The organism is Micromonospora sp. RP3T, assembly GCF_003027925.1.
Classification (GTDB): domain Bacteria; phylum Actinomycetota; class Actinomycetes; order Mycobacteriales; family Micromonosporaceae; genus Micromonospora.
The window spans coordinates 1-57,242 of sequence record NZ_PYPS01000032.1; the positions used below are offsets into that span (position 1 = coordinate 1).

The window sequence follows — 57,242 nt, forward strand, 5'->3', positions numbered from 1 at the left end:
GCGCCGCCGCGCCGCCCCGGCCGACGCGGCGCGCTCGTCGGCGCGGCGGGCGCGGTACTGGTGGCGGTGACCGCCCTCGGCGCGCTGCTGGCCGCCGCCCGGGAGGCGGACGCACCGGCCACCCGGATCGACTCCACCCGCCCGGCGGTCGCGCCGAGCAACTCGGTCGCGGACACCGCGGTCACCGAGGGGCCGTCGGCCAACGACGACGACGACTACACCTACCGTCCGGTCGGCCCGAACGAGCGGCCCTCGGCCTCGGCCTCGGTGACGCCGAGCGCCTCGCCCAGCGCGTCGGCCGAGCCGAGCCCGTCGCGCGTGCCGTCGACGGCGCCGACCGCGCCGAGCACCGCGCCGACCACCAGCGCGCCCCCGGTCGAGACCACCGCGCCGACCGAGACCACCACCACGACGACCGCCCCGGCCGGTGGCGACGGCGGCGGTGACGCGGGCGGTCAGCCGGTCGCCCGCCCCTGATCCACCGCCGTTCCGGCGAGCCGGTCCCGCCGCTGACGGCCGACCGGCTCGCCGGGTGCCGGGTCAGTCCGCGCCGAGCGCCGCCACCACCGGCCGGGCCAGCGCGCGCCGCGCCGGCAGGACGGAGGCGAGCAGCGCGGCCAGCACCGCCACCGCGACGATCAGCCCGAGCCGCCCCCACGGCAGCACCACGGTGAAGTCGCCACCGACGCGGGCCACCACCGCCATCGCGCCCGCCGCGACGGCGATGCCCAGGGCGATGCCGAGCACGGTGCCGACCAGCGCGGTGAGCACCGCCTCGACCGCGAGCGCCGCCCGCACCCCGGCGCGGCTCAGGCCGACCGCGCGCAGCACGGCGGTCTCCCGGGTCCGCTCCACCACCGACAGGCTCAGCGTGTTGGCGACCCCCACCAGCGAGATGACCACCGCCAGGCCGAGCAGCACCGTGACGAAGCCCAGCACCAGGTCGACGGTGCCGGTGAGCATCCGCTTGTAGGCCGCCTGGTCCAGCACGTTGACCGTCGGGTAGCGGGTGACCACCGACTCGACGGCGGACCGGGCGACGTCCGGGCTCACCCCGTCCGCCGGGTCGACCTCGGCCAGGTAGCCGCGCTCGGCGGGGAACAGGCGGCCGAAGTCGGCGTCCACCAGCTCCACCACGTGCCCCGTCGGCACCCGGGCGCCGGCCGACGCCGGCCGGTCGTCCGCCACCACGGCGGCGACCCGGAACGGCCGGCCGGCGACGCTGACCGTCGCGCCGACCGTCCAGCCCCGGGCGGCGGCCAGCTCGCGGTGCACCAGCACCGAGCCCGGCCCGAACGCGCCCGGGTCGCCGGCGTCCACGGCGGACAGCGTCCGGCGGACCAGCGCCGGGTGCGCGGCCCGCACCTCGACGCCGTCGCTCACCCGGCTGCGCTGCTCGTGCACCACACCCAGCTCCGGCCGGGCGGCCAGCTCGTCGACGAGCCGGGCCGGCAGCTCCCCACCGATGCCGGTGACCAGGAAGTCCACCCCGACGCGAGCGTCCACCGCGCGTTCGATGCCGGCCTTGACGCTGCCGGCGCCGACCACGAACGACGAGACCAGCCCGATCCCGATCACCAGGGCCGTGGCGGTGGCCGCGACCCGACGCGGGTTGCGTACCGCGTTCGCCACGGCCAGCGTCGCCGGGGCGCCGAACAGCGCGCCCAGCGGCGCGCCCAGCACCCGGACCAGCGCCGGCACCAGGACCGGACCGAACGCCACGATGCCGCCGAAGGCCAGCAGTCCACCGGCCGCCACCAGCGGCACCTGCCCGGTGGTCCCGGCGCCGAGCAGCGCCGCGACACCGGCGGCGAGGACCAGCGCCCCGACCGCGAGGCGGACCCGACCGGCCGGGCGGGCCGGCCGGGTCGCCGCGTCGGTCAACGCGGCCACCGGCGCGACCCGGGTGCCCTGCCAGGCCGGAAGCGCCGCGGCCAGCACGGTGAGCAGCACGCCCGACCCGAGCGAGAGCAGCACCGTACGGGCCGTCACGGTGATCCCGTCGGCCACCGGCGCGCCGGTGCCGCCCAGCAACGCGCCCAGCCCGGCGGAGAGCGCCGTGCCGGCCAGCACGCCGAGCACGGAGGCGAGCAGCCCGGTCAGCGCCGCCTCGGCCAGCGTGGCCCGGTAGATCTGCCCCCGGGTCGCGCCGACCAGCCGGAGCAACGCGGTGCGCCGGGAGCGTTGGGCGAGCACGATGGCGAAGGTGTTGGCGATCACGAAGCCGGCCACCACCACCGCCACCGCCGCGAACGTGCCCAGCAGCAGCTCGAACTGCCGCAGGTCGCGCACCGCGTCGGCGACCGCCGCGTCGAGCACCGCCGCGCGGTCCCGGACCGGCACGCCCGGCCCCACCACCGCCCGGACCCGGTCGGCCAGCGCCGCCGGGTCAACCCCGGGCCGGGCGGCCACCATGATCCGCCCGTATCCGCGCCCGTCGCCGACCGCGAGGGCGTCCGCGCCGGTCAGGCCGATGAACGGGCCGCCGACGTCGCGGTTGGTGCCGGCCACGTCGACGGCGCCGACAAGCGTGTACGGCCGGGCCGCGCCGCCCGCGCCGCCGACGGAGACCGGGGCGCCGAGCACGAACCGTTGCCGGGCGACGGTCCGCTCGTCGAGCACCAGCTCGCCCGCGCGTCGCGGCAGCCGCCCGGCGACCACGTCGTACGACTGGAGGGCCGGTTCGGTGGGGATCGCGGCGAGGACCGCGTACCCGAGCACGGGCCGGCCGTCCGCGCCGACCACGCCGGCGGTGCCGGTCAGCTCCCCCGCGGCGGCGGCCACCCCGTCGACCGCGCGGACCCGGTCGACCAGGGCCGGTGACAGCGGCCGGGAGCCGGCGTACGCGGCCAGGTCGGTGTGCCTGTCGAACGCGCCGGCCCGCTCGTACGCGCCGGCCCGCATGCCGTCGGTGAGCATGAGCGTGCCGGCGACGAACGCGACGCCGAGCACGACGGCCAACGAGGAGAGCAGCAGGCGCAGGCCCTCGGCGCGGACCTGGCGCAGGGTCAGGCGCAGCATCCCGCTCACCGCCCCACCGGGGTCACGGTCGGGTCGAGCCGGCTGAGCGCGTCGCGGACCTGGCCGGTGGTCGGTCGGTGCAGTTCGTCGACGAGCCGGCCGTCGGCCAGGAAGACCACCCGGTCGGCGTACGCCGCGGCGGCCGGGTCGTGGGTGACCATGACGACGGTCCGGCCGAGCGTGTCCACCGCCTCGCGCAGCAGTCGCAGCACCTCGGCGCCGGCGCGCGAGTCGAGGTTCCCGGTCGGCTCGTCGGCGAAGATCACCCAGGGGCGGGTGATCAGCGCCCGGGCCACCGCGACCCGCTGCTGCTGGCCGCCGCTGAGCTCGGCCGGCCGGTGACCGAGGCGGTCGGCCAGTCCGACCGCGGCCGCCACCTGTCGCAGCCAGGCCGGGTCGGGCCGTCGGCCGGCGATGGCCAGCGGCAGCACGACGTTCTCCTCGGCGGTCAGCGTGGGCAGCAGGTTGAACCGCTGGAAGACGAAGCCGATCCGGTCCCGGCGCAGCCGGGTGAGCCGACGGTCGTCGAGCCGGGACAGGTCCGCCTCGCCGATGCGGACCGTGCCGCTCGACGGCCGGTCCAGGCCGGCGAGGCAGTGCAGCAGCGTGGACTTGCCGGAGCCGGAGGGGCCCATCACGGCGGTGAACCGGGCGGCGGCCAGGTCGAGGTCGACGCCGTCCAGCGCGACGACGCGGGACTGCCCGACGCCGTACTCCTTGCGCAGGTCACGGGCGGCGAGCGCGACGCCTGTGGTCGGGGTTGCGGACAACGTGGTGCTCCTGTCGGACGCGGTCTGGTGACCCTTCCGACGCTATGGCCGGCACCCCGGCGGTGATCTCCACCGGCGCGCTCGACCCGCGTACGCCTCCGGTCGCGCGGCCCGGTCCCGCCGGTACGCCCCGAGGCGTACGCCGGGTCAACCGCCGGGCGTGACCAGCCCGCTCTCGTACGCCAGCACGACGGCCTGCACCCGGTCGCGGAGCTGGAGCTTGGCCAGGATGCGGCCCACGTGGGTCTTCACGGTCGCCTCCGCGACGTGCACCCGGGCGGCGATCTCGGCGTTGGACAGCCCTTGCGCCACGAGCAGCAGCACCTCCCGTTCCCGCTCGGTGAGCTGGGCCAGGCGCGGGTCCTCGGTCGGGGCCGCGCCGAGCTGCCCGGCGAACCGGTCGAGCAGCCGCCGGGTGATCGACGGCGCGACCACCGAGTCGCCCTCGGCGACCACCCGGATCGCGGCCAGCAGCTCCTCCGGGGGCACGTTCTTGAGCAGGAAGCCACTCGCCCCGGCGCGCAGCGCGGCGAACGCGTCCGCCTCGGTGTCGAACGTGGTGAGCGCCAGCACGCGCGGCCGGCGCCCGGCCGACCGGGCGCAGATGCGTCGGGTCGCCTCCACCCCGTCCATGGTGGGCATGCGCAGGTCCATCACCACCACGTCGACCTCGACCCGGTCCAGCACCCGCAGCGCGTCCGCGCCGTCGATGGCCTCGCCGACCACCGCCAGGTCCGGTTGCGAGTCGAGCACCATCCGGAAGCCGGCGCGCACCAGCGCCTGGTCGTCGACGATCATCACCCGCACGGTCATGCCGCCGCGCTCCCTTCCTCGGTGCCGGTCGCCGCGGGCAGCGGCAGCCGGGCCTCCACCCGCCATCCGCCGGCCAGCGTGGGGCCGGCGGCGAGGCTGCCGTCGTACACCCCGACCCGTTCCCGCATGCCGACCAGGCCGTGCCCGCCGGACGGCGCCGGCCGGACCACCGGGCGACCGCGCCCGTCGTCGACGGCCCGGACCGCGACGGCGTCGGCGGCCCAGTCGAGCGTCAGCTCGACCGACGCGCCCACGCCGGCGTGCTTGAGCGCGTTGGTCAGGCTCTCCTGCACCACCCGGTAGACGGTCAGCTCCAGGCCGGGCGGCAACGCCACCGGCGAGCCGGCGCCGCCGCAGTCGATCCGCAGCCCGGCGGCGCGGAACCGGTCGAGCAACGCGGGCAGCTCGACCAGCGCGGGACGCCGGTGCGCCGGCTCGTCGGCCATCGCGGCCGGCTCCGGCCGGCTGGGTTCCCGGAGTACGCCGACCAGCCGCCGCATCTCCTCCAGCGCCTGCCGGCCGGTGTCCGCCACCACCTTGGCCGCCTCGCGGGCGGTCGCCGGGTCCCGGTCCAGCGTGAACCGCACGCCGTCCGCCTGCACGATCATGACGGCCATGCTGTGCGCGACCACGTCGTGCAGCTCGCGGGCGATCCGGGTGCGTTCCTCGGCCACCGCGGCCCGTGACTCGGCCTCCCGCTCGCGTTCGGCCGTCGCGGCGCGCTCCTCCAGGCTGAGCACGTAGAGCCGCCGGGTGCGGACGTTCAGCCCGACCAGCCAGACCGCGCCGGTGACCAGGCCGTAGTAGAGCGCGCCCGCCCACCAGGGCGACGGCCCGGGCCAGGAGAGCGCGGAGAGCAGCACGCCGATCGCGGCGCCGATCCCGGCCAGGATGCCGTCGCGGGACCGGTCGGCGTACTTGACCACGCTGTAGAGCGCGATCAGCACGCCGATGTCGTAGCCCAGCGGCCCCCAGCCGACGATCACCTGGGCCAGCGCGAGCGCGGCCACCACGACGGCGACCGCGGACGGGTGGGTGCGCCGGAAGAACAGGGCCGCCGCCATCGCCACGCCCACCGCGAACGCCGGCAGGCCGCCCTGCTCGGCCAGCAGACCGAGTACGGCGAACACGGCGACCAGCCCGGAGACGGCGGCGTCGAACGCGACGCCGCGCACCGGGCGGCCGAGGATCAGGCGGTCCACGGTCACCCAGCGTACGGGGCGGGCCGGGCGTGCCGCCGGGGCCCGGTCAGCGGGTGAGGAGGGCCCGCATGCGGGTGATCTCGGCGGACTGCTCGACGGCCACCGCGTTGGCGAACTCCTGCATGGCCTGGTCGGCACCGACCGTGAGCAGGTCGGTGGACATCACCACCGCGCCCTGGTGGTGGGCGGTCATCATCTGCACGAAGAGGCGGTCGAACGCCGCGCCCCGGGCCGCGGCGAGCTGCCGCACCGCCTCGGCGGACTGCATCCCGCGCATGGTGGCGTGATCGTGCCCGGTGACCTCGGCAGGCAGGTCGCGGGTGCTGAGCCAGGCCCGCAGCACGCCGACCTCCGGCCCCTGGGCGGCCCGGATCCGGTCGGCGACGGCGCGGATCCGGGGGTCGGCGGCCCGGTCGGGGGCGAGCGTCGCCATCTCCAGCGCCTGCTCGTGGTGCGGGATCATCATCCGGACGTACCAGACGTCGAGGCTGTTGAAGCGCGGCGCCGCGTTGCGGACCTGCCCGCCGTCGTGGGTGGCGGCCGGCTCCCCGGGGCGTCCCGGCACCAGCACCGGCGGCGCCGAGCCGGTCGGGGCCGGCGTGGTCGTGGCGGCCGGGCCGAGCCGGGCCGCCACCGGACGGGTGTCGCCACGCCCGGCCAGCGCCAGGCCACCGAGCACCAGGAGCGCCACCAGCGCTGTGACGGGAAGCCACACGCGTGCCTGCCGGCCGGTCATACGAGCCTCCCTCCGGTCGAGGTGACAGCGATCCTATCCAGAGCGGAAAGTTCCTCGATGTGACCGGCATCACATTGATGACGGTCACCGATCGGTAAGGTGTGGCGAATCATCATCCCCCTTTCGAAGGGTGTTGCCGATGATCAACATCCGCATGTCCCGTACCCGGACCGTCAGCCTCATCGCCGCCGGCCTGCTGCTCGCCGGCGTGGTCGCCGCACCGCCGAGCAGCGCCCAGGAGGTGCCCCGCGCCCAGGCCGCGCCGACCACCGTGGACGCCACCGTCCCCGGGGTCGACGAGATCTCCGCCAGCCCCAACCTGCGACAGGTGGCCAACCTGCCGAAACAGGCCCCGTTCGACACCACGGCCGCCCTGGGCACCGACATCGCCTTCCAGGGCCGGTACGCGTTCGTCGGCAACTACGACGGCTTCGTCATCTACGACGTGTCGCGGCCGAGCCGGCCGTCGATCGTGGCGCAGGTGCTCTGCCCCGGCTCGCAGAACGACATCTCGGTCAGCGGCGACCTGCTGTTCCTGTCCACCGACTCGTCCCGCAGCGACGACTCGTGCGCCAGCACCGCCCAGCCCGCCTCCGTCAAGGAGTCCTGGGAGGGCATCAAGATCTTCGACATCCGCGACAAGCGCAACCCGCGCTACATCAAGTCGGTGGAGACCGCGTGCGGCTCGCACACCCACACGCTGGTGCCGGGCAAGAACCGGCGCGACGTCTACCTGTACGTCTCGTCGTACAGCCCGCGGGCCGAGTTCCCGGACTGCCAGCCGCCGCACGACTCCATCTCCATCGTCAAGGTGCCGGTGAAGAACCCCACCTCGGCCTCGGTGGTGGCCACGCCGAACCTCTTCCCGGACGGCGGCTACCCGGGCATCCCGGGTGAGAAGTCCGCCACCACCGGATGTCACGACATCACCGCGTACCCGTCCAAGGACCTGGCCGCCGGCGCCTGCATGGGCGACGGCATCCTGCTGGACATCTCCGACCGGGAAGCGCCGCGGGTGATCGAACGGGTCACCGACACCGAGAACTTCGCGTTCTGGCACTCGGCCACGTTCAACAACGCCGGCACCAAGGTCGTCTTCACCGACGAGCTGGGCGGCGGCGGCGCGGCCACCTGCAACGAGGTGGTCGGGCCGAACCGCGGCGCGGACGCCATCTACGACATCACCGGTCGCGGCGACGCCCGCAAGCTGGCGTTCCGCAGCTACTACAAGATCCCCCGCGTCAACGCGGACACCGAGAACTGCGTGGCGCACAACGGCTCGCTGATCCCGGTGCCCGGCCGCGACATCATGGTCCAGGCGTGGTATCAGGGCGGAATCTCGGTGTGGGACTTCACCGACTCCCGCACGCCCACGGAGATCGCCTACTGGGAGCGCGGCCCGCTGGACGCCACCCAGCTGCGCACCGGCGGCTCCTGGTCGGCCTACTGGTACAACGGCCACATCTACTCCAGCGACATCCAGAAGGGACTGGACGTGCTGGAGCTGCGCGACCCGCGCACCTGGCTGGCGCAGTTCCTGCTGGTGCCCGAGTTGAACGCGCAGACCCAGTCGGGTTACCTGAGCTGGTGACCCACCCCCACCCCGAACGCCGCCGTTTCACGGAAAGAGTGCCCATTCGCGAGCCGGAAGCCACTCTTTCCGTGAAACAGCGCGCTCCAGGGGTGCGAGCGCGGCGGACCGCCGTGCCGACGGAGGCGCAGATCCGGGCGTTGCACGAGCGGCACGCGCCGACGGAGGCGGCGTTCCACCTCGTCTGGACGCACTGCCGCATCGTGTGCGAGGTGGCGGAACAACTGCTGGAGCGACACGGCGCGGGCCTGGACGTCGCCCTGGTGCGGGCCGGCAGCCTGCTGCACGACATCGGCGTCTACCGCCTGCACGACGCCGCCGGCCGGTCCGACCGGGCGAACTACGTCCGGCACGGCGTGCTGGGCCACGCGCTGCTGCTTGAGGCGGGCCTGCCCGAGACGCTCGGCCGCTTCTGTTCCCGGCACACCGGGGTGGGCCTGACCCGCGAGGACGTGCTCCGGCAGCGGCTCCCGCTCCCGGTCGCGGACTGGAGCCCGGGCACCGACGAGGAGGTGCTGGTGATGTACGCGGACAAGTTCCACAGCAAGACGACGCCGCCGACGTTCGTCTCCGCCGCCTCGTACTCGGCGGCCGTGCGGCGCTTCGGCGCGGACAAGGTCGCCCGGTTCGCGGCGCTCGTCGAACGGTTCGGCGAGCCGGACCTGGAACCGCTCGCCCGCCGCCACGGGCACCCGGTCGGCTAGCCCATCGGCAACCGGTAGTCGCGGGCACCGCCGCCGGCGGTCACCAGCCGTACCTCGCCGCTGCGCAGCCCGTACGTCACCGACCAGCGGGTGTGCGACTGGCGGACCGCGTCGAGCAGGCGCAGCGCGCCGGCGGCGTCGACCGTCCCGCCGGCCCGGTCCAGCTCCCGGGCCAGCACGCCGTACCGGTGGTCCTGGCGCAGCTCCCGGTCCGGCACGCCGACGGCGGGCACGTTGGTCAGCGCCTGCCAAGGGCCCCGACGCTTGTCGACGCGCAGTCTCCCGTCGACGAACTCCACCACGGCGGACGCCCCGGTGGCGTCCGCGAGCAGGTAGTGCAGCGGCGGGCCGCCGTCGAAGTCCAGGTTGTACCGCTCGAACACGGCCACCGCCTCGTCCACCGTGGCCGCCGCGTCGAGCACCAGGCGCAGGATGCGCACCGAGCCGACGGTGGGCCGCCCGGCCACCGGTTCGGCCCGCGCGCCGTCGTCGGCGGCGAGCCCCACGGCGAGACCGCGCTCGTTCATCCCGTCGAACGGCAGCAGCGGCGCGTCGAGCAGCCGCCGGTCACCGGCCGGGTCGGCGGGGACCCCCAGGTAGGAGATGTCCACCAGCGAGATCGAGGCGTACCCGTCGGGCGGGTCGGTGCGCAGCACCAGCGCCGGGTTCGGCTGCCAGTCGAAGTTGCGGGCGAACAGCGGCCGGTCCCGGTCGGCGAGCGCGGCGAACAGCGAGCAGCCGAACGGGCTCGGCGGCGTGCTGTCGGCCACCCCGGCGGTCGGGTCGTAGTCGCCGACGTAGGTCATCTCGTACAGCGGCAGGTCGTCGACCTTGCGCAGGCTGGCCAGCGTGCGCTCGGCCTGGCCCGGGTCCTGCCGGGACGCGGTCGGCGTGCCGACGCCGGTCGGGCCGGCCGACGGGCGGCTCCCCCCGCAGCCGGTGCCGAGCAGCAGCAGTGCGAGACCGGTGGCGACGAGAGTCCTCCGCATGCCCGCGACGCTAGAAGAGACGACGCACGATGTCCATCGAGGAACCGGCGCGAACCGATGGTCAAGGGGTGCGACGCGGGTTGACCAGCCGGCGCACCATCGGCGCGGCGTTCCACCGGGCCGCCCCGACCAGGTCCCGGGCGTGTTCCAGCACGGTGTAGTCGGGCCGGGCCACGCCGTCGGCGATGGCCCGGTCGAGGTCGTTGCCGCACCGGGTGAGCACGCTGTCGAAGTCGCGCCGGACCGGCTCCAGCAGGTGGTAGCCGAAGGAGCGGTGCAGCCGGGCGAAGAGCGGCTTGTAGAGCCGGGCCCGCTCGTGCAGCCCGGACGAGTAGGACATCGGGTTCTTCGGCCGGCGTCGGACGTAGTCGGGCAGCAGGTCGGCGAAGGCCCGCCGGACGATCCACTTCTCCTGCCCGTCCCGCAGCTTGAGGTCCAGCGGCAGCCGCATGGCCAGCTCGACGACGCTGAGGTCGAGGAACGGCACCCGGGCCTCCACGCCGTGCCCCATGCTGGCGCGGTCCACCCGCTGCAACTCGGTCCGGCACAGGTTGCGGATCTTGTGCAGGAAGAGCCGGCGGGACCGCTCCGGCCCGACCTGGTGGTACATGGGATAGCCGCCGAACAGCTCGTCCGAGCCGTCGCCGGTGAGCACCACCTTCACGCCCAGCTCGCGCAGGCGCCGGAAGATCGGCACCGAGACCACCGCGTTGATGATGTCGCCGTACTCGGTCAGCTCCGAGATCCGGATGGCCTCGCGCACGTCGGCGCGGCGGATGTCGCGCGGACGCAGCTCGATCACCTCGTGCGGCACGCCGAGGTCGGCGGCGAGCCGCCGCGCGTACGCCACGTCGGGGCTGTCCGGGGCACCGACGGTCACCGCCACGCAGTCCGGATGCAGCTCCCGGGCGTGCAGCAACGCCAGCGAGCTGTCCAGGCCGCCGGAGAGCACCACACCCACGGTGAGGTCGGTGTCCAACCGGATCCGCATGGCGTCGGTGAGCGCGACGCGGACGAGCAGGGCGGCCTCGTCCGGGTCGTCGATCACCGGCAGTCCGGCGCCGAGCGTGAGCAGGTCCACGTGCGGGCGCAGCCGGACCGGATCGTCCGGCCCGGCCCAGCCGTGGTGCCCCGGCGGCACCTCGTTGATCGGTGCGCCGTGCCCGACCAGCGCCTTCACCTCGGAGGCGAGGTGCAGGCAACCCGGGCCGCGGGACCAGTAGAGCGGCTTCACCCCGAGCGGGTCCCGGGCCAGGTACGCCCGACCGCCGGCGCGTTCGGCCACCACGAAGGCGTACTCGCCGCGCAGCCGGCGCACCGCGCCCTCGCCCCACTGGCGGAACGCGGCGAGCACCACCTCGGTGTCGCCGGCGGTGCGGAAGACGTGGCCGAGCCGGGTCAGCTCGGCGCGCAGCTCGTGGTGGTTGAAGACCTCGCCGTTGAAGCAGAGCAGGTGCCGCTCGTCGGGTGAGACCCAGGGCTGCACGGACCGGTCCCGGTCCACGATCCGCAACCGGCGTACGCCGGCCAGCAGGCCGTTCTCCTGCCGGGTCTCGGTGACCTCGCCGCGCGGGGCCAGCGCGGCCAGCATCCGCCGGAAGGTGGCCGGGTCGGCCTCCGGGCCGATGCTCAGCGCGATCCCGCACATCGGGTCAGCACCCCATCTCGGCCTCGTACGCCCGCCGGTACCGCCGACGGGCCGAGGGCGCGAGGCAGAGGTGCCAGGCCTGTCCCTCGTCGACCACGTTGATCTCGCCGGCCTCCTGCCGGCCCAGCAGCAACCCGGCCAGGGCGGTACGCGCGCCGAACCGCTCGTACCAGTCCAGTTCGACGTCGGCCGCCCAGCCCAGGCAGTGCCCGCTGGGCACCATGGCGGCGTACCCCAGCCGGCGCAGCCGGTACTGGTGCTCGGCGCTGCGGGCCAGGCTGGTCACCCAGAGCGGCGGTGTGCCGGCGCGGGTGACCGTGGCGAACTCCCGGGCCAGGTCGTTGAGGAGGGCGATCATCTCGCGACGGGCCCGGCGGAACAGCAGACCCGCGGTACGCGGGCTGGCACCCGGGCGGACCCGGCGCCGGACCGCGTGCAGCCCGCGTCCCAGCACCGTGGTGGGCTGCTCGCGGTAGCGGAACTCCAGCAGCCCGCGGCGGCGCAGCCACTCCAGGTCGACGAGTTCGGTGCTGGTGCGCACCTGGTCGTCGGTGCGGAAGGTCGGGCTGTCCCGCCACCACAGCACGTCGACGCGGGAGAGCAGGAAGATCCGGACCAGCGCGGTCAGGTCGTGCGCCGAGCTGCGCGCGTTGGGCTGGTAGCGCGCCATCTCCAGCAGCAGCGTCTCCCGCGCGCCGACCAGCCCCTGCGGGGTGGCGTCCAGGACCGCGGCGATGGCCGGCTCACGCAGCCGCTGGTCGAGCAGCACCTGCCGGGCGGTGGTCGAGGGCGCGTCCGCCAACGCGCCCACCTCGACCAGCAGGTCCGCCACCGCCGCCCGGTAGGCGGCCAGGTCGGGCTCGGCGGCGTGCCGGTCGACGGCCGGCAGCCGGCGGGCGGGAGCGGTGGACGCGGCGGTGGGGCCGGGCTGGCGACCGGGGCTACGGCTGGGCACTCGCATGGTCTCCGTCCCCTCTCGTCGGGACACGGTGCAACGGGGTCTGCACCTCACGTAACCACCCGGGACGGGAGCGCCGGGGGCAATGCGCCCACTCTCCTCCGAACGGTTCTTTACAACGTTGTATCCAACGCTGTACAAACGTGTGCACCGCAGTGACCTCCGTCTACTCCGAGGCAGGCCCGATGCGACACCTCCACCGCGGCGGCGTGCTCGCCGCCGTACTCACCCTGACGCTCGCCGGGGCGGTGCCCGCGCCCGCCGCCGGGCCCGACCGCTACCGCAACCCGGTCTCCGCCGGGTTCGCCGACACCTTCGCCGATCCGGTCGTGGTCCGTGGCGACGACGGCGTCTGGTACGCCTTCGGCACCTCCGACCCGCTGCGCGAGGGCGAGGGCCGGGCCCACCGGGTGCCCATCGCCCGCTCCACCGACCTGGTCGACTGGAGCTACGTGGGCGACGCGTTCAGCGCCGACCAGCGGCCCGCCTACGCCGCGCCCGGCTCCGCGTTCTGGGCGCCCGACGTGCGCCGGATCGGCGGGCGCTGGGTGATGTACCTGACCGTCACCGACACCACGGTCTCCGACGACACGTTCGACACCGCCGTCGGCGTGGCCACCGCGCCGAGCCCGGCCGGCCCCTGGACGTTCGTCGACACGCCGGTGGTCGCCCCGCGCCCCGGCGCCGGCGGCGGCTACCTGTGGACCATCGACCCGAGCCAGCTCACCGGCGCCGACGGCCGCTCCTACCTCTACTACGGCAGCTACTACGGCGGCATCTCGGTCACCGAGCTGACCCCCGACGGGCTGCGCGCGGTCGGCACGTCGACAGCGGTCGCGGTGGACAACAAGTTCGAGGGCGCCTACGCGCTGCGCCGCGACGGCTGGTACTACCTCTTCGCCTCCACCGCGAACTGCTGCGCCGGCCCGGCCACCGGCTACTCCGTCCAGGTCGGCCGCGCCCGTGACCCACGCGGCCCGTTCGTCGACCGCGAGGGCCAGCGCCTCGACGTCTCCTCAGCCGGCGGCACGCCGGTGCTGACCCAGAACGGCAACCGGTGGATCGGCACCGGTCACAACGCGGTGCTCACCGACCTGTCCGGGCAGGACTGGATCGCCTACCACGCGATCGACCGGGCCGACCCCTACCTGGACGAGCCGTTCGGCGTCAACGAGCGGCCGATGCTGCTGGACCGCCTCGACTGGATCGACGGATGGCCGACCGTGAACGCCGGCGCCGGCCCCTCCGACGGCGCCCGTCCCGCGCCGGTCACCAGCGGTCGCGTCGACGCCCGCTTCGACACCGCCGACCTGCGCGGCTGGCGGACCGGATCCGGCTCGTGGCGGGCCGCCGGCGGCGTGCTGACCGGCACCGGGACGCTCACCTCGCGTACCGGCCTCGGCGGCGACCTGCGGGTCGAGACCGACCTGCGGCTGACCGGCGCGACCACGGCCGGGCTGCGACTCGGCCCGGTGGACGTCCGGGTCGGCGGCGGCCGGCTGGCCGTCGGGACCGCCGGCGTGCCGCTGCCCGCCGGCACCGACCTGCGCAACCGGCACAACCTCGCCGTGGAGGTCCGCGGCCGGCAGCTCGTCGCCACGCTCAGCCCGTCCCGCCTCGGCGACCCGGTCGCCCGGGTGTCGGTGCGGCTCCCCCGGCCGGCGAACGGCCCACTGGCGCTGCGCGCCGAGGGCGGACCGGCCGAGTTCGACAACGTCAGCGCCGCCCGCCTGTACCGCCCGGCCCGGCACGAGGTCGCCCCGCCCCGGGTCGGCCCGGTGCTGCGCGACTGGTCCGACGAGTTCTCGGACGGCCTCGACCCGGCCTGGCGGTGGGTACGCCAGGACCCGGCCGCGACCGTGTCCGGCGGCGCGCTGCGTTGGCCGGTCCAGGACGCCGACCTCTCCGGCACCGCCAACACCGCCGGGGTGCTGCTGCGCGACGCGCCGGCCGGTGACTACGTCGCGGAGACCAGGGTGACGCTCGACCTGGGCGAGGAGACGGTCCGCAACTACCAGCAGGCCGGCCTCGTCGCGTACGTCGACGACGACCGGTTCGCCCGGCTGAGCCAGGTGGCCATCTGGAACACCCGGCAGGTCGAGTTCGGCTACGAGCTGCCCTTCGCCGGCCAGCCGGTCTACGGCGGCAGCATCGTCGGCACCCCGGGGACCACGACGTGGCTGCGGCTGGCCCACCACGTCGACCGGGTCACCGGCGAGCACGAGTTCCGCGCCGGCTCCAGCCGGGACGGGACGCACTGGACGTGGGGCGCGGTGTGGACCTTCCCGGCCGACACCACGCCGCGGATCGGCCTGGTCGCCCACGGCGGCGCCACGCCGGCGGTGACGGCGGAGTTCGACTACCTCCGCTTCCACCGCTGACCGCGTCCGGGGCCGCCCCACCGCCGGGGCGGCCCCGGCTCAGCCGCCGGGGCGCGGGCAGGTGGCGGTCAGCTCGGTGACGGTGCGGGTGTCGCCGTCGTAGCTGCGGGCGGCCACGAACTCCCCGCCCGGGCGGTCCGCGCCGGCGACCGCCCGGGCGCGGCGGCGGTCCGCCCCCCGGAAACGCAGCGCCAGGCTCAGGTGCGGCACCCAGCGCCCGGGCAGGTGCCACGGGTGCGGGCCGGACGCCTCGGTGAGCACGTCCCAGACCGCGCCGTGCAGCGCGACCAGCTGCGGCGTCGGACGGACCAGCCAGACCAGCGGCGCGCTGCCGTCGAGGACCGCCAGCCGGTCGAGCCGGACGGGCAGCGGCAACGCGGCGTCGCAGAGGTCGGCGAGGCGCTGCTCGGCGCCGGGCGGGAAATCGTCGACCGAGGCGAGCGTCAGGTGCGGCCGGTTGGTCGGGTGCGTGTTGCGGGCGAGGCTGGGCAGGCCGGCGGCGGCGAGCCGGCTCCAGGCTGCCCGCACCGCGGCGTCCAGCTCGGGTGAGCAGAGCAGTTCCACCGTCCGCACAGGATCAGGCTAGTCCCCGACGGACGGCGGGGACGTCCGGTATCCGGTCGCGGACCACCCGGGATCAGAGCCAGCCGGCTTCGCGGGCCCGCCGGACCGCCCCGGCCCGGTCGACGGCGCCGAGTTTCTGCACGCAGGCGCTCAGGTGGTTGCGGACGGTCCCGGCGGCCAGGTGGGTCCGGCGGGCGATCACCGCGACCGGGGTGCCCAGTTCCGCCAGTCGCAGCGTCTCCAGCTCGCGCGGGGTCAACGGGCACTCGGGCAACGTCAACGCGTCGGCGGCGAGCGCCGGGTCGACGTAGCGCGCGCCGGAGTGCACCCGGCGGATCACGTCGGCCAGCGCACCGCCGGGAGCGCCCTTGGCGAGGAACCCGCGCGCCCCGGCCGCCAGCGCCGGCCGGAGCTGGGCGGGCCGGCCGTGACCGGTGAGGATCACCGGGGCGCACCCGGGCAGCAGGCGGGTCAGTTCGGCGGCGACCGCCACGCCGTCGGGCGGCGGCATCTCCAGGTCCAGCACGGCGACGTCCGGGCGGTGGGCCAGTGCGGTGGCCAGGGCGGCCCGCCCGTCGGCGGCGTGCGCCACCACCTCGATGTCCGGTTCCAGGTCGAGCAGCGCGGCCAGCGCGAGCCGGATCAGCTCCTCGTCGTCGGCCAGCAGCACCCGGATCACGGCGTCACCGGCACGGTCGCCACCAGGCTGAACACGCCGTCCTCGGTGACGGCCCGGACGCGGCCACCGGAGGGGGCGAGCCGGTCGGCGAGGCCACGGAGGCCACCGCTGAAGACGTCCGGGCCGGGGCCACGGACGCCGTCGTTGCGTACGGTCAGCGTCACCAGCCCATCGTCCCGGGTGATCTCGATCCGGCACCAGCCGGCCCGGCTGTGCCGCAGCACGTTCGTGCCGGCCTCGCGCAGCACGGCGGCCAGGTCGGCGGCGACGGGGGCGGGCAGCGCACCGACCGGTGGCTCGACCGTGCAGCGCACCCCGCTGGAGCGCAGCACCTCCCCCACCGCCGCCGCCTGCTCGGCCAGGTCGACGGCGCGGTAGCCGTGCACGGCGGCGCGGACCCGGGTCAACGCCGACGCGGCGAGCCGACGCGCCTCGGCCGCCTCCCGGCCGGCGCGGGCGCCGTCCACCGACGCCAGCCGCTCGGCCAGCTCGGCCTTCAGCGCGATCACGGTGAGATCGTGGCCGAGCAGGTCGTGCACGTCGCGGGCGAACCGCAGCCGCTCCTCGGTGGCGGCGAGCCGCGCCCCGGCCGCCTGCCCCTGCCGGGCCTCGACCAGCAGGTCCCAGAACCACACCTGGACCCAGGCGAGCAGCGCGATCCCGGCGCCCACCCCGCCGGTGACCAGCAGCGCCGTGGGCAGCGGTCCATCGGTCGCCACGGTGACCCCGGCCGCGGCGGTGAGCACCCCGGCCGCCGCGGCCACCGCCACGGCCGGCCGGAACAGCAACGGCGTCATGCCGACCAGCGACGCCCCCAACCACGCCCAGGTCGGCCAGGCGCCGGCCGCCACCGGGCCGACCAGGGGCAGGCTGAGCAGCGCGGCCACCGCCAGCGCGAGGTGCCGGCGGCGCCGGGCCGGGGCGGCGAGCCAGGGCGTGACCGCCGCGTGCAGCACCGCGCCCTGGGCCACCGCGAAACCGAGCAACCCCACCACGCCGAGCACCGCCCGCACCGGGTCCGGCTCGCGGAGCAGGCCGACCGCGGGCAGCAGCACCGTGGTCCACCCGTTCGTGCCCAGTGAGATCAGGGTGACGCGCCGGGCCCGGCGCAGCCGGTGGTCCGCCGGATCGACAGTCATGCCCCCCGATCCTAGGGGTGGCACCGCGGATCCGGGCCAGCCCGGTGCCGCAGAAAGAAAAATGCTAAGACAGTTTCAGGGGTCAACTGTTGTGGCGGCAAAATCAATTCACCTTCCTCCGGGCGCATTTCCTGGGATCGGATGATACGAATGGGAGCGGGGAACGGAATTCGCGTTGCCCGGCCGCTCGGCACACCGCCGGCCCGATGATCCATCACCGGGAAGCGGCTTGACCAGCGCTGATGCGATCCGGGTGAACGCCGGACGCTCCCACCCACCCTGCGCCCCGACGCAGGAGCAATTGCCGGTGTCCCACCGCGCGTGGAACGAGAAAGAGGAAGAGGAAATGTCGCGAGTCACCCGCAACATGATTCGTTCGATGTTCGCCGCCGGATGCGCGGCCGGCCTGGTCGCGGTGGCCGCGCCGCCGGCCAGCGCCGCGACGTACACCGGATATCTTCAGGGCACCTGCGCGCAGGCCTCGGGCAGCGCCTACCGGCTCCAGATGAAGATCCCGGTGAACGAGCTCAACGTGCCCGTCGTCTACGCCAACGGCGGCACCGGCACGGTCAGCGCCACCACCGCCTTCATGACCATGAACGTCGAGTGGTGCTCGAACGGCAGCTCGGTCACCTACGCCAAGATCGTGTCCAGCAACGCGGACCGGACCAGCGGCGGCGTCAGCACCAACCTCGAACGCAAGAGCTACACCAAGTCCGGCACGCCGCCCACCGCCGTCGGCGGGCCGTACACCCTCGGCACGGCGGCCACCTGGGGGCGCAACTTCTCCGGCACCGTCAGCGGACAGCCGTTCGGCGTCGGCGGATCGCTGACGTTCACACCGGCGAACTTCACCTCGACCATGACGGTCAAGGTGTACCCGACCGACGCCCGGGTCGAGTGCACCGGCACCGCGGTCGGCCACCCGGAGTTCTGCTCCCTCAACTACTGATCCGAACGGCCGCGCGGCGACGCTCCCGACCGGTCGGGGGCGTCACCGCGGGGCGGTACGTGGGGACCGCGTCCATGCCTCTTGTCACGGGCGACCCGTGCGTTCCGCACGGTTTCCCGATGACGGACGCGCCTGGCCCGGTGCGTCCCGCGCCGGCAGGGTCGGGGCATGACGGAGATGACGGTGGGCGTACCCCGGCGGTGGGCCGGCTGGGCGCGGACCCGGCACCTGGCCGGGATGGTCGTGGCGATGGTGGCCGGCATGGTGGTGCTCGGCCCGCTGTGGCGGATCGGCGGGGAACTGCTGGGCGGCGAAGGCGTGCTCGCCCGGCCGGACGTGGGCGCGCTGCTGATGGCCACGGACATGGCGGTGGGCATGGTCGCCTGGATGTGGTACCGGGGCGACGGGTGGACCGCCGCCGGGGAGATGAGCGCGGCCATGTACGCACCGTTCCTGCTCCTCCTCCCGGCCTGGTGGGCGGGGTGGGTCGGGGACGACGTGCTGCTGCTCGGCGGTCACCTGCTGATGCTGCCGGCGATGGCGCTGGTGGCGCTGCGGCACCGGCACCCGGCGACCACGCCGCCCCGCCGGCACCCGGTGGTGGCGGCGGCGGCGCGGCGCTGGCCGGTCGGCCTGGCGCTGCTGATCACCGTCGACATGTGGTTCGCCCCGGGCGTGGTGTCGCCGTGGTCGCTGCTCGTGCTGCCGGCCGGCTACCTGGTCGTCGGCGCGTGGCGACGGCAACTCGGCGACCGGCGGCGGCGCACGGTCCAACTCGTCGGGCTGGCCGTCTGGGGCGGCCTGGCGGCCGTGGCGCTGGCCGCGCCGGCCCACGTCGCCGGCACGCTGGTCGGCCTGGGCTGGCTCGGACACGCCGGCTGGGACCTGTGGCACCACCGCGCCGACCGGGTGGTGCCGCGCGGGTACGCGGAGTGGTGCGGGGCGCTCGACGTGGTGGTGGGGGTGACCACCCTGCTGGCGGTCGCGTCGGGGTGAACCGGCCGGCGCACCGGACCCGGACGGGGTCGCGCGTGGTGCGGGGAACGTTTGCGCCGGTCGCCGCGACCCGCGTCCGGCGGTGATGAAAGGCTTGCCGCATGAGCGCCGCACCGACCCCGACCGAGCCCACCACCCCCGCCGCCGACGAGGACACCGCCGCCTTCGCGGATCTCGGGCTGCGCACCGAACTGCTGGGCGCGCTGTCCGCCCTCGGCTACGAGGAGCCCACGCCGATCCAGAGCGAGGCCATCCCGCCGCTGCTGGCCGGCCGGGACCTGCTCGGGCAGGCGGCGACCGGCACCGGCAAGACGGCCGCGTTCGCGCTGCCGCTGCTGCAGCGGATGCCCACGCCGCGCCCGGACGGCGACCCGGTGTCGCTGGTGCTGGTGCCGACGCGGGAGCTGGCGGTGCAGGTCTCCGAGGCGTTCCACCGCTACGGCAAGGATCTGGGCGCCCGGGTGCTGCCGATCTACGGCGGCCAGCCGATCGGCCGGCAGCTCCGCGCGCTCGACCACGGGGTGGACGTGGTGGTCGCCACGCCCGGGCGCGCGCTCGACCACATCGCCCGGGGCACGCTGCGGCTCGGTTCGCTGGCCACCGTGGTGCTGGACGAGGCGGACGAGATGCTCGACATGGGCTTCGCCGAGGACATCGAGGCGATCCTGGAGCACGCCCCCGAGGGCCGGCAGACGGTGCTCTTCTCGGCCACCATGCCGGCCCGCATCGACGGGCTGGCCCGGCAGCACCTGACCGACCCGGTGCGGATCCGGATCGAACGCGAACGCCAGGTGGCCGGCGAGGCGCCGCGGGTACGGCAGAGCGCCTACATCGTGGCGCGGGCGCACAAGCCGGCCGCGCTGGGCCGGGTGCTGGACGTCGAGTCGCCCACCGCGGCGATCGTGTTCTGCCGCAGCCGGGAGGAGGTGGACCGGCTCACCGAGACGATGAACGGTCGGGGGTACCGGGCCGAGGCGCTGCACGGCGGGATGAGCCAGGAGCAGCGGGACCGGGTGATGGGCCGGCTGCGCTCCGGCACCGCGGACCTGCTGGTCGCCACCGACGTGGCGGCCCGCGGGCTGGACGTCGAGCAGCTCACCCACGTGGTGAACTACGACGTCCCGTCCGCGCCGGAGTCGTACGTGCACCGGATCGGCCGGGTGGGCCGGGCCGGCCGGGAGGGCGTGGCGATCACGCTCGCCGAGCCGCGCGAGCACCGGATGCTGAAGACGATCGAGCGGGTCACCGGCCAGCGGATCACGGTGGACAAGATCCCGACGGTGGCCGACCTGCGGACCCGGCGGTTCGAGCTGACCCAGGCCGCGGTGCGGGAGTCGGTGCTCGAGGACGACCTGGAGCCGTTCCGGGCGGTCGTCGAGTCGCTGACCGACGAGTTCGACCTGATGGAGGTCGCGCTCGCCGCGGTGCGGTTGGCGCACGAGGCCACGCTGCCCGGCACCGCTGACGAGGAGGAGGAGATCCCCCAGGTCGCGGTCCGCGCGAACCGGGAGGGCCGGCCCGGCGCCGAGGGTCGGGACCGGCGCGGTGGCGGCCGGTCCCGCGCCGTCGGCATGACCCAGGTCTTCATCGGGTTGGGCCGCCGGGCCGGGGTACGCCCGCAGGACCTGGTCGGCGCGATCACCGGGGAGACCGGGGTGAGCGGGCGGGACATCGGCTCGATCGAGATCGCCGACCGGTTCTCCCTGGTGGAGGTGCCGCAGGGGATGGCCGACGAGGTGATCCGGGGCCTGCGGGGCAGCACCATCAAGGGTCGCAAGGCCACCGTCCGGCGGGACCGGGACGGTGAGGGCGACGGTGGCGGTGAGCGTCGCTTCGACCCCCGGGACCGGCGCGACCGCAGGTAGCCGGCCCGACGGCGGTCGCCTCCCGCCTTCCGCACCACGAACCCCCGCCGCCCGGCGGGCGACGGGGGTTCGACGGGGCCGGTCAGGCCGCGGTGAGCGGCTGGCCGCCGAGGCTCTGGGCGTCCACCTCGGCCGGACGCAGCGCCAGCGCGAGCACGTCCGCCACGTCGGCGAGGGTGTGCACGGTCAGCGCCTCGCGCACCTCGGCCGGCAGGTCGTCCAGGTCCGGCTCGTTGCGCTTCGGGATGATCACCTCGGTGAGGCCGGCCCGGTGCGCGGCGAGCAGCTTCTGCTTCACGCCGCCGATGGGCAGCACCCGGCCGGAGAGTGTCACCTCGCCGGTCATCCCGAACTCGGGCCGCACCGGCCGGCCGGTGACCAGGGACGCCAGCGCGGTGACCATGGTGATGCCGGCGCTGGGACCGTCCTTCGGCACCGCGCCCGCCGGGAAGTGCACGTGGATCCGCCGCCCGGCGAGGGTGTTCGGGTCGATGCCGAGGCGTCGTCCGTTGGAGCGCAGGTAGGACAGCGCGATGTGCGCCGACTCCTTCATCACGTCCCCGAGCTGACCGGTGAGGGTCAGGCCCGGCTCGCCCTCCATGCTGGTCGCCTCGATGAAGAGCACGTCCCCGCCGGCGCCGGTGACCGCCAGGCCGGTGGCCACGCCGGGCACCGCCGTACGTTCGGCCGACTCCGGGGTGAACTTGGGCCGACCCAGGTAGCGGGCCAGGTTGGCGGTGTCGACGCGGACCGGCGCCGGGTCGGACGCCAACGCGACGGTCACCTTGCGCAGGATCTTCGCCAGGGCCCGTTCGAGCTGCCGGACGCCGGCCTCCCGGGTGTACTCCCCGGCGATCAGCGCCAGCGCCTCGTCGGCGACGGTCACCTCGTCGGCGGTCAGCCCGGCCCGCTGCTGCTGCCGGGGCAGCAGGTGGTCCCGGGCGATGGCCACCTTCTCGTCCTCGGTGTAGCCGTCCAGCGTGACCAGCTCCATCCGGTCCAGCAACGGGCCGGGGATGTTCTCCACCACGTTGGCGGTGGCCAGGAAGAGCACGTCGGACAGGTCGAGGTCGACCTCGAGGTAGTGGTCGCGGAAGGTGTGGTTCTGCGCCGGGTCGAGCACCTCCAGCAGGGCCGCCGCCGGGTCGCCGGCGTAGCCGACGGCCAGCTTGTCGACCTCGTCGAGCAGCACGACCGGGTTCATCGAGCCGGCCTCACGCAGCGCCCGCACGATGCGGCCGGGCAGCGCGCCGACGTAGGTGCGCCGGTGGCCCCGGATCTCGGCCTCGTCCCGCACCCCGCCGAGCGAGACCCGGACGAACGTGCGACCCAGCGCCCGGGCGACCGACTCGCCCAGGCTGGTCTTGCCGACGCCGGGCGGGCCGGCCAGGGCGAGCACCGCGCCGGAGCCGCGTCCGCCGACCACGCCGAGGTTGCGCTCCGCGCGGCGGTTGCGCACCGCGAGGTACTCCAGGATGCGGTCCTTCACGTCGGCCAGGCCGGCGTGGTCCGCGTCGAGCACCGCCCGGGCCGCGGCCAGGTCGGTGTTGTCCTCGGTACGCGTGCTCCACGGCATCTCCAGCACCGTGTCCAGCCAGGTACGGATCCAGCCCGCCTCGGGCGAGGCGTCGCTGGCCCGTTCCAGCTTGCCGACCTCGCGCAGGGCCGCCTCGCGGACCTTGTCCGGCAGGTCGGCGGACTCGACCCGGGCCCGGTAGTCGGCGGAGCCGTCCGGCTCGTCCTCGCCGAGTTCCTTGCGGATCGCGGCGAGCTGCTGCCGGAGCAGGAACTCCCGCTGGGATTTCTCCAGCCCTTCCCGGACGTCGGTGTTGATCTGCTCGGTGACCTCCTGCTCGGCGAGGTGCTCCTTCACCCAGCCGACCAGCAGCTCCAGCCGGGCGGTGACGTCCGGCGCGGCGAGCAGCTCGGTCTTCTGCGTCAGGCTGAGCCAGGGCGCGTAGCCGGCCGAGTCGGCCAGTTCGGAGAGGTCGGTCATCCGCTCCATGGCGTCGATGACCTGCCAGGCGCCGCGCTGCTGGAGCACCGAGGTCATCAGCGCGCGGTACTCGCGGGCCAGTTCCCGGGCCCGGCCGGCCGGCGCGGGTTCGTCGAGGGTGGTCGCCTCGACCCAGAGCGCCGCGCCCGGGCCGGGTACGCCGGAGCCGATGCGGGCACGGGTGATGCCACGCACCACGGCCGCCGGTTCGCCGCTGGGCAGTCGGCCCACCTTCTCGAGGGTGGCGACCACGCCGACCGAGCCGTACTCGCCGTCGATGCGGGGCACCGCCAGCAGCGTCTTGTCGCCGGTGGCGCGGGCCGCGTCGACAGCGGCCTGGGTGGTCGGGTCGAGGGTCACCGGGACGACCATCCCGGGCAGCAGGACGGCGTCGGTCAGGGGAAGTACCGGAAGAGTTGCCATCGAACACCTGCCATCAGTTGGTTGAGCGTGTCTGGCTCAAGTAACAAACCGTGCACCTTGTTCCAGCTTGTGACCCACGCCACGTCCCACCCACTCCGCACCTATTGACGGTCCATCGTTTACCCCGACCCGCCGAATGGAAAGTGTCGGGTATTGTTGCGGAATTACCGCCAGGTAGGTCAAACTCTTAGCCACACCCCGCCCGACACAGGGAGTAATGGCGATGGCAAGGAAAGTAATCACCGTTCTGACGGACGACCTCGACGGCGGAAAGGCCGATCGGACCGTCGAGTTCAGCTTGGACGGCGTGGCCTACACGATCGACGTCTCCGACGAGAACGCGGGCGTCCTGCGTAAAGCGCTGGACCCGTACATCAACGCTGGCCGGCGCATCGGCCGCGGACCCGTCGACGCCGGCCGCGCGGCGCGGCGCCCCACCCGGCCGAGCACCTCGGGAATGGACCGCGAGCAGAACCGCGCCATCCGCGAATGGGCCGCCAAGAACGGCTACGAGATTTCCGAGCGCGGGCGCATCCCGGTCTCCGTGGTGGAGGCGTACAAGAGCCGCTGAGGCTCCCGGTTCACGGTCGGGCGCCACGGGGTCACGCTGGGAATCAGCGGGGCCCCGACCGGCTTTTTTGGTCGACAATTTTCATCCGGCTCGATCGACTCGGCAGCAACTTTCTCGGCGCGCGCACCGCACGGTGCGCCACCTGCCGCACCCAGCCTTTCGTGCTGACCGCAGCGACGACGCGGCCGGCGCTCGGGCCGCCCCCGGGGCCCCGTCGTCGGCACCCGGGGGCCGCCGGACGGTCGGGCGGACAGCGCCGCCGCGCGCTTGCGCGACGGGCGGCGCGCCACCGGCCGCACACCGGGGCGACGGCACCGACGACTCCAGCCCGGTAGGACCACCGACGACGCGGCCCGACCGACCCGGCCGCGAAGCGGCCGGAGCCGCCCGGGCGTACCCGGGCGGCTCCGGCCGTCGGCAAGCGGGTCAGTTGACCTGGATGCGCACCACGTCGATGGCGGGGGTCTGGTTCGCCCGCTCCATCATCGGGATCCGGTGCGAGCCGTCGCCGGCCCAGACCGAGCACTGGGCCAGGCCCGAATCCGGCAGACCCGGGATCTGGATCAGCACGTCGTCCGGCTGGGACCCGCCCCGGCCGTCCTCGGTGGCGACGAAGAAGGCCGGCACGTCCTGCGGGTTCGGGGGCTGCCGGGTGCTGCCGAGCATCCGGCACGCGGTGTGGAAGTGACCACGGACCAGACCCTGGTCGTTGAGCAGCGAACTCTCCAGGTAGTAACCGCCCTGCCCGGCGGCGAGGAAGCGGTCCCGCACCAGGTTCCTCGTGGTGACCCGGAGCGTGAACGGCTGGTTGCGCTGCACCTGGTTGGGGAACTGCGTGATGAGCAGCGACGGGTTGTTCGCCGCGGCGCCGACCTCACCGAACGCGGTGCTCACGCACCGGTTGCCGTTCTGGAAGCCGTTGTGCGCCTCCAACTTGCTGTTGGCGCAGTCCTTGGCCAGCACGTTCAGGCCGTTGTTGCCGCCGTTGTTCTGGCCACCGCCGTTGTTGTTGCCGCCGTTCTGGCCACCGTTGTTGTTGCCACCGTTCTGGCCGCCGGTGTTGCCGCCGTTCTGACCGCCGTTGTTGGCCCCGCCGGTGTTGCCGCCGTTCTGCGCGTTGTCGGCCAGCGCGCACGGGGCGAGCTTGTCCAGCCCCTGCGGACGCTGGCCGCCCCGCCCGATGGCGGTGGCGATCCGGTTCACCGTCGCGGTCCGCTTGTCGGCGAGCGGCCGGAGGATCGCGTTGTTGATGAAGTCGCCGCCGTTGCGGCCGTCCGCCGCGAGACGTCGGTTCGCCTCCGCGATCTGGCTGTCCAGCAGAGCCAGGTTGCGGTCCACCTCGGCGCGCGCCCGGGCGGGCACCTGCGGCAGCTTGCTCTTCACGTCCGGGCAGGTCACGGTCGGGGTGCCGGCGCCCGCGCCGCCCCCCTTGGTCTGCTGGCACTCGGCCGCCGACATCTGGCCGTCACCCCAGTGGTTCCGGACCCAGCGACCGTTCTGCCAGGTCCGGGTGGTGCTGCCCTGGCCGCCCGGCGCGGTCGCGCCCGCACTCGGGGCCACGCAGGACGCCGAGGCCGCGCGGGTGGTCGTCCGCCGGTCCTGGGCGGACGAGATCTGGGTGACGGCGACGATGCCGCCGAAGACCGCGAGCGTGCCGACCACGGCCAGCATCCGCTTGCTCCGCGCGTTACCGGATGACCGGCGCGCCCGTGTGGACCTGCGCATCGAATTGTTCTCCTTCTCGATCCGGTAGTTGACTGGTGATCCCGGCGGAATTCTTCGGGGTGGGATCACTGCGACGTCGGAGCCGCGCGTCAATGGCCGACGGTGCCCTTTCCGCACCGTCTCCGCGCCGTCCGAGCGCGGCGGAAGATCTGCGTCCATTCCCGCTTAGGTACGGAGCGCCGACGGCGAAGGTTCAACCGGAGATCGGAAAAAAATCGGTGGGCCGGCCGGTGGCCGGAGCGGGCCGGTCAGTCGACGCAGAGATGGTCGAACGCGAAGCCGCCGTCGAAGGACTCCCGCCGGGCGGCGAGGCGCCGCACCTGCTCGCGCAGTTCGGTCCGGTCCATCAGGGACGCCTCGTCGGCGGCCGGGTCGCGCAGCTTCTCCCCCAACGCCGTGGCGGCCAGGTCCTCGGCGAGCCGGCCCGGATCCACCCCGCAGGAGAAGTCGCGGGACGTCAGTCGCACCCGCTCCACCCGGCAGCGACCGGGCCGCACCTCGACCCAGCTCCAGCCCTCGGCCGGGCCACCGGACCACCGCACGTGCAGGCCGCGCACGATCGGGTCGGCCAGCCGGCCCGCCACGTACGCCTCGACCGCGGCGGCGCGGGCCACCGCGCCGAGGTCGTTGACCGGGCCGCGTCGGCCGTCCGGCAACCGGCCCACGATGTCGCGGAACCCGACCGTCTCCCCGGCGTCCGGCCCGGTGCCGGCCGCGTAGGCGCGGGCGTCGAGCACGTACTCGACGAACCGGCGAACCTGCTCGCCGCCGAGCGTCGGTGACTCGACACGCAGCAGCGGCAGGCCCACGGCGTCGCAGACCGCGTCGGTCAGCCGCTCGGCGCGGCGGGCCGGCGAACCGTCCGGCGCGGGCGCGGCGAACCGGACGGCGAACCGTGGCCGACCGGTGTCGGCGGCGCACACCACCAGGTCGAGGACGGCCCGGCCGGCGGTGCTCCACTGGCTGCCGGTGACGCCGGGCGGCCGGCCCTGGACCAGCTCACCGAGACGTCGGTCGGCGTACCCGACGTGGCCGGCGCGGGCCAGCCGCGCCGGCGTGGCGGTCGGGATCGGCCGCAGCCAGGAGGCGGCCACGCTGCCGGTGCTGGTCATCTCGCACAATCCGTCCGTCGCTCGGTCGACGTCCGAGTGTATGGCGTCGATCATGGCGGTCGCTTCGGCGGTGCGGCGGAATCCGGGCACCCCGTCGGGCGGTGCGCCGTCGGGGTCGGCCCTCTAGGCTCGGCGGGTGCACAGCGGACGGACCCCGGAGCGATTCACCAAACGCAGCCTCGTCGCCGTATCCCACGCCATCGAACGAGCGGCGCTGGCCGAGGCGGAGGACGGCCCGCTCGTCGTGTTCGCGCTGTTCCAGCGGCTGCCGTACTTCGCCCGGGAACGGGAGATCTACCGGCGGATCGCCGACCGGGCCGCCGCCACGGTGGTCGCCATGGTCGGCGGCCCGCCACCGGACCTGCCCGACCGGGTGTACGGGGTGGCGTTGGACGAGGCGGAGGAGCTGGCGCGGGAGTGGAGCGTGGTGGCGCTGACCCCACGCTTCGGCGGCACGCTGGTGGCGTACGACCGGGCCGAGGTCGCGCCCGCGCCGACGCTGGAGGCCGGCCGGCTCTTCGACGGTCGCTGGGGGTTCCGCCGCGACGCGGCGCTGCACGAGGTCATCCGGCTGCGCGAACAGCTCGCCGAGCGGCTGCCCGGCCCGGCCCGGACCGCGCTGGACGAGGCGGTCGCCCGGGTCCGGGACATCCCGGCCGGGCCGGGCGAGTCCCGGGCCGAGGCGGCGCTACGGCTGCTGGCCCGGCGCGGCGACCGGAACGCCCGACCGGTCGAGCCGACGGACGGGATGCTCGACGAGCCCGCCCTGCGCCGGTGGACCGGCACGGACGGGGTGACCGCCTCCGGCACGCTGCCGGTGGCGCTGGTCGGCCTGCGGGTCGACGAGCCGGCCGGCGCGCCGGAACGCTTCGGCCGACGCAGCACCGCCCGGGAGGGCCAGGCCGTGCTCGGCGCGGTCACCGGCGTGCTGCGGCCGGTGGACCGGGCGGTACGCGTCGCCGACAACGAGTTCCACCTCGTCCTGCCCGCGCTCTCCGAACCGGAGGCGTTGGCCGTGGTGGGCCGGCTGCACGAGGCGATCTCGGCGCTGGCGCGGTCGTACCCGTTCGTCGCGTACACGATGCACGCGGCGGTCGCGGTGACCACCCGACGGCCGCTGCCGACGGACGACCTGCGGGCCGCCGTGGAGTGGGCGGTGCGGGAGGGGGTGCCGGTGGCGGGTCTGCCGCCGGAGCCCGCCCCGGCCGGCGTCCGCTGACCGGTCGTCCGCCCGCCACGCTCACGCCACGGGCGCCGGAACGAGGGGAGCACGTCGTGCGGGTGGTGTCGCTGGTGCCGTCGCTGACCGAGGCGGTCGCGGCGACCCGGCCGGAGGTGCTGGTCGGCGCCACGGACTGGTGCACGCACCCGGCCGGGCTGGACGTCGCCCGCGTCGGCGGGACGAAGTATCCCGACCTGGAACGCGTCCTCGACCTCGCGCCCGATCTGGTGCTGCTCAACGAGGAGGAGAACCGGCTGGCCGACGCGGAGGCGCTGCGCGCGGCCGGGGTGCCGGTGCGGGTCACCTTCCCGCGTACCGTGCCGGAGGCGCTCGACCAGCTCGGCGCGCTGGTCGAGGCGCTCGGCGTGTCGGTCGAACCGTCCTGGCTGGGGGCGGCCCGCCGGGCCTGGGCCGCGCCGCCCGTCCCCGGGCACCTCCGGACCGCGGTGGTGCCGGTGTGGCGCCGCCCGTGGGTGGTGCTGGGCCGGGACACGTTCGCCGGGGACGTGCTGGGTCGGCTCGGCGTGGCCAACGCCTGGGCCGACGACCCCGAACGCTATCCGCGCCCGACCCTCGACGCGCTGCGCGCCCGGTCGCCGGAGCTGGTGGTGCTGCCGGACGAGCCGTACCGGTTCACCGCCGACGACGGGCCGGAGGCGTTCCCCGGGGTGCCGGCGGCGCTGGTCTCCGGCCGGCACCTCACCTGGTACGGCCCGTCGCTGGCCGAGGCGCCGGCACTGCTCGCCGCGCAGCTCGCCACGCCGGTCTGAGGCGGCGACCCGGTCAGGCGACCGGGGTGGCGTGCACCGGGTCCAGCTCCATCAGCGTGGTGTCGTCCACGTCGTACGCCACGGCGTTGTGCACCGCGACCACGCCGGCGACCTGACCGGCCAGCCGGCCGGCGAGTTCGACGGCGCTGCGCCGGTCCAGCCGTCCGTCCAGGGTGACCTCACCGCCGCGGACCTGGACCGTGACCAGGCCGTCCCGGACGGCGAGCACCCGACGCAGCACCTCCTGGACCACGTCCTCGCGGATCTCCGCGTCGCTGCGCAGGTGCACCCGGAGCAGGTCGCCGCGGGTCACGATGCCGGCCAGCCGGCCGAGGTCGTCGAGGACCGGCAGCCGCTTGACCGCCTCCCGGTCCATCAGCCGGGCCGTGGCCGGCAGTGACGCCCGCTGGTGGGTGGTGACCGCCGGCGCGGTCATCAGGTCCCGGGCCACCAGCGCGCCCGCCTTCTCCCGCGCGGCCCGCCGGCGCCGCCCCTCGAACACCCGGCGCTCCTCGAGGCGGCCGGACCACTCCACCTTGTGCAGCAGATCCGCCTCGGAGATCACGCCGAGCACCCGGTGGAACGAGTCCACCACCGGCACCCCGCTGACCCGCTCCCGCACCAGCACGTCCACCACGTCCCGGTACGGCGTCTCCGTGTCCACCGTCGCGACGTCCCTGGTCATCACGTCGGCCACCTGCCATGTCCTCATCACGACCTCCTCGCACGGGTCCCTCACCGACGACGCTAGGCGGCCCACGGACGGCGCGGCAGGGGCGGCGGACCGGTCCCGGGCGGGTCGACCGGACCGGGTCGGGACGGGACCAACGGCCCGGTCCCGAGGGCCCCGACGGCCCTGCTCCCGGGCACCGCGCGCCGGTGGAATGGAACTGCCACCGGGAAGCGCGGTGCGAGGCACAGAAGGGACGTGGACACCATGACCGCGACAATCGAGCGGACCCCCGCCGACACCATCGCTCCGGCGGTCGAGACCCCCCGCCAGAAGGCCACCCGGTTCGTCTGGGCCGGGCTGCGGATCGCCCTGGGCTGGATCTTCCTCTGGGCGTTCCTGGACAAGATGTTCGGCCTCGGCCACGAGACCCCGGCGAAGAACGCCTGGATCAACGGTGGCAGCCCGACCAAGGGCTTCCTCGGCTTCGGCGTGGCCGGCCCGTTCGAGGGCGTCTACCACGACATCGCCGGCGCGGCCTGGGCGGACTGGCTGTTCATGCTCGGCCTGCTCGGCATCGGCGTGGCCCTGCTGCTCGGCATCGGCATCCGGATCGCCGCCGTCGCCGGTGGGCTGCTCCTGGTGCTGATGTGGACGGCGGTGCTGCCCCCGGAGAACAACCCCGTCATGGACGACCACCTCATCTACGCGGGCCTGCTCGCCGGCCTGGCTCTGGTCGGCGCCGGCAACACCCTCGGCCTCGGCCGGGCCTGGGCGAAGCTCCCCCTGGTCCAGCGCCTCCCCTGGCTGAAGTGAGCGCAGGTCGCCCCCGGGGCGGGCGTCGCCGGCAGGCGGCGCCCGCCCCGTCGTGCGCCCGGCTCCGCCCCGCCGACGCGGCCCGGGTGGGGGGACCGGCGCGTATCGGCCGGTCGCGATCCGGCAGGATCGACGGTGACCACACCGTCAGCACCGAGGAGACCCGCTCATGGAGAAGCCCGAGGTTGGCCCGATCGAGGGCGCGCCGCCCGCCGATCTCGTCGTCGAGGACATCACGGTCGGCGACGGCCCGGAGGCGCACGCCGGCCAACTGGCCAGCGTGCACTACGTGGGCGTGGCCCACTCCACCGGCCGCGAGTTCGACGCGTCGTGGAACCGGGGCGAGACGTTCGAGTTCCCGCTCGGCGGTGGCCAGGTCATCGCCGGCTGGGACCAGGGCGTGATCGGCATGAAGGTGGGCGGCCGGCGGCGGCTCACCATCCCGCCGCACCTGGGCTACGGCGCCCGGGGCGCCGGCGGCGTCATCAAGCCGAACGAGACGCTGGTCTTCGTGGTGGACCTGCTCGGCGTGCGCTGAGCCTCTCCACCGGCCGCCGGGCCGTCGGCGCGATGCCGGCGGCCCGGTCCCGTGGTCAGGCCGCGGCGCAGGCCAGCAGCTCCCGCGCGGGGCCCGACTCGCGCACCGGCACGACCCGGTGCAGGCCGGTCACCCGCAGCACCCGGGCGACCATCGGCGGGGGATCGACGAGCACCAGCTCGCCACCGCGTGCCCGGACCCGCAGGTGCGCGGCGGCCAGCGTGCGCACCCCGGCGGCGGAGAGCAGCCGCACGCCGGACAGGTCGACCCGCACCATCGGCCGCGCCGGCGCGGCCCACAACGCGGACCGGAACGCCGCCACGGTGGCGATGTCGATCTCGCCGACCGGACGCAGCTCGACCACGTGGTCGAGCACCTCCGTCGCCACCTGGAAGCGGTCCTCCGTCATGCCCCGAACCTACCCTCGCCCACCGACAGTTTCCGCTGCTCGGCGCCGGGGTTCCGGGTTGCACCCGGGTGCCGACCCCGAGCCGTCTCAGGGTCATCCCGCAGCCGCTCGCCGGCCCGGGTCGAGCCGCCCGCGGGCAGCGCCCCCGACCACCGTGGGACGGACCGGCGGACCGGACACGCCGCGGCGGACTCCCCCGCGCCGCGTCGGGCGGGCCACAATGAGCCGATGGCCGTTCCCCGCCCGCGCGTCCCCCTGCTGATCCGCCCGGTCCGCGAGCCGGCCACCGTGCCGCCGCCGCTGACCGGGGCCTGGGCCGCCACCGACACCCGGCTGGACCGGGCCGACCTGCTGCCGCTGCCCGAGGGCGGCCACGGCCCCGAGGACGTGGTGATCGACGCCGAGGGACGGGCGGTCAGCGGCGACGAGGACGGCCGGCTCTGGTGGTGGCCGGCCGACGCGCCGGCCGGCACCCGCCCGACGCTGCTCGCCGAGACCGGCGGCCGGCCGCTCGGCATCGAGCTTGACCCGGTCGACAGCGGGCTGCTGGTCTGCGACGCGTACCGGGGACTGCTGCGGGTCGACCCGGCCGGGGCGGTGCACGAGCTGACCGGCACCGCGCCGCCGGTGCATCTGGCCGACAACGCCGCCGTCGCCCGGGACGGCACCGTGTTCTTCACCGACTCGTCCGACCGCTTCCCGCTCTCGCACTGGAAGCGGGACCTGCTGGAGCACCGGCCCAACGGGCGGGTGCTGGCGTACGACAGGCGCACCGGGCGCACCGACGTGGTGGCCGACGGGCTCTACTTCCCGAACGGGCTGGCGCTCACCCCGGACGAGTCGGCGCTGATGCTGGTCGAGACCGCCACCCACCGGCTGCTGCGGGTGGACCTGCCGACCGGCCGGGCCACCGTGCTGACCGACCTGCCGGCGTATCCGGACAATGTCTCCGCCGTCGGCGACGGGACGTACTGGATCGCGCTGCCCAGCCCCCGACTGCCGATCATGGAACGGTTGCTGCCCCACCCCCGGGTCCGGCAGCTCGTCGCGCTGCTGCCCGGGGCGGTGCAGCCGCAGCCGCGCCGCTACGGTCTGGTCGCGCTGGTCGACGGCGCCGGCCGGGTGCTGCGGACGCTGCACGGCCCCGGCGGCGCGTACCCGATGGTGACCGGCGTCCGGCAGCACGGCCGGCAGCTCTGGCTGGGCAGCCTGACCGCGACCGGCGTGGCCCGCGTCGACCTGGACTGAGGTCGACGTGGGCCGGCCCGCGCGGACGCGGGCCGGCCCGTGGCCGTTCCTCCCCCGGTTCAGCCGCCGCTGTTGCTCGCCGACGGGGTGGGCGCGGGCGACGACCCGCCGGCCACCGCGCCCGGGTGCGGCGTCGGGCTCCGCGTGGGCTTCAATCCCGCCGGTACGGGCAGCGCGCTGCCCTTGGCGAACTCGTCCCAGCTCACGTTCCAGGCGGTGAAGCCGTTGCCCTGCTGGAGCTGCACCTCGGTGCCCTTGACGGTCACCAGGTCACCGACCTGCGTGATGCCCATCAGCCAGTCCGCTCCGGCGGCGGACACGTTGGTGCAGCCGTGCGAGGTGTTGTTGTAGCCCTGCTCCCCCTCCGACCAGGGCGCCGAGTGGATGAACTCGCCGCCCCAGGTCAGCCGCTGGGCGTCGTCCACGTCGACCACGTAGCCGCCGTCCGGCTCGCCGCGGGTGTCGAACGTGGTGTGCTCGTGCTTCTCCATGATGACCATGGTGCCGCTGGAACTCGGCGTGCTCGGCTTGCCGAGGCTGACCGGCAGCTTCCTGAGCACCTTGCCGTCCTGGTAGACGGTCATCTGCTTGGTGGTGTTGTCGATGTCGAGCGACACCTGCCGGCCCACCCGGGCGGTGGCCACCCGATCGGCGTCACCCACCGCGTCCTTACCGATCGGCAACCCCTCCAGCGCGCTGCGCACGCTGATCCGGGTTCCGGGCCTCCAGCGGTCCGGCGCCCGGTACTCGGCCTGCTTGCCGTCGGCCATCCACGACCAGGTGCCCGGCTGCGGCGGGTCCGTCCTGACGAACAGCCGGCGCTGCACGTCCGCCCGCGCCTGTTCCGGAATGGGCGGATCGAAACCGAGTACCACCGGCATCGCGGTTCCGTACGTCTGCTTGTCCTGGAGATACAATTCGCTGGTGACGGCCGGTTTGGTGGATTTGGCCATCGTCGTGAACGTCGTCTTCCGCGTCGTGGTCTTCCCGGAATCGCCGCTCACGGTCACCTCGGCCGTGTACGTCCGGGAATTCGCCAGCGGGCGGTCCGGCACCCAACCGGATCCGTCCTCCCGCGCCTGGGCCGGCACCGGGCGGCCCTTGTCGTCGGTCAGCTTGACACCGGTCACCTTGCCGTTGCTGGCCTTCGTGCCCACCTCCGCGCTGATCGGCACGTCGCGGGCCCGGTCGGCCGGCGTCACCGTGACCGACGGCGGGGCCGCCTCGGCCCGCTTCGCCACCGACTTCGGGCCGGCGGTGCACGCGCCGACCGCGAGTGGCGCGACCGCGACAGTCATCGCGAAAAGCGTCAGTCGCCGCCTCACAAACATATTCCGTCCCCCATTTCGGCACCCCCTAGCCCACATTCTGTAGGCCTGTCGTCACGGTGTGGCGCCTTCGGCGGAATTGCTTGGAAACGGCTGCGTGAAATGGGTCGGTGGCGGCCGGATCGGGAGTCGGCGGCCCCGACGACCGGTATCGCCCGTCCCGGGGTGTGGCGCTCCCCCGCGGACGGCCGCAGCACCCGGACCGGGGGCTGCGGCCGTCGGGATCAGACGTTCGCGATCAGCAGGGCGGGGCGTTCGACACAGTCGGCCACGTGGCGCAGGAACCCGCCGGCCACGCCGCCGTCGCAGACCCGGTGGTCGAAGGTGAGGCTGAGCTGGGTCACCTTCCGGACCGCCAACTGCCCGTCGACCACCCAGGGCTTGTCCACGATCCGGCCGACGCCGAGCAGCGCCGCCTCCGGATGGTTGATGATCGGCGTGGAGCCGTCCACCCCGAACACGCCGTAGTTGTTGAGCGTGAACGTCCCGCCGGTCAGCCGGGCCGGGGGCAGCGTGCCGGCGCGGGCCGCCGCCGTGGTCTCGGCCAGCGCGGCGGCCAGCTCGCCGGTGGTGAGTCGCTGGGCGTCGCGCAGCACCGGCACCACCAGGCCCCGGTCGGTCTGCGCGGCGATGCCCAGGTGCACGCCGGCGGACTGCACGATCCGCTGCCCCTCGGTGTCGACGCGTGCGTTGAGCTGCGGATACCGCCGCAGACCGCTGAGGCAGACGCGGGCCAGCAGGGCCAGGATGCTCACCGGCGCGTCCGGGGTGGCGGCGTTGATCGCGGCCCGGGTCTCCAGCAGCCCGGTGGCGTCCACGTCGACCCAGATGGTCACCTCGGGGATCTCCCGGCGGCTGCGGGAGAGCTTGTCGGCGATCACCTTCCGGATGCCGGTGAGCGGGACGACCACGTCGCCGTCGCCGGCCGGGACGAGCCCGACGTGCGCCTCCGGCGCGTCCGGCACGGCCGCCAGCCGGGCGGCCGGTGCGGCCAGCGCCGTCTCCACGTCCGCCCGACGGATCACGCCGCCCGGCCCGGTGCCGCGCACCGACGCCAGATCGATCCCCTGCTCCCGGGCCAGCCGCCGCACGATCGGCGAGATGACCAGCGGCGCCGAGGCCGGATCACCGCGCCGCGCCGGATCGGGCGTCCGGTCCGCCGACCCGGCCGGGACCGACGTGGCGGCCACCGTCAGCGGGTCGGTCCGGGCCGGCGAGCCGGCCGCGAGCGCGGGACCGGGCGCCGCCGGGGCGGGTGCGCCGGGTTCGGGGGCGAGCGCCAGGCGGGGTCGGCGACGCCGCCGGCCCGCACCGCCGTGCCCGGTGCCGTACCCGATCAGGACGTTGCCGGAGCCGGCCCGCTCCTCCTCGCGGTAGGTGGCGTGCGGGTCGGGGGTGCCGCCGCCGTCGAGCGGCGCGATGGTGATCAGCGGCTGGCCGACCGGACGGACCTCACCCGCCGCGCCGTGCAGCGCGACGACCCGGCCGGCGTACGGGCAGGGCACGTCGACGACGGCCTTGGCGGTCTCCACCTCGACCACGCTCTGGTCCACGGTGACCACGTCGCCGACCGCGACCCGCCACTCGACGATCTCCGCCTCGCTGAGCCCCTCACCCAGGTCCGGCAGGAGGAAGTCACGGGTCCCCACACCGGTGCGTTCGCTCATGCCGAACATGCCGGGCATGCCCTCACGGCCCTCGCTCCGCTCGGTGCGTTCACTCATGCCGGGCCGACCGGGCATGCCCTCACGGCCCTCGCTCCGCTCGGTGCGTTCGCTCATGCCGGGCCGACCTGGCATGCCCTCACGGCCCTCGCTCCGCTCGGTGCGTTCGCTCATGCCGCTGCCCACCGGGAGTCGGGCTGGTCGTCCCACTGCAACCGGGCCACGGTGTCCAGCACCCGGTCCACCGAGGGCAGGTGGGTGTGCTCCAGCATCGGCGCCGGGTAGGGGATGTCCAGCCCGGACACCCGCAGCACCGGCGCGTGCAACGCGTGGAAGCAGCGCTCCTGCACCCGGGCGGCGATCTCGGCGCCGACCCCGGCGAAGCCCTGCGCCTCCTGGATCACCACGCAGCGGCCGGTACGGCGCACCGACGCGGTCACCGTGGCGTCGTCGAACGGCACGATGCTGCGCACGTCGACCACCTCCAGGTCCCAGCCCTCCTCGCGGGCCGCCTCGGCGGCGGCCAGCGCCACCGGCACCGCCGGCCCGTACGCGACGAGCGTCGCGTCGGTGCCCGGCCGGCGCACCACGGCGGTGCCGATCGGCGCGGTACGCGCCGGCAGCTCCGCCTCGCCGCTGGAGAAGTAGAGCTTCTTCGGCTCCAGGAACACCACCGGGTCCGGGTCGTCGATCGCGGCGCGCAGCAGCGAGTACGCGTCGTCGACGGTGGCCGGGGTGACCACCTTCAGGCCGGGGGTGTGCGCGTAGTACGCCTCGGACGAGTCGCAGTGGTGCTCCACGCCGCCGATGCCGCCGGCGTACGGGACCCGGATGACGATCGGCACGCTGAGCGCGCCACGGGTGCGGTTGCGCAGCTTCGCCACGTGCGAGGCGATCTGCTCGAACGCCGGGTACGCGAACGCGTCGAACTGCATCTCGACCACCGGCCGCAGCCCGGACATGGCCAGGCCGACCGCGAAACCGACGATGCCGGCCTCGGCGAGCGGGGTGTCGAAGCAGCGCTTGTCGCCGAAGCGGGCCTGCAGCCCGTCGGTGATCCGGAAGACGCCGCCCAACTGGCCGACGTCCTCGCCGAAGACGAGCACCCGCTCGTCGTCGAGCAGCGCGTCGGCGAGCGCGGCGTTGAGCGCCTTCGCCATGGTCACGGTGGCCATCAGGCGTCCCCCTCCTCGTCGCGAGCCGCGGCCAGCTCGGCCCGGACCAGTTCCCGCTGCTCGACGAGCTGCGGCGTCGGCTCGGCGTAGACGTGCTCGAAGAGGCTGAGCGGGTCCACCGTCGGCTGCTCGTCCATCCGGCGGCGCAGCGTGGCGGCGTACGCCTCGGCCTCCTCGGCGACCGCCGCGACCGCGGCGTCGTCGAGCACGCCCCGGGCCCGCAGGTACGCCTCCAGCCGGGCGATCGGGTCGCGGTCGCGCCACGCCTCGACCTCGTCGGCGTCCCGGTAGCGGGTCTGGTCGTCGGCGTTGGTGTGCGGCTCCATCCGGTAGGTGTGCGCCTCGATCAGGTACGGGCCCTTGCCGGCGCGGGCGTGCGCGACGGCCCGGTTCAGCACCGCCAGCACGGCCACCGGGTCGTTGCCGTCGACCTGCTCGCTGGGCACGCCGTAGCCGACGCCCTTGTACGCCAGGCTCGGCGCGGCGGTCTGCCGGGACAGCGGCACGCTGATCGCGTACTTGTTGTTCTGCACCAGGAAGACGACCGGGGCCTTGAACACGGCCGCGAAGTTGATCCCCTCGTGGAAGTCGCCCTCACTGGTGGCGCCGTCGCCGATGAAGGTCAGCGCCACGGTGTCCCGACCCTGGTACGACTCGCCGTAGGCGAGACCCGCGGCGTGCACGCACTGGGTGGCCAGCGGCGTGCACTGCGGCGCGGTGCGGGTGACGGCCGGGTCGTAGCCGCAGTGCCAGTCGCCGCGCAGCAGGGTGAGCACCTCGACCGGGTCGAGGCCACGCGCGGTCAGCGCCATCGACTCCCGGTAGGTGGGGAAGACCCAGTCGGAGTCGCGCAGGGCGAGCACCCCGCCGACCTGGCAGGCCTCCTGGCCACGGGCGGACGGGTAGACGGCGAGCCGCCCCTGCTTGGTCAGCGCGGTGGCCTGGGTGTCGAAGCGGCGGCCGACGACCATCCGCCGGTACATCTCGCGCAGCGTCTCGACCGGCGGCTCCGGGTAGTCGTCGCGGGCCGGCAGCGGGGTGCCGTCCGGGTCCAGCAGCCGAACCGGCTCGGGCTGCGGCAGCAGGCCGGCCGACGGGTCGGGGACGGCCGGGGTGGCCGGCCGGCGGGTACGCGGGGATGCCCTGCGGACCGCCTGGGGTGTGGTCGTCACGGCGGGGACCTCCTGGACGTGTGGTGGACCTATGCTCCTGCCCATGGATGATTGACTCAACATCCGCGCTGAACGCGAGACGAATGGCACGGGAGGGTGAGCCAAGTGAGCCAGGAGACCGGCACCACAGCGGGCGCGACGGGCGGAACGGGACGTTCGGCCGGCCCGCTCGACGAGGTCGACCGGCGGATCCTGCGCGAACTGGTCGCGGACGCCCGACTCTCCATCCGGACGCTTGCCGACCGCGTGCACGTCTCGCGCACCAACGCGTACGCCCGGGTGGAGCGGCTGCTGCGCGACGGCGTGCTGACCGGCTTCACCGCGCGGGTCGCGCCGGAGCCGGCCGGGCTGGGCACCTCGGCGTACATCGCGCTCACCATCGAGCAGAACACCTGGCGGGAGGTCTCCGCCGAGCTGGCCCAGGTGCGCTACATCGAGCACGCGGCGCTGCTCAGCGGCGAGCACGACGTGCTGGCGCTGGTCCGCGCGCCGGACAACGCCACGCTGCGCGACGTGGTGCTGGACCGGGTGCAGAGCATCGCCGGGGTGCTCTCCACCCGCACCTGGCTGGTCTTCGAGGAGTTCGACGGGACACTGAGCCCCTGGGCCTGACGGCTCACCGCTCCGGCGGCGACTCCAGGCCCTCGCGGTCGGCCAGCTCCAGCAGCGGCGCCAACGAGTGCCGCCGACCGTCCAGGCCGGCGTGCGGGTCGCCGCGGTCGGCGAAGCGGGCCGGCATGCTGAGCACGTCGAAATCCTCCGGCCGGGCGTCGTCCAGCTCGGCCCAGTCCAGCGGCGCCGACACCAGCGCCCGCGGCGTGGGCCGGATCGAGTACGCCGACGCCATGGTGTGGTCGCGGGCCATCTGGTTGTAGTCGACGAAGACCGGCCGGTCCCGCTGGTCCCGCCACCAGGTGGTGGTGACCAGGTCCGGTCGCCGGCGTTGCATCTCCCGGCCGAGCGCCAGCACCGCCCGCCGGCACTCGCCGAAGCTCCACCGCGGCTCGATCGACAGGTAGACGTGCAGACCCCGGCCGCCGGTGGTCTTCGGGTACCCCGCCAGGCCCAGCTCGGCGAGGAACGCGCGCACCTCGTGCGCCACCGGCACCACCTGGGCGAACTCCACGCCCGGCATCGGATCCAGGTCGATGCGCAGTTGGTCCGGGTGCTCCACGTCGGCCGTCGACACCGGCCACGGGTGGAACCGCAGCGTGCCCAGGTTCGCCGCCCAGATCACCACCGCCAACTCGCTCGGCGCCACCTCGTCGGCGGTCCGTCCGCTGGGGAACGTGATGTGCGCGGTGCGCACCCAGTCGGGTGCCCCGGCCGGCAGCCGCTTCTGGTAGAACGCGTCGCCCCGGTTGGTCTGCCGGGTGGCGATCGTCGCGCCCTCGAACACGCCGCGCGGCCAGCGTTCCAGCATGGTGGGCCGGTCCCGCAGCGCGCGCAGGACGCCGTCGCCGACGGCGAGGAAATAGCGCACCACGTCCAGCTTGGTCAGCCCGCGCTCGGGAAAGTAGGGCTTGTCCGGGCTGGAGACGCGGACCAGCCGCTCCCCCACCCGGATCTCCTCGGCCGCCGTGGTCGCCATCCCACCCACCGTAGGGCACCGACCGCCGTCGCGCGGGCATCCGTCAGGTGATCAGCAGGATCCCGACCACGATCAGCGGCACCGAGACGAACAGGAAGATGCCGACGCCGGTGAGCACCCGGCCGCCGCCGCCGTCCTCCCGCTCCGGCGCCAGCCCGAACGTGGACCGGGCCGGCAGCATGCCGATCCGGCTCAGCGTCAGGTCGCCGGTCATCCCGATCACGGCCCCGACCAGCATGAACGCCACGCCGACCCGATGCACGAAGTCGCCGCCGCTGACCGCCACCCAGACGCCGACCGCCACCGTGATCGCCGCCACCGCGACCACGAAGAGCACAAGCGCCTCCCGCAGCCCCTGCACCACCGTCGACATGCGCACCTCCCCGGCCGGGCCGCCCGACCCGGCGACATCTTGCCGGATCGATGCGCGCCGCGCTGCCCCGTCGTCCCGTACCTCTGCCCGGCTGAGCCGGCGCGGTTACCCGCGCCGGGCGTCGGGTACGGGGAGCCGCATGGCGGAGTTGGCAGCGCTCTGGATCGTCCGGCACGGTGAGAGCACCGCGAACGTCGCGGCCACCGCGGCCGAGACGTCCGGCGCCGAACTGATCGACCTCACCCACCGGGACGCGGACGTGCCGCTGTCGCCCACCGGCGAGGAGCAGGCCCGGGCCACCGGCCGGTGGCTGGCCGGCCTGCCCGCGGAGCGCCGGCCCGAGGTGGCGGTGGTGTCGCCGTACCTGCGCGCGGTACGCACCGCCGAGCTGGCGCTGGCCGGCACCGGGGTGCCGATGAGCCGCGACGAGCGGCTACGCGACCGGGAGCTGGGCATCCTCGACGGGCTCACCGGCCACGGCGTGCGCCGACGCCACCCGGAGGAGGCACGGCGGCGGGACCGGCTCGGCAAGTTCTACTACCGTCCGCCCGGCGGCGAGTCCTGGACCGACGTGGCGCTGCGGCTGCGGGCCCTCCTCGGTGACCTGCGCCGCGACCACGAGGGCGGTCGGGTGCTGCTGTTCGGCCACGACGCGCTGGTCTTCCTGCTCCGCTACCTGGTGGAAGGGCTCACCGAGGCGGAGCTGATGGCGCTCACCCGCGAGCACGTGATCGCGAACTGCTCGTTGACCGGCTGGCGGGCCGACGACGCCGGCCGGCTCGCGCCGGAGATGTTCAACGACGTGACCCACCTGCACCGGCAGGGGGCGCGGCCCACCAGGGAGGACGAGGTTCATGCCGAGCCGGTCTGACGTGATCACCCCCGCGCTGCTGCGGGACTGGGCGCTGCCGGTGCCCTCCGGCGGCAAGGAGGCGCGCGGCACGGTGCTGGTGGTCGGCGGTTCCCGGTTCACGCCCGGGGCGGTGCTGCTGGCCGGTGTCGCCGCGCTGCGGGCCGGCGCGGGCGTGCTCCAGCTCGCCGCCCCCGAGTCCACCGCCACGGCGCTGAGCATCCAGGTCCCGGAGGCGCTGGTGGTCGGCCTGCCGGAGACCGGCGAGGGCGCGGTCCGGGGCGACCCCGGTGACCTGCTGGGCGGCCTGGTCGCCGACGCGGACGTGGTGGCGGTCGGCCCCGGGCTGACCGACATCGACGCCACCCGGGAGCTGCTGCGCCTGGTGCTCGACACGGCCGACCGGGAGACCGCCCTGGTGCTCGACGCGTACGCGCTCGGCGCGCTCAGCCACGAACCGGACCTGCTGGCCGGCTCCGGCCGCAAGGTGGTGCTCACGCCGAACCTCACCGAGGCCCGCCACCTGCTCGGCCGGGACCCCGGCGACGACCTCGACGCCGAGGCGGTGGAGCTGGCCGGCCGGTACGACGCGGTGGTCTCGCTGTACGGGCACATCGCCACCCCGGACGGCCGGGCCTGGCGGGAGGAGAGCGGCGACGCCGGGCTGGGCACCTCCGGCAGCGGCGACGTGCGGGCCGGGCTCCTCGCCGGGCTGCTCTCCCGGGGCGCCGACCCGGGGCAGGCGGCGTGCTGGGCGGCGTTCGCGCACGCGGTCAGCGGGCAGCGGCTGGTGCCCCGGTACGGCCGGATCGGCTTCCTGGCCCGTGAGCTGCTCGACGAGATCCCGTACACGATCGCGACGGTCTGACGGTCGACCCGCGGCGACGAGGGTGTGTGTAACACCACACGACATCCGCGCGCTGAGCCGGTGAAGGGCGTGCAGTCTGCGCGTCCTCCACCGGATCGGCCCCCTGGGAGTACGTGTGAAGAACCTTCGTCGCAAGACACTGGCCGCCGCGTCCGCCGTGACGCTCGGCGCCGGCCTCGCCGTCACCGGCGGCCTGGCACCGGCGGCAGCCGCCGGACCGGAGACGTCGTACCTGGTCCTCGCCCCGCAGGGCGCCACCACCGGTAGGGCCGCCGCCCGGGTGGCCGCCGCCGACGGCACCGTGGTGGCCGCCTACGACCAGATCGGCGTGCTCGTCGCCCGCTCGACCAACCCGGACTTCGCCGCCCGGGTGGCCGGCGCGGGCGTCGAGTCGGTCGCCTCCACCGCCGGCCTGGGCACCGCCCTCGACGAGGGCGAGACCGTCGAGGTCCCGCCGGCGCTGGTCGCCGACGCCACCGGCGACCCCACCCGGGAGCCGCTCTACGGCCAGCAGTGGGACATGGACATGATCCACGTCCCGCAGGCCCACGCGGTGACCACCGGCCGCCCGGACGTCGTCGTCGGCGTCCTGGACAGCGGCATCTCCAGCACCCACCCGGACCTGGCGACCCAGATCGCCAAGGACAAGAGCACGTCCTGCATCGGCGGCGTCACCGACACCACCGAGGCGGCGTGGAACCCGACCAACAGCGACCACGGCACGCACGTGGCCGGCACCATCGCCGCGGCGATCAACGGCGTCGGCGTCACCGGCGTCGCGCCGGGGGTCAAGGTGGCCGCCGTCAAGGTGGTCAACAACGACGGCTACATCTTCCCGGAGGCCGCGGTCTGCGGGTTCCTCTGGGCCGCCGACCACGGGATGCGGCTGACCAACAACAGCTACTACATCGACCCGTGGGAGCTGAACTGCCGCAACGACGCGCGGCAGCGCCCGGTGTGGCAGGCCGTGCAGCGGGCGATCCGCTACTCGCAGTCCAAGGGCGTGCTCAACGTGGCGTCCGCCGGCAACTCGAACTACGACCTCGCCCACAAGATCACCGACACCGGCAGCCCGAACAACGGGACGCCGGAGGAGCGCGCGAACCTGACCAACGCCTGCCTCGACCTGCCGGCTGAGGCGCCCGGTGTGGTGACCGTGGCCGCGGTGGGCCCGACCGGCGCGAAGAGCTACTACTCGTCGTACGGGCAGGGCGTGATCGACGTGACGGCGCCGGGCGGCGACACCCGCTTCCGGACCCAGGGCGCGCGTTCCACGTCGACCGACGGCATCCTGTCGACCACCTTCAACACCGTCACCCGCACCAACGGGTGGGGCTACAAGCAGGGCACGTCGATGTCCGGCCCGCACGCCACCGGCGTCGCGGCGCTGGCGCTGTCGGCGCACCCGGACATGACCCCGGGCCAGCTGTCGTCGTTCCTGGAGCGCACGGCGACCGCCAAGCCCTGCCCGGTGGGCGTCTACAACCCGGTCCCGCTGATCCCGACGGGCCCGAACGCGTACGACGCGACCTGCTCCGGTGGGGCGCGTAACGGGTTCTACGGCGCCGGCGTCGTCGACGCGTACACCGTGGTGAAGTAACCCGGCACACCCCTGCGGACCGGGCCCGGCACGATTGCCGGGTCCGGTCTGTTTGTCCTGGTCGGACGCCGGGTAGGGGGGCCACATCAGTCGACCTAGGAGGTACACCGGTGTCCACCGACGCGATCGTCCTGCTCAAGGAGGACCACAAGGAGATCCGCCGGCTGTTCAAGGCGTTCCAGGACGCCGAGGACGGGCCGGCGAGCCGACGCGGGAAGGTCGTCACGCAGATCCTCGAGGCGCTGACGGTGCACACCTACCTGGAGAACGAGGTGATGTACCCGGAGGTCCGCAAGCTGGTGCCGGACGTCGAGGACGACATCCTCGAGTCGTACGAGGAACACCACGTGGCGGACGTGCTCTGTCTCGAACTGCACGCCATGGACGCCGACGACGAGCGGTTCGTGGCCAAGACGACGGTGCTGATGGAGAACGTGCTGCACCACGTCGAGGAGGAGGAGCAGGAGTGGTTCCCGAAGGTGCGCGAGGCGCTCGGCCGGAACCAGCTCCAGGAGATCGGCCAGCGCATGCTGGACCTGCGGCCGACCGCGCCGAAGACGCCGACCGCCCCGAAGGCGCTGAAGAAGGCACGCGACGCCGTGGACGCCTGAGCCCTGGTGCAAGGCGGGGCCCCCTCTTGACACGTGGACGTTAAGAGGGGGCCCCGCCTATGCAGAATGCGTTAACAAGGGGCCCCTCCTTATTCGGTGCCGCCGACGAAGTCCCCGCCCGCGCCCCGGCCGGCGTGGCCAGGTCCACCCGCCCCGGCAACCCCGCAGGTCCGGTCCGGGGTCGCCCGCTAGGATCGACCCGGGCCGTGACTGGCGCGTGGAGATGGAGCACCATCGGGGAGCGGCCTCGTCATGAGGACGCATGCCGAGCGCCTGGGCCTTCCGCACGTCACCAGGAGGTCGCATGTCGCACAACGCCGAGTCCACCGCCTTCCGCAGCGCGCTGGAGGTGATCCGCGCCGTCGAGCCGCGGGTGGCGGACGCCATCGGGGCGGAGTTGGTCGACCAGCGCGAGTCGCTGAAGTTGATCGCCAGCGAGAACTACGCCTCCCCCGCGACGCTGCTGGCGATGGGGAACTGGTTCAGCGACAAGTACGCCGAGGGCACCGTCGGGCGCCGCTTCTACGCCGGCTGCCAGAACGTGGACACCGTCGAGGCGCTCGCCGCCGAGCACGCCCGGGAGCTGTTCGGGGCCGCCCACGCGTACGTGCAGCCGCACTCCGGCATCGACGCCAACCTGGTCGCGTTCTGGGCGATCCTGGCCGACCGGGTCGAGTCCCCGGCGCTGAAGAAGGCGCAGAAGCGCCACGTCAACGACCTGACCGAGGCGGACTGGTTCGCGCTGCGCCGCGAACTGGGCGACCAGCGGATGCTCGGCATGTCGCTGGATGCCGGCGGCCACCTCACCCACGGCTTCCGGCCGAACATCTCCGGCAAGATGTTCGACCAGCGCAGTTACGGCACCGACCCGGCCACCGGGTTGATCGACTACGACCGGGTGGCCGAGGCGGCCCGGGAGTTCCGGCCGCTGATCCTGGTCGCCGGCTACTCGGCGTATCCCCGGAAGGTCAACTTCCGGATCATGCGGGAGATCGCCGACTCGGTCGGGGCCACCTTCATGGTCGACATGGCGCACTTCGCCGGGCTGGTCGCCGGCAAGGTCTTCACCGGCGACTTCGACCCGGTGCCGCACGCGCACATCGTCACCACCACCACGCACAAGTCGCTGCGCGGGCCGCGCGGCGGCATGGTGCTCTGCGGTCCGGAGCTGGCCGACCAGGTCGACCGGGGCTGCCCGATGGTGCTCGGCGGCCCGCTGCCGCACGTGATGGCCGCCAAGGCGGTGGCGCTGGCCGAGGCGCGGCGCCCCGACTTCGCCGACTACGCGTCCCGGATCGTGGACAACGCGCACGCGCTCGCGGACGGGCTGCTGCGCCGGGGCGCGTCGCTGGTCACCGGCGGCACCGACAACCACCTGGTGCTCATCGACGTCTCCGGCTACGGCCTGACCGGCCGGCAGGCCGAGCAGGCGCTGCTGGACTCCGGCATCGTGACCAACCGCAACGCCGTCCCGCAGGACCCGAACGGCGCGTGGTACACCTCCGGCATCCGGATCGGCACGCCGGCGCTGACCACCCGGGGGTTGGGCGCCGCCGAGATGGACGCGACCGCCGAGCTGATCCACACGGTGCTGGACCGGACCACCGCCGGCACCGGCCCGGACGGCGCCCCGTCGAAGGCGAAGTACGTGCTGGACCCGGCGGTGGCCGAGTCGGTCGGCAAGCAGGCCGCCGACCTGCTCACCCCGTTCCCGCTCTACCCCGAGGTCACCCTCGGCTGAGCCCGCCCGCGCCCCTGCCGACCACCCGGCCGGCGGGGGCGCGGAACCTCAGCGCAGCGGGCGCTTGAGGTGGTAGCGGTGCACCTCGGTGCTGCCCTGCACGTTGTTCACGTCCTCGGCGGCGGTGACCAGCTCCCAGCCCTCCCGGCCGACGCGGTTGAGGTGCGCGACAGCGGTGTCGCCGTACGCGGTCACGTCGGTGCGGGACCCGTCCGGGCCGTACCAGACGAACGAGACGTGGAAATTCCGGCCCTGCCCCTGATAACGGCGGACCAGCAACGCGTACTCCCAGGCAACCATCCGTCCATTATCAACGGACACCGGGTCGCCGGGGAACACGGGTGGTGCCGGAACCACGACCCTGCGGCGTCAGGCCGGCGCGCCCACCGCGACCGTGGTGTCCGCGACCAGCGCCGCGAGCCGGTCCAGGCCCAGGTCGATCTGTGCCGGAGTGACCGCGCTCACCGACAGCCGCAACGCGTTCACCGGCGTGCCGGCGTCGTAGAAGTGCGCCATCGGGGTCCAGAGCACGCCGTACTCCCGGCCCGAGCGGTGCAGCAGCGCGTCGTCGACCGGGAACGGCACGGTGACCACCACGAAGAAGCCGCCGGCCGGTACGGTCCAGCCCACCGGCCCGCCGGCCGGGAAGCGGCGGGCCAGGCCGTCGACCAGGTGGCGCAGGTTGCGGGCGTACGCGGCCCGCTCCCGGACGTTCGCGGCGACGAGTGAACAGTCGTGCGCCAGCAGCGCGCCGCCGATCACCGCCTGGCTGATCGGGGACGTGTTCACCGTGACCATGCTCTTGATCTTGGCGAGCTGGTCGGCGAGCGGGCCGACCGTGCCGTCCGCGTCGCCCACCCGCTGGTCGGCGACCACGTAGCCGACCCGCGCGCCGGGCAGCACGGTCTTGGCGAACGAGCCGAGATAGACCACCCGACGCGCGGTGTCCAGCGCCTTCAGCGTGGGACGGCGGTCCACGCCGGCGGCCGGGAACAGGCCGTACGGGTTGTCCTCGATCAGCAGCAGCTCCTCCTCGGCGGCCACGTCGAGCAACCGGCGGCGCTGGGCGGTGTCCATGCTGACCCCGGACGGGTTCGCGAAGTCCGGCATCACGTAGCAGGCGCGCGGGCGCAACCCCTCGGCGCGGGCCCGGCGCACCCCGGCCCGCAGGTCGGCCAGGTCGACGCCGTCCGGGCCACCGGCCACCGGACGCACCGGCAGGTCGACCAGGCGGGCCGCGCCGGTCAGCCCGACGTACGTGGGCGCCACCGCGAACAGCACGTCGGCCGGGTCGGCCCGCAGCGCGCGCAGCACCAGGAACATCGCCTCCTGGCAGCCGACCGTCACCACGATCGTCTCCGGGTCGACGGCGAGCCCCTCGTCGACGGCGAGGTGACGGGCGACCAGGTGGTGCACGATGCCCTTGGTCCGGCCGTACTGCAACAGCGTCCGGTCCACCTGGGCCGGGCTCAGCCCCAGATCGTCGGCGAGGTGCGCGCGGAACCGCTCCAGATGGTCGGGCAGCAGCGCCGAGTCGAAGAACTCCTCGTACGGCCGGCCGGCGGCCAGCGACACCGCCTCGGGATAGTGCTGTGCCACCTCGTTGAGGAAGTTCATCGAGTTCAACGCCGGGTCGCCGACGCTGCCGTGCAGCGCCTCGACGGTCAGGTCCACCGGTTCCACGTCAGGCTCCGATCCGGGTGCGCAGCCGCCGGGCCGAGGCCGGGTCGGGGCAGCCGCTGAGGATGAGCGCGTCCCGCAGTTCGGCGGCGAGCAGCGCCAGGGCGGCCTCGGCGCCGGCCCGGCCGCCGGCCGCGAGCGCCCAGAGCAGCGGCCGGCCGACCAGCACGCCGGCCGCGCCGAGCGCGAGCGCGCGCAGCACGTCCACACCGCCGCGGATGCCGCTGTCGAGCAGCACCGCGCACCGCTCCGCCACCGCGTCGACCACCTCCGGCAGCACATTCGCACTGGCCGGGGCGGCGTCGAGCTGCCGGCCGCCGTGGTTGGAGACCACCACCGCGTCCACGCCGGCGTCCGCCGCGCGGACCGCGTCGCGCGCGTCCAGGATGCCCTTGACCAGCAACGGCACCGGGGTACGCGCGCGCAGCCAGGCCAGGTCCGCCCAGCTCACCGCCGGGGCGAAGACCGCGCCGGTGTGCACCGCCACCGCCGAGACGCCGGGCGTGCCCTGGTGGGCCAGGTCGTCCCGGCCGCCGGGCAGGTTGGCGGCGGTGACGTGCGCCGGCAGCGTGAAGCCGTTGCGCACGTCGCGCAGGCGTCGACCGAGCACCGGCACGTCCACCGTCAGCATCACCGCCGCGCAGCCCGCGCCCAGTGCCCGGTCGAGCAGCTCCGCCACCAGGCCCCGGTCGCGCAGCCAGTAGAGCTGGAACCACACCGTCGCGCCGGCCGCGGCGATCTCCTCGATCGGCGTGCTGGACAGCGTGCTGGCCACGTAGGGCACGCCCGCCGCGCCGGCCGCCGCCGCCAGCGCCGGCTCCCCGTCGGCGTGCAGCAACCGCTGGTACGCCATCGGCGCGACCGCCACCGGCAGCGCGGCCCGGCCCCCGGGCAGCGTCGCCCCGGTGCTCGGGGTGTCCACCCCGGCCAGCATCCGGGGCAGCACGGCCACCCGGTCCAGCGCGGCCCGGTTGGCGGCCAGCGCGGTCTCCGTGCCGCTGCCGCCGTCGACGAAGTCCCACACGTCGGCCGGGAGCACCGCCCGGGCCAGCCCGGCGAAGTCGGCCAGGCTGGCCGGCGACACGAAGGCCGGGCCGGCGTCAGCCACGGTCGGTCCCGACCGAGGCCCCGGCCGACGCCGGGTCCAGGCCGAAGCGTCGGCGCAGGAACGCGGCGACCCGGTCCTGGGCGTCGCGGCCGGCGTCGAACACGCCGGGCATGGCGAAGAAGCCGTGGATCATGCCCGGGTAGTCGGCCGTCTCGGTCGGCACGCCGGCCCCGCCCAGCCGCTCGGCGTACCGCTCGCCCTCGGCGCGCAGCGGGTCGTGCCCGGCGGTCACCACGAGCGCCGGCGGCAGGCCGGACAGGTCCTCGGCGAGCAACGGCGAGGCCAGCGGATGGGACGCGTCCGCCGGGTCGGCGAGGTAGTGGCCGCGGTACCAGTCCACCGAGTGCCGGTTGAACAGCAGCGGGTCCTCGTCGTCGGCCGGGCGACGGCCGGGACGTTGGTCGGTGTTCGGGTAGACCAGCACCTGGGCGGCGAGCCGGGGCCCGCCGTCGGCACGGGCCAGCAGCGTCACCGCGGCGGCCAGGTTGCCGCCGGCGCTGTCCCCGCCGACCGCCAACCGGCCCGCGTCGATCCGGAACTCGTCGGGGTGCGTGGCCAGGTGGCGCAGCGCGGCGTGGCAGTCCTGGACCGCGGCCGGGAACGGGTGCTCGGGGGCGAGCCGGTAGCCGACCGTCACGGTCTGACAGCCGGCGAGGTTGACCAGCCGGCGGCAGATCCCGTCGGCGGTGTCCACGCTGCCGAGCGTCCAGCCACCGCCGAAGAACCAGACCAGCGTGGGCAGCGGACCGTCGCCGGCCGGCCGGTGTACCCGCACCGGCAGCGGCCCGGCCGGGCCGGGCACCTGGCTGTCGCGTACCTCGGCGACCGGCTCGACCGCGCCGCCGCCGGCGCGGATCGCGGCGAGGTCGGCGGCGCGGGCCTCGGCGAGGGTCTGGGTGTAGAGCGGCACGGCGCCGGCCGTCGCCCGGGTGGCCCGCCACGCGACCACCTGCGGATCGAGCGTCATCCGGCCTCCCCGGTCGTGACGAAGAGCTTGTCGATGCCGCGCAGGAAGAGGCTGCCGCTGTAGGTGTACGGCTGGGTGACCGCGAGTCGGGGGAAGCGGGCGAACAACCGGGGCAGCGCGATCCGGCCCTCCAGTTTCGACACCGCCGAGCCCAGGCAGAAGTGCAGTCCGACGCCGAAGGCCAGCGACGGTGGGCCGTCCCGGTGCGGGTCGAAGCGGTCCGGGTCGGGGAAGCGGGCCGGGTCCCGGTTCGCGGCGGCGATCAGCAGCAGCACGTTGTCGGCGCGGGCCACCGGCACGCCGTCCAGGTCGGCGTCGGCCGGCGCGGAACGGGCCAGGAAGTGCACCGGGCTCTCCATCCGCAGCACCTCGTCCACGCAGCCACGGGCGAGCGCGTCGTTCCCGGGTAGCGCGGCGGTCACCTCCGGATGGTCGAGCAGCAGCGGCAGACCGTTGCTGAACATGTAGACGGTGGTGACGAAGCTGGCGTTGAAGAGCACGATCAGGTTGCTGATCAGCTCGTCCTCAGTGAGGTCGACACCGCCCGCGTCGAGCACCTCGACCAGCCCGCTGATCAGGTCCTCGCCGGGGGCCCGGCGGCGGTGCGCGATCAGGTCCCGGTAGTAGGCCCGCAGCTCCTCGGCGGCCTGGTTGGCCCGGGTCAGCCGCTCCGGCGTCTTGCCGGAGACGTCCATGTACTCGTCGATCCAGTCGACCCGCTGCCGGTACCAGGCCAGATCGGCGGCGGGCAGGCCGATGAACTCGGCCATCACCAGCGCCGGGACCGGGTACGCGAAGTCGGCGACGAAGTCCACCTCGGTGCCGTCCGCACCGGCCTCGGCCATCGCGTCCAGGCGTTCGGTGACGATCCGCTCCACCACCGGCTCCAGCGCGCCCAGCCGGCGCGGGGTGAAGGTCTTGGCGAACACCGCGCGCATCCGGGTGTGGTCCGGCGGGTTGACGAACATCATCGAGGTGAGGAACGTCCGCAGGATCTCCTGCTCCTCCCAGCCGGGCGGGAAGCCCTTGTACCACTCCGGATCGCGCAGGATCCGGTCCACCACGTCGTACCCGCCGGCGACGGCGGTGACGGTGCTGTGCTCGGCGCGGGTGGGCACGGCGTTGATCGGCCCGTGCGCGTGCAGGGCCGCGTAGTAGGGATAGGGGTTCTGCCGGCCCTGCTCGCTGTACAGGCCGGTCAGGATCTCACTGACGTCCACGGCGTTCTTCCTCCCCAGGAAAAGGCGGCGGGGGCGGCCGCCGTGTCGACGCCGCCCCCGCCCGGTGTCACAGCCCGAGCAGCCGCAGCGGGACGGCGTTCGCCATCGCCTGCGCGCCCGCGTCGTTCGGGTGGATGTGGTCTCCCGAGTCGTACGCCGGCAGCAGCCGGCTCGGCTGCGCCGGGTCGCGCAGCACGGCGTCGAAGTCGAGCACGCCGTCGAACTCGGCCCGGCCGGCCCCGCGCAGCCAGGCGTTGACGGCGTTGCGGGTGGCGTCCTTCTCCGCGGTCCACACGCCCGGCCCGCCGTTGCCCTCGTACGGCGTGATGGTACCGACCAGGCTGGTCAGCCCGCGCGCCTTGACCTGCTGGTTGAGCTGGCGCAGCGAGGCGATGATCGCCTCGGCGCTGTCGTCGTTCATCCAGATGTCGTTGATGCCCAGGTGGGTGATGACGGTCCGGACACCGGTCTGCGGGAACACGTCCTCGTTGAGTCGGGCCAGCGCGTTCGGGCCCAGCTCGTAGTAGCCGGGGAAGCCGCCCGCGCCGGGCTCCGGGCCCTCGTGGTTGAGCCGGTTGCCGGCCAGGCTGAGGTTGAGCACGCCCGGCGTACGGACCTCCGGCCGGGCGTCGATCAGCCGCGCGGCGAGCAGGTCCGGCCAGCGCTTGTCGGCGTTGACGGTGCTGCCGTTGCCGTCGCCGATGGAGTCGCCGAGCACCACCACCGAGCCCGGCGCGACCTTGCGCTCCACGTCGATGCCGGAGAGGAACATCCAGCAGCAGTTCGGCTTGATGGTGAAGCCGGCGCCGCCGGCCGCCGTGGTCAGGTCCGTGGCGCCGATGAAGTTGGTGACCCGGGACTGGCCGTGGAACGTGACCGGTCCGGTGAGCACCGGGAAGTACAGGGTGACCACCAGGTCCTCCTGCTCCGCCACCGGGTAGGACAGCGGGTCGCTGAGCAGTTCGGCGCCCTTGTTGATGGTGGCCGACGTGCCGCCGGAGAACGTCAGTTCCCGGACGCTGGCCGGGTCGACGTCGGACAGGTCGTCGGCGGTGGCGGTGTTCGGCCGGGCGACCGTGGCGTGCCCGACCTTGACGGCCTGCTCGCCGTAGAGGTTGGTGAGGCGGACCCGCAGGCGCGGACCACCCACCGTGGTCTGCACCGTCATCCGGATGCTCTGGTCGTTGAGGCCGGTGTTGGTCAGCCCCACGGTGTTCCCGCGGGTCACCGCGGCGGCCCAGCTCCCCGCCCACTCGGCGCGCCCGTGCCCGGCGCGGTCGGTGTCGGTGGGGCCGGCGCTCGCGGTGACCGCCGGGGTGCCGGCGATCAGCAGCGTTGCGGCGGAAGCTATGACGTGCCATCTCTTCGGGGTCGGCATCGATCCTCCATGTTCGGCAACCCCGGGCGCGGCGCGGTCGGCGCCACCTGCCCGGGCGATGGACCGGAAACTAGCCGCCGCTGGTGACGAGCGTCAATCAACCTGATCGACATGATCAAATGCCCGCGGGATGCCGGGCCCCGACGTTCGGCTCTGTCCGCCGTGGACCGCCGCTGCCTAGGCTCGGAACCGGCGGCGGTGCGGTCGCCGACCCGGCACCCGCCGTCCGAGTACCGGCCCTGACCTGGGCCGGGCGCCGCTCGCGGACAATGATGGGGGCTGCCCGATGACCGACCGGCCGAACTACGTGCACGAGGCGCTGGAGCTGTTCGCCGGGTTCGGCGACCGGGAGGCGCTGGTCGGCGGTGACCGCCGGCTCACCTACCGGCAGGTCGCCGCCGAGGTGCGCGGCCTGGCCACCGCGCTGCGCCGGCACGGCGTACGCCCGGGCGCGGCGGTGCTGGTGATGCTCGGCAACACGGTCGAGGGTCCGCTGCTGCACCTCGCGTTGCACCTGCTCGGCTGCCGCGCCATGTGGGTCGCCCCGGTCACCTCCCGCCGCGAGATCGACGAGTTCGTCGCGCTGGCCGCGCCGGAGGTGTTCGTGCACGATCCCCGCGACCCGGAGTCCGGGCAGGTCGCGGCCGGCCTGGTCGGCGTACCGGTGCTGTGTCTCGGCCCCGGCGGCGCCGGCCCGGACCTCACCGCGGGCGGCGACGCCGACGACCCGACCGACCTGCCGGCCTCCGGACCGGCGCCGGAGTCGTTCCTCCAGACCAGCGGCACCACCGGCACGCCGAAGCTGGTGCACCACCGGGAGAGCTTCTACCGGCAGGTGCTGGTGCTCGCCGCCGGCATCCGGTCCGCCGGGATCCCGCTGCTGCGGCACCTGTCGCACTCCCCGATGTGGCTGGCCAGCGGCCAGATCACCACACTTGTCAACCTGTTCACCGGCGGGGTGCTGTTCCTGCGCGAGCGGTGGGACCCGGCGGCGTTCGTCGCGACCGTGCACGCCGAGCGGCTGACCTCCACGTTCGTCACCCCGCCGATGCTGTACGAGGTGCTCGACCATCCCGACCTGCCGGGCGCCGACTTCTCCGCGATGGTCATGTTCAACGTGGGCGCCGGGCCCGCCGCGCCGGCCCGGCTGCGCCAGGCGATCGCCCGGTTCGGCCCGTGCCTGCGGATCGTCTACGGGCTCAGCGAGGCGGTGGTGATCTGCGCGCTGCCCGGGCTCACCGACGATCCGGAGCACCCGGAGCGGCTGCGCTCCTGCGGCCGGCCGTACGGGGACGTGACGGTCGAGATCCGCGACGCCGACGGGCGGGTGCTGCCGGCCGGCGTCGACGGCGAGGTGTGGGCCCGGACGAAGCTGAGCTTCGCCGGCTACCACGGTCAGCCGGAGCTGACCGCCGAGACGCTCGTCGACGGCTGGGTGCGCACCCGCGACATCGGGCACCTCGACGACGACGGTTTCCTCTACCTGGTCGACCGGTTGCAGGACCGGATCCTCACCCGGCAGCGGAGCTGGCCGATCTACTCCCGCCCGATCGAGGACGTGCTCGCCGGCCACCCCGAGGTCCGGGCCGCCGCGGTGATCGGGGTGCCGGACCCGGTGGCCGGGGAACTGCCGTACGCGTACGTGGTGCCGGCGCCGGGCGCGTCGGTCACCGGCGACGACCTGATCGCGCTGGTCGTCCGGGAACTCAGCGAGACCTGGGCGCCCGGCGCGGTGGAGTTCGTCGACGCGCTGCCGCTGAACCGGTCCGCGAAGGTCGACAAACGGGCGCTGCGGGCCCGGTACGCACAGGAGCACCCGGCCGGCGCGGACCCGATCGGCAGTCCGGCGTGAACCCGCGCCGGGAGTTGTACACCCTGGTCGGCGCCGACCTGCTGTCCAACCTCGGCACCCGGATCTCGGTGGTGGCCATTCCCTGGCTGGTGCTGGAGACCACCGGCAGCCCGACCCGGATGGGCCTGGTGGCCGCCGCGGAGACGCTGCCGTACATGCTCTCCAGCGCGCTGGCCACGCCGTGGGCGGACCGGTTCGGCGTCCGCCGTACCTCGATCGTCGTGGACGCGGCCAGCGCGGTCGCGATGGCGGTGGTGGCGCTCGCGCCCTGGCTCGGCTTCGGCACGCTGCTGGTGCTGGTGGCGATCGCCGGCGGGCTGCGTGGCATCGGCGACCGGGTGAAGCACGTGCTGTTCAAGCCGGCCGCCGAGCGGGCCGGGGTGCCGCTGATCCGGCTCACCTCCGCCTACGACGGGCTGGCGCGGGGCATGACGCTGTTCGGCGCGGTGCTGGGTGGGCTGCTCATCGACTGGGTGGGACTGACGCCGGCGATCTGGATCGACGCGGCCACGTTCGCGGTCTGCGCGCTGCTGATCGGAGTGCTGGTCCGGCCGCCCGCGCCGACGCAGCCGGCGCCCCGGGAGCCGTACCTGCGGGCGCTGCGCGGCGGGTTCGCGTACCTGCGTACCGACCGGACGCTGCTGGTCATGCTGATCGTGGTCTCCGCGTCCAACATGTTCGCCAACGCCAGCGTCGCGGTCTGGATCCCGCTCTGGGTCAACGAGGTGCTCGGCGATCCGGCCGGGTTCGGGCTGCTGCTGGGCGTCTTCTCGGCCGGCGCGTTGCTGGGCAACCTGCTGTTCACGCTGGTCGGCACGCGGCTGCCCGGACAGGCGGTGTTCGCGCTCGGGTTGGCGCTCAGCGGCGCGCCCCGGCTGCTGGCGCTGGCGCTCAGCGACGACCTGGTGGTGGTGCTGGTGGTGACGTTCCTGTCCGGGATCGGGATCGCGGCGGTGAACCCGCTGCTCGGCGCCGCGCTCTACCAACGGGTGCCGGCGGCGTTGCAGACCCGGGTGCTGGGCATCTCCGGCTCGGTGGCGTTCCTCGGCCTGCCGGTGGGCGCGCTGCTCGGCGGCTGGTCGGTGGCGCTGTTCGACCTGGGTCCGGCGTTGCTGGTGATGTCGGTGGCCTGTCTGGTGCTCACCGTGGCGCCGCTGCTGTTCCTCCGCTCCGGCGCCGGCCGGCCGGCGCCGGAGCCGGTCGCCCCCACCCCGGCCTGACCGCGGTGTCGGAGCGACCGCGGCGCGCACCGCCACTCTTCGGGACCGCGCAGGCAGGCGTGAACCGCTACTCTCTGGCTGCCGCGGGTGTCGCCGGCGGGCAGTGACACGGGGGAAGTCGAGGAAAGAAACGTATGAGCGTCATCCGAAAGCGTCGCACCCGGAAGATGGCGGCGTTCGTCGCCGTGGCCTTGTCGGCGAGCATGATCGGCGGCGGAGCCGCGCAGGCGGTCAGTGGCGTCAGCCCCGTGCCGGCCGGCAGCTACTCGTTCACCGCGAAGATTCAGAACGACCTGCGGGCCTGCTCCGCGGTGCTGGTCGCGCCGACCTGGGTGCTGACCACCGCGAGCTGCCTGGCGGAACCGGGCCAGCAGCTCGTCGCCGGCCCGCCCACCCGACGCACCACCGTCACGGTCGGCCGAACGGATCTGAGCACCACCGCCGGGCACGTCCTCGCCGTCACGGCCGTGCTCCCCCACCCGACCCGCAACGTCGCGCTCGCCCAGGTGGAGAAGCCGGCGAGCGGGGTGCCGCCGGTCGCCGTCGGCGCGTCCGCCGCGTCGGGCGAGGAGCTGCTGGCCGCGGGCTTCGGCCGGACCGCCACCGAGTGGGCGCCGGACAAGCTGCACGCGGGCACGTTCACGGTCACCGGCGTCAGCACCGACGCGCTCACCGTCGACGGCAGCGCCTCCGCCGCCAGCCTGTGCCGGGGCGACGCCGGCGGCCCGCTGCTGCGCACCGGCGCCGGCCAGCCGCAACTGGTCGCCCTGCACGACACCTCCTGGCAGGGTGGCTGCCTCGGCGAGACCGACACCCGGCGCACCGCGACCGAGGTGCGGGTGGACGGTCTGGCCCCGTGGATCGCGGCGAGCACCAGCAACAACAACTACGTGGCGCTCTCCCCCGGCGGGCTCCTGCTGGACACCCGCACCGGCACCGGCGCCCCCGCCGGGCTCCGCGGCGCGAACAGCACCACCGACTTCCCGGTCCTCGGCGTCGGCGGGGTCCCCGCGGCGGGCGTCTCCGCGGTCCTGGTCGACGTGACCGCGGTCAGCCCGACCGCCAACACGTTCCTGACGGTGTTCCCGACGGGCTCCACCCAGCCGGCCACCTCGTCGCTCAACGCGTCGGCTGGTGAGACCATCTCGACGACCCAGGTGGTGCGTCCGGGCCCGAACGGCCGCGTCTCGGTCCACAACCCCGCCGGCAACGTCCACGTCGTCGTGGAGGTGCACGGCTACTTCACCGGCGGGGCGGGCGGCGGGCTGGTCGCCGTGCCGCACACCCGGGTGGTCGACACCCGCGACGGCACCGGCACCACCGTCGGCAAGATCCCGACCAACGGATCCCGGACGTTCACGTTCACCGGCGGCGTCGTCCCGAGCGGCGCGACAAGCGTGTTCCTGGACGTGGCCGTGGTCGGTTCGACGAGCGCCAGCTTCCTGCGGGCCTACCCGGAGGGCGGGGCCGACGCGACCAGCGTGCTCGACTACGTCAGCGGGGTCACCTCGCAGGGCGTCACGGTCAAGCTCTCCTCCGCCGGTCGGGCCACCTTCTTCAACAAGGGCCCCGCGGTCGACCTGGTGATCTCCGTGCAGGGCTACGTGACCGCCGCCGCGTCGGGGGGTGCCGAACTGCGGCCGGTCCCGGCCCTGCAGGTGGTCGACACCCGGGCCAACGGCGGCACGCCGATGACGGCGCGGGGGGCCCTGTTCGTCAACCTGACCGACCCGGTGGGCATCTCGCCGGACGCGATGGGCGGCGCCCTGCTCTCGGTGACCACGGTGGGCCCGACCGGCTCGGGTTACCTGACCGTCGAGTCGGGCGCCGGCCCGTTCGCGACCACTCCTGACGGGCCGGTGGTGACCAGCCAGTCCGTGGCGAACTTCGCCGCCGGCCAGATCGCACGCACCACGATGGTGATGGTCAGGGTGAACGACGCCGGCCCGCGCTACGCGACCAGGAACATCCGCATCCTGAACGTCAGCGGTGGCACGACGCATGTCATCGTCACGCTGCACGGCTGGTTCAACCGGCCGCCGGCCGCCTGAGCGGCCGTACGACCGGCGTCCGCCGCCCCGACCGTCCGATCGGTCGGGGCGGCGGACCGCTTTCCCCGTCCCGGCCGCTCGGCTAGCCTCCCGGTCATGTCATCGACGTTGACCGAGGCCACGGATCCCTGGTGTCTGCGCCCCGGCGAGGCCGCCGACCTGCTGAGTGACCATCCGTGGCACCGGTTCGTGGTGCTCGGCGACAGCGTCGCGGAGGGCCTGTGCGAGCCGCTCGACGGCTACCCCGACGTGCAGTGGGCCGACCGGGTCGCCGCCGAGTTGCGG

General features: G+C 74.5%; 50 protein-coding genes, 1 pseudogene and 1 riboswitch (1 of these 52 running past the window's edge). Of the genes and pseudogenes, 23 read left to right on the top strand and 28 right to left on the bottom strand.

What is annotated here, in order from left to right; translation table 11 throughout:
• Positions 1-477, top strand: a pseudogene (locus C8054_RS32100) (serine/threonine protein kinase); the annotation flags it as partial.
• A 63-nt stretch (positions 478-540) separates the two neighbouring features.
• Here C8054_RS32100 and C8054_RS23405 read toward each other — a convergent pair.
• From C8054_RS23405 to C8054_RS23425, 5 genes are all read right to left on the bottom strand, one after another.
• Entirely contained in the window at positions 541-3,021 is a 2,481-nt protein-coding gene (locus C8054_RS23405) for an ABC transporter permease (RefSeq protein WP_107160200.1), read from the bottom strand.
• 5 nt (positions 3,022-3,026) lie between these two features.
• Entirely contained in the window at positions 3,027-3,791 is a 765-nt protein-coding gene (locus C8054_RS23410; protein ID WP_107160202.1) for an ABC transporter ATP-binding protein, read from the bottom strand.
• A gap of 147 nt (positions 3,792-3,938) precedes the next feature.
• Entirely contained in the window at positions 3,939-4,604 is a 666-nt protein-coding gene (locus tag C8054_RS23415) for a response regulator transcription factor (protein WP_107160204.1), read from the bottom strand.
• The gene (locus C8054_RS23420; protein WP_107160206.1) at positions 4,601-5,812 is read right to left on the bottom strand and encodes a sensor histidine kinase; all 1,212 of its coding nucleotides are present in this window, start codon (positions 5,810-5,812) and stop codon (positions 4,601-4,603) included. The genes C8054_RS23415 and C8054_RS23420 overlap by 4 nt, the downstream gene beginning before the upstream one ends.
• 40 nt (positions 5,813-5,852) lie before the next feature.
• A complete protein-coding gene (locus C8054_RS23425; RefSeq protein ID WP_107160208.1) occupies positions 5,853-6,542 on the bottom strand; it encodes a DUF305 domain-containing protein in 690 nt (229 codons plus the stop codon).
• A gap of 139 nt (positions 6,543-6,681) precedes the next feature.
• On the opposite strand from C8054_RS23425, the gene C8054_RS23430 reads away from it, so the two are divergent.
• Together C8054_RS23430 and C8054_RS23435 are read left to right on the top strand one after the other, a co-directional pair.
• Positions 6,682-8,133, top strand: coding sequence for an LVIVD repeat-containing protein (locus tag C8054_RS23430; RefSeq protein WP_107160210.1), 1,452 nt, complete (start codon positions 6,682-6,684; stop codon positions 8,131-8,133).
• A gap of 92 nt (positions 8,134-8,225) precedes the next feature.
• The gene (locus C8054_RS23435) at positions 8,226-8,837 is read left to right on the top strand and encodes an HDIG domain-containing metalloprotein (RefSeq protein WP_107160213.1); all 612 of its coding nucleotides are present in this window, start codon (positions 8,226-8,228) and stop codon (positions 8,835-8,837) included.
• Here C8054_RS23435 and C8054_RS23440 read toward each other — a convergent pair.
• The 3 genes from C8054_RS23440 to C8054_RS23450 all read right to left on the bottom strand — a co-directional run bounded on the left by C8054_RS23440 (position 8,834) and on the right by C8054_RS23450 (position 12,435).
• A complete protein-coding gene (locus C8054_RS23440) occupies positions 8,834-9,826 on the bottom strand; it encodes a linear amide C-N hydrolase (protein ID WP_107160215.1) in 993 nt (330 codons plus the stop codon). The genes C8054_RS23435 and C8054_RS23440 overlap by 4 nt on opposite strands.
• Before the next feature lie 61 nt (positions 9,827-9,887).
• A complete protein-coding gene (locus C8054_RS23445; protein WP_107160217.1) occupies positions 9,888-11,474 on the bottom strand; it encodes an asparagine synthetase B in 1,587 nt (528 codons plus the stop codon).
• Positions 11,475-11,478: 4 nt separating this feature from the next.
• Complete coding sequence (locus tag C8054_RS23450; protein WP_107160219.1) at positions 11,479-12,435, bottom strand: hypothetical protein; 957 nt, start codon at positions 12,433-12,435, stop codon at positions 11,479-11,481.
• Positions 12,436-12,617: 182 nt separating this feature from the next.
• Between C8054_RS23450 and C8054_RS23455 the strand changes: the two genes are divergently transcribed.
• Positions 12,618-14,813: a family 43 glycosylhydrolase gene (locus C8054_RS23455; protein WP_107160369.1), complete on the top strand. Its 2,196-nt coding sequence runs from the start codon at positions 12,618-12,620 to the stop codon at positions 14,811-14,813.
• A 39-nt stretch (positions 14,814-14,852) separates the two neighbouring features.
• Here the strand turns inward: C8054_RS23455 and C8054_RS23460 are convergent, their stop codons facing one another.
• From C8054_RS23460 to C8054_RS23470, 3 genes are all read right to left on the bottom strand, one after another.
• A complete protein-coding gene (locus tag C8054_RS23460; RefSeq protein WP_107160221.1) occupies positions 14,853-15,386 on the bottom strand; it encodes a 2'-5' RNA ligase family protein in 534 nt (177 codons plus the stop codon).
• A 64-nt stretch (positions 15,387-15,450) separates the two neighbouring features.
• A complete protein-coding gene (locus C8054_RS23465) occupies positions 15,451-16,056 on the bottom strand; it encodes a response regulator transcription factor (RefSeq protein ID WP_107160223.1) in 606 nt (201 codons plus the stop codon).
• Positions 16,053-17,195: a sensor histidine kinase gene (locus C8054_RS23470; RefSeq protein ID WP_107160225.1), complete on the bottom strand. Its 1,143-nt coding sequence runs from the start codon at positions 17,193-17,195 to the stop codon at positions 16,053-16,055. The genes C8054_RS23465 and C8054_RS23470 overlap by 4 nt, the downstream gene beginning before the upstream one ends.
• Before the next feature lie 346 nt (positions 17,196-17,541).
• On the opposite strand from C8054_RS23470, the gene C8054_RS23475 reads away from it, so the two are divergent.
• The 3 genes from C8054_RS23475 to C8054_RS23485 all read left to right on the top strand — a co-directional run bounded on the left by C8054_RS23475 (position 17,542) and on the right by C8054_RS23485 (position 21,008).
• A complete protein-coding gene (locus tag C8054_RS23475; protein WP_146179956.1) occupies positions 17,542-18,147 on the top strand; it encodes a hypothetical protein in 606 nt (201 codons plus the stop codon).
• 168 nt (positions 18,148-18,315) lie between these two features.
• A complete protein-coding gene (locus C8054_RS23480) occupies positions 18,316-19,143 on the top strand; it encodes a hypothetical protein (protein WP_107160230.1) in 828 nt (275 codons plus the stop codon).
• Positions 19,144-19,244: 101 nt separating this feature from the next.
• Positions 19,245-21,008, top strand: a complete 1,764-nt coding sequence (locus C8054_RS23485) for a DEAD/DEAH box helicase (RefSeq protein ID WP_107160232.1) — start codon at positions 19,245-19,247, stop codon at positions 21,006-21,008.
• Positions 21,009-21,090: 82 nt separating this feature from the next.
• Here the strand turns inward: C8054_RS23485 and lon are convergent, their stop codons facing one another.
• Positions 21,091-23,427 carry an endopeptidase La gene (gene lon, locus C8054_RS23490; RefSeq protein ID WP_107160234.1) on the bottom strand — a complete coding sequence of 779 codons (2,337 nt, stop codon included), beginning with the start codon at positions 23,425-23,427 and terminating at the stop codon, positions 21,091-21,093.
• A 223-nt stretch (positions 23,428-23,650) separates the two neighbouring features.
• Here lon and C8054_RS23495 point away from each other — a divergent pair, with 223 nt between their 5' ends.
• Entirely contained in the window at positions 23,651-23,998 is a 348-nt protein-coding gene (locus C8054_RS23495; RefSeq protein ID WP_107160371.1) for an Lsr2 family protein, read from the top strand.
• 426 nt (positions 23,999-24,424) lie between these two features.
• On the opposite strand, the gene C8054_RS23500 is transcribed toward C8054_RS23495, so the two are convergent.
• Complete coding sequence (locus tag C8054_RS23500; RefSeq protein ID WP_233220102.1) at positions 24,425-25,723, bottom strand: hypothetical protein; 1,299 nt, start codon at positions 25,721-25,723, stop codon at positions 24,425-24,427.
• A 248-nt stretch (positions 25,724-25,971) separates the two neighbouring features.
• Positions 25,972-26,835 carry a DUF2726 domain-containing protein gene (locus C8054_RS23505; protein WP_107160238.1) on the bottom strand — a complete coding sequence of 288 codons (864 nt, stop codon included), beginning with the start codon at positions 26,833-26,835 and terminating at the stop codon, positions 25,972-25,974.
• Between the two features lie 136 nt (positions 26,836-26,971).
• On the opposite strand from C8054_RS23505, the gene C8054_RS23510 reads away from it, so the two are divergent.
• Together C8054_RS23510 and C8054_RS23515 are read left to right on the top strand one after the other, a co-directional pair.
• Positions 26,972-28,054, top strand: coding sequence for a DICT sensory domain-containing protein (locus tag C8054_RS23510; RefSeq protein WP_107160241.1), 1,083 nt, complete (start codon positions 26,972-26,974; stop codon positions 28,052-28,054).
• Between the two features lie 56 nt (positions 28,055-28,110).
• The gene (locus C8054_RS23515) at positions 28,111-28,827 is read left to right on the top strand and encodes a helical backbone metal receptor (RefSeq protein WP_107160243.1); all 717 of its coding nucleotides are present in this window, start codon (positions 28,111-28,113) and stop codon (positions 28,825-28,827) included.
• Positions 28,828-28,840: 13 nt separating this feature from the next.
• Here the strand turns inward: C8054_RS23515 and C8054_RS23520 are convergent, their stop codons facing one another.
• Positions 28,841-29,539 (bottom strand): CBS domain-containing protein, encoded by a 699-nt coding sequence (locus tag C8054_RS23520; RefSeq protein WP_107160245.1) that lies wholly within the window; start codon positions 29,537-29,539, stop codon positions 28,841-28,843.
• 216 nt (positions 29,540-29,755) lie between these two features.
• Here C8054_RS23520 and C8054_RS23525 point away from each other — a divergent pair, with 216 nt between their 5' ends.
• Together C8054_RS23525 and C8054_RS23530 are read left to right on the top strand one after the other, a co-directional pair.
• Complete coding sequence (locus C8054_RS23525) at positions 29,756-30,313, top strand: DoxX family membrane protein (protein WP_199199892.1); 558 nt, start codon at positions 29,756-29,758, stop codon at positions 30,311-30,313.
• A 169-nt stretch (positions 30,314-30,482) separates the two neighbouring features.
• Complete coding sequence (locus C8054_RS23530; protein ID WP_107160247.1) at positions 30,483-30,851, top strand: FKBP-type peptidyl-prolyl cis-trans isomerase; 369 nt, start codon at positions 30,483-30,485, stop codon at positions 30,849-30,851.
• Positions 30,852-30,906: 55 nt separating this feature from the next.
• Here the strand turns inward: C8054_RS23530 and C8054_RS23535 are convergent, their stop codons facing one another.
• On the bottom strand, positions 30,907-31,260 hold the full coding sequence (locus C8054_RS23535; protein ID WP_107160249.1) for an STAS domain-containing protein: 354 nt from the start codon (positions 31,258-31,260) through the stop codon (positions 30,907-30,909).
• Between the two features lie 228 nt (positions 31,261-31,488).
• Between C8054_RS23535 and C8054_RS23540 the strand changes: the two genes are divergently transcribed.
• A complete protein-coding gene (locus C8054_RS23540; RefSeq protein WP_107160251.1) occupies positions 31,489-32,508 on the top strand; it encodes an SMP-30/gluconolactonase/LRE family protein in 1,020 nt (339 codons plus the stop codon).
• A gap of 59 nt (positions 32,509-32,567) precedes the next feature.
• Here C8054_RS23540 and C8054_RS23545 read toward each other — a convergent pair whose 3' ends face one another.
• From C8054_RS23545 to pdhA, 4 genes are all read right to left on the bottom strand, one after another.
• Positions 32,568-33,839 carry an Ig-like domain-containing protein gene (locus C8054_RS23545; RefSeq protein ID WP_199199893.1) on the bottom strand — a complete coding sequence of 424 codons (1,272 nt, stop codon included), beginning with the start codon at positions 33,837-33,839 and terminating at the stop codon, positions 32,568-32,570.
• 221 nt (positions 33,840-34,060) lie between these two features.
• On the bottom strand, positions 34,061-35,503 hold the full coding sequence (locus C8054_RS23550; protein WP_107160376.1) for a dihydrolipoamide acetyltransferase family protein: 1,443 nt from the start codon (positions 35,501-35,503) through the stop codon (positions 34,061-34,063).
• 167 nt (positions 35,504-35,670) lie between these two features.
• Entirely contained in the window at positions 35,671-36,675 is a 1,005-nt protein-coding gene (locus C8054_RS23555; protein ID WP_107160256.1) for an alpha-ketoacid dehydrogenase subunit beta, read from the bottom strand.
• Entirely contained in the window at positions 36,675-37,880 is a 1,206-nt protein-coding gene (pdhA, locus tag C8054_RS23560; protein ID WP_199199896.1) for a pyruvate dehydrogenase (acetyl-transferring) E1 component subunit alpha, read from the bottom strand. The genes C8054_RS23555 and pdhA overlap by 1 nt, the downstream gene beginning before the upstream one ends.
• Before the next feature lie 72 nt (positions 37,881-37,952).
• On the opposite strand from pdhA, the gene C8054_RS23565 reads away from it, so the two are divergent.
• Entirely contained in the window at positions 37,953-38,459 is a 507-nt protein-coding gene (locus C8054_RS23565) for an Lrp/AsnC family transcriptional regulator (RefSeq protein WP_107160261.1), read from the top strand.
• Between the two features lie 4 nt (positions 38,460-38,463).
• On the opposite strand, the gene C8054_RS23570 is transcribed toward C8054_RS23565, so the two are convergent.
• The gene (locus C8054_RS23570) at positions 38,464-39,438 is read right to left on the bottom strand and encodes a DNA polymerase domain-containing protein (protein WP_107160263.1); all 975 of its coding nucleotides are present in this window, start codon (positions 39,436-39,438) and stop codon (positions 38,464-38,466) included.
• Positions 39,439-39,481: 43 nt separating this feature from the next.
• Entirely contained in the window at positions 39,482-39,811 is a 330-nt protein-coding gene (locus C8054_RS23575; RefSeq protein WP_107160265.1) for a hypothetical protein, read from the bottom strand.
• 139 nt (positions 39,812-39,950) lie between these two features.
• Between C8054_RS23575 and C8054_RS23580 the strand changes: the two genes are divergently transcribed.
• The 5 genes from C8054_RS23580 (at position 39,951) to C8054_RS23600 (ending at position 45,481) form a co-directional block, all read left to right on the top strand.
• Positions 39,951-40,682: a histidine phosphatase family protein gene (locus C8054_RS23580; protein ID WP_107160267.1), complete on the top strand. Its 732-nt coding sequence runs from the start codon at positions 39,951-39,953 to the stop codon at positions 40,680-40,682.
• A complete protein-coding gene (locus C8054_RS23585; protein WP_107160269.1) occupies positions 40,666-41,529 on the top strand; it encodes an NAD(P)H-hydrate dehydratase in 864 nt (287 codons plus the stop codon). The genes C8054_RS23580 and C8054_RS23585 overlap by 17 nt, the downstream gene beginning before the upstream one ends.
• A gap of 115 nt (positions 41,530-41,644) precedes the next feature.
• Positions 41,645-43,129 carry a S8 family serine peptidase gene (locus tag C8054_RS23590; RefSeq protein ID WP_107160271.1) on the top strand — a complete coding sequence of 495 codons (1,485 nt, stop codon included), beginning with the start codon at positions 41,645-41,647 and terminating at the stop codon, positions 43,127-43,129.
• A 110-nt stretch (positions 43,130-43,239) separates the two neighbouring features.
• Complete coding sequence (locus tag C8054_RS23595) at positions 43,240-43,740, top strand: hemerythrin domain-containing protein (protein ID WP_107160273.1); 501 nt, start codon at positions 43,240-43,242, stop codon at positions 43,738-43,740.
• Positions 43,741-43,936: 196 nt separating this feature from the next.
• A riboswitch (ZMP/ZTP riboswitch) is annotated at positions 43,937-44,026 on the top strand.
• A gap of 18 nt (positions 44,027-44,044) precedes the next feature.
• Positions 44,045-45,481, top strand: a complete 1,437-nt coding sequence (locus C8054_RS23600) for a glycine hydroxymethyltransferase (protein ID WP_107160276.1) — start codon at positions 44,045-44,047, stop codon at positions 45,479-45,481.
• Positions 45,482-45,529: 48 nt separating this feature from the next.
• Here C8054_RS23600 and C8054_RS23605 read toward each other — a convergent pair whose 3' ends face one another.
• From C8054_RS23605 to C8054_RS23630, 6 genes are all read right to left on the bottom strand, one after another.
• A complete protein-coding gene (locus tag C8054_RS23605; RefSeq protein WP_107160278.1) occupies positions 45,530-45,781 on the bottom strand; it encodes a hypothetical protein in 252 nt (83 codons plus the stop codon).
• 69 nt (positions 45,782-45,850) lie between these two features.
• Positions 45,851-47,164 (bottom strand): PLP-dependent aminotransferase family protein, encoded by a 1,314-nt coding sequence (locus C8054_RS23610; RefSeq protein ID WP_107160280.1) that lies wholly within the window; start codon positions 47,162-47,164, stop codon positions 45,851-45,853.
• Between the two features lies 1 nt (position 47,165).
• On the bottom strand, positions 47,166-48,269 hold the full coding sequence (locus C8054_RS23615; protein WP_107160282.1) for an alpha-hydroxy acid oxidase: 1,104 nt from the start codon (positions 48,267-48,269) through the stop codon (positions 47,166-47,168).
• Positions 48,262-49,236 carry an alpha/beta hydrolase gene (locus C8054_RS23620; protein ID WP_107160284.1) on the bottom strand — a complete coding sequence of 325 codons (975 nt, stop codon included), beginning with the start codon at positions 49,234-49,236 and terminating at the stop codon, positions 48,262-48,264. The genes C8054_RS23615 and C8054_RS23620 overlap by 8 nt, the downstream gene beginning before the upstream one ends.
• Positions 49,233-50,456 carry a cytochrome P450 gene (locus C8054_RS23625; protein WP_107160286.1) on the bottom strand — a complete coding sequence of 408 codons (1,224 nt, stop codon included), beginning with the start codon at positions 50,454-50,456 and terminating at the stop codon, positions 49,233-49,235. The genes C8054_RS23620 and C8054_RS23625 overlap by 4 nt, the downstream gene beginning before the upstream one ends.
• A gap of 67 nt (positions 50,457-50,523) precedes the next feature.
• Positions 50,524-51,807 (bottom strand): SGNH/GDSL hydrolase family protein, encoded by a 1,284-nt coding sequence (locus C8054_RS23630; protein WP_199199898.1) that lies wholly within the window; start codon positions 51,805-51,807, stop codon positions 50,524-50,526.
• A gap of 313 nt (positions 51,808-52,120) precedes the next feature.
• Here C8054_RS23630 and C8054_RS23635 point away from each other — a divergent pair, with 313 nt between their 5' ends.
• From C8054_RS23635 to C8054_RS23650, 4 genes are all read left to right on the top strand, one after another.
• Positions 52,121-53,686, top strand: coding sequence for a class I adenylate-forming enzyme family protein (locus C8054_RS23635; RefSeq protein WP_107160291.1), 1,566 nt, complete (start codon positions 52,121-52,123; stop codon positions 53,684-53,686).
• A complete protein-coding gene (locus C8054_RS23640; protein WP_107160294.1) occupies positions 53,683-54,906 on the top strand; it encodes an MFS transporter in 1,224 nt (407 codons plus the stop codon). The genes C8054_RS23635 and C8054_RS23640 overlap by 4 nt, the downstream gene beginning before the upstream one ends.
• A 134-nt stretch (positions 54,907-55,040) precedes the next feature.
• The gene (locus C8054_RS23645) at positions 55,041-56,957 is read left to right on the top strand and encodes a trypsin-like serine protease (RefSeq protein WP_107160296.1); all 1,917 of its coding nucleotides are present in this window, start codon (positions 55,041-55,043) and stop codon (positions 56,955-56,957) included.
• A gap of 96 nt (positions 56,958-57,053) precedes the next feature.
• Positions 57,054-57,242, top strand: partial view of an SGNH/GDSL hydrolase family protein gene (locus C8054_RS23650; protein ID WP_107160298.1) — the 5' portion only. 495 nt of this gene lie beyond the right edge of the window; the window shows 189 of its 684 coding nt (coding positions 1-189); it begins with the start codon at positions 57,054-57,056; the stop codon falls past the right edge of the window.

Excerpts from the sequence above, each read along its gene's own strand:
- C8054_RS23405 (WP_107160200.1), bottom strand. The coding sequence starts at position 3,021 with ATGCTGCGCCTGACCCTGCGCCAGGTCCGCGCCGAGGGCCTGCGCCTG.
- C8054_RS23415 (WP_107160204.1), bottom strand. The coding sequence starts at position 4,604 with ATGACCGTGCGGGTGATGATCGTCGACGACCAGGCGCTGGTGCGCGCC.
- C8054_RS23425 (WP_107160208.1), bottom strand. The coding sequence starts at position 6,542 with ATGACCGGCCGGCAGGCACGCGTGTGGCTTCCCGTCACAGCGCTGGTG.
- C8054_RS23430 (WP_107160210.1), top strand. The coding sequence starts at position 6,682 with ATGATCAACATCCGCATGTCCCGTACCCGGACCGTCAGCCTCATCGCC.
- C8054_RS23440 (WP_107160215.1), bottom strand. The coding sequence starts at position 9,826 with ATGCGGAGGACTCTCGTCGCCACCGGTCTCGCACTGCTGCTGCTCGGC.
- C8054_RS23445 (WP_107160217.1), bottom strand. The coding sequence starts at position 11,474 with ATGTGCGGGATCGCGCTGAGCATCGGCCCGGAGGCCGACCCGGCCACC.
- C8054_RS23450 (WP_107160219.1), bottom strand. The coding sequence starts at position 12,435 with ATGCGAGTGCCCAGCCGTAGCCCCGGTCGCCAGCCCGGCCCCACCGCC.
- C8054_RS23455 (WP_107160369.1), top strand. The coding sequence starts at position 12,618 with ATGCGACACCTCCACCGCGGCGGCGTGCTCGCCGCCGTACTCACCCTG.
- C8054_RS23470 (WP_107160225.1), bottom strand. The coding sequence starts at position 17,195 with ATGACTGTCGATCCGGCGGACCACCGGCTGCGCCGGGCCCGGCGCGTC.
- C8054_RS23475 (WP_146179956.1), top strand. The coding sequence starts at position 17,542 with ATGTCGCGAGTCACCCGCAACATGATTCGTTCGATGTTCGCCGCCGGA.
- C8054_RS23480 (WP_107160230.1), top strand. The coding sequence starts at position 18,316 with ATGACGGAGATGACGGTGGGCGTACCCCGGCGGTGGGCCGGCTGGGCG.
- C8054_RS23485 (WP_107160232.1), top strand. The coding sequence starts at position 19,245 with ATGAGCGCCGCACCGACCCCGACCGAGCCCACCACCCCCGCCGCCGAC.
- lon (WP_107160234.1), bottom strand. The coding sequence starts at position 23,427 with ATGGCAACTCTTCCGGTACTTCCCCTGACCGACGCCGTCCTGCTGCCC.
- C8054_RS23495 (WP_107160371.1), top strand. The coding sequence starts at position 23,651 with ATGGCAAGGAAAGTAATCACCGTTCTGACGGACGACCTCGACGGCGGA.
- C8054_RS23500 (WP_233220102.1), bottom strand. The coding sequence starts at position 25,723 with ATGCGCAGGTCCACACGGGCGCGCCGGTCATCCGGTAACGCGCGGAGC.
- C8054_RS23505 (WP_107160238.1), bottom strand. The coding sequence starts at position 26,835 with ATGACCAGCACCGGCAGCGTGGCCGCCTCCTGGCTGCGGCCGATCCCG.
- C8054_RS23520 (WP_107160245.1), bottom strand. The coding sequence starts at position 29,539 with ATGAGGACATGGCAGGTGGCCGACGTGATGACCAGGGACGTCGCGACG.
- C8054_RS23530 (WP_107160247.1), top strand. The coding sequence starts at position 30,483 with ATGGAGAAGCCCGAGGTTGGCCCGATCGAGGGCGCGCCGCCCGCCGAT.
- C8054_RS23535 (WP_107160249.1), bottom strand. The coding sequence starts at position 31,260 with ATGACGGAGGACCGCTTCCAGGTGGCGACGGAGGTGCTCGACCACGTG.
- C8054_RS23540 (WP_107160251.1), top strand. The coding sequence starts at position 31,489 with ATGGCCGTTCCCCGCCCGCGCGTCCCCCTGCTGATCCGCCCGGTCCGC.
- C8054_RS23545 (WP_199199893.1), bottom strand. The coding sequence starts at position 33,839 with ATGTTTGTGAGGCGGCGACTGACGCTTTTCGCGATGACTGTCGCGGTC.
- C8054_RS23550 (WP_107160376.1), bottom strand. The coding sequence starts at position 35,503 with ATGAGCGAACGCACCGGTGTGGGGACCCGTGACTTCCTCCTGCCGGAC.
- C8054_RS23555 (WP_107160256.1), bottom strand. The coding sequence starts at position 36,675 with ATGGCCACCGTGACCATGGCGAAGGCGCTCAACGCCGCGCTCGCCGAC.
- C8054_RS23570 (WP_107160263.1), bottom strand. The coding sequence starts at position 39,438 with ATGGCGACCACGGCGGCCGAGGAGATCCGGGTGGGGGAGCGGCTGGTC.
- C8054_RS23575 (WP_107160265.1), bottom strand. The coding sequence starts at position 39,811 with ATGTCGACGGTGGTGCAGGGGCTGCGGGAGGCGCTTGTGCTCTTCGTG.
- C8054_RS23580 (WP_107160267.1), top strand. The coding sequence starts at position 39,951 with ATGGCGGAGTTGGCAGCGCTCTGGATCGTCCGGCACGGTGAGAGCACC.
- C8054_RS23585 (WP_107160269.1), top strand. The coding sequence starts at position 40,666 with ATGCCGAGCCGGTCTGACGTGATCACCCCCGCGCTGCTGCGGGACTGG.
- C8054_RS23600 (WP_107160276.1), top strand. The coding sequence starts at position 44,045 with ATGTCGCACAACGCCGAGTCCACCGCCTTCCGCAGCGCGCTGGAGGTG.
- C8054_RS23605 (WP_107160278.1), bottom strand. The coding sequence starts at position 45,781 with ATGGTTGCCTGGGAGTACGCGTTGCTGGTCCGCCGTTATCAGGGGCAG.
- C8054_RS23620 (WP_107160284.1), bottom strand. The coding sequence starts at position 49,236 with ATGACGCTCGATCCGCAGGTGGTCGCGTGGCGGGCCACCCGGGCGACG.
- C8054_RS23635 (WP_107160291.1), top strand. The coding sequence starts at position 52,121 with ATGACCGACCGGCCGAACTACGTGCACGAGGCGCTGGAGCTGTTCGCC.
- C8054_RS23645 (WP_107160296.1), top strand. The coding sequence starts at position 55,041 with ATGAGCGTCATCCGAAAGCGTCGCACCCGGAAGATGGCGGCGTTCGTC.